The organism is Stenotrophomonas sp. Sm10 (genome assembly GCF_030985515.1).
Taxonomy (GTDB): domain Bacteria; phylum Pseudomonadota; class Gammaproteobacteria; order Xanthomonadales; family Xanthomonadaceae; genus Stenotrophomonas; species Stenotrophomonas hibiscicola.
Genome location: NZ_JAPTFO010000023.1, coordinates 1 through 53,395, shown reverse-complemented (window position 1 = coordinate 53,395; position 53,395 = coordinate 1). Strand labels below are relative to the sequence as shown.

41 protein-coding genes and 11 tRNA genes are annotated in these 53,395 nt (G+C 66.1%); 35 read left to right on the top strand and 17 right to left on the bottom strand.

All coding sequences use genetic code 11. The features are described 5' to 3' along the window. Positions 1-83: 83 nt before the first annotated feature. The gene (gene kbl / locus O0J15_RS08950; protein WP_021202257.1) at positions 84-1,292 is read right to left on the bottom strand and encodes a glycine C-acetyltransferase; all 1,209 of its coding nucleotides are present in this window, start codon (positions 1,290-1,292) and stop codon (positions 84-86) included. A gap of 200 nt (positions 1,293-1,492) precedes the next feature. Between kbl and O0J15_RS08945 the strand changes: the two genes are divergently transcribed. Then, positions 1,493-2,188 (top strand): TorF family putative porin, encoded by a 696-nt coding sequence (locus O0J15_RS08945; protein ID WP_021202258.1) that lies wholly within the window; start codon positions 1,493-1,495, stop codon positions 2,186-2,188. A gap of 118 nt (positions 2,189-2,306) precedes the next feature. Here O0J15_RS08945 and tdh read toward each other — a convergent pair whose 3' ends face one another. Next, entirely contained in the window at positions 2,307-3,329 is a 1,023-nt protein-coding gene (gene tdh / locus O0J15_RS08940; protein WP_026346966.1) for an L-threonine 3-dehydrogenase, read from the bottom strand. A gap of 478 nt (positions 3,330-3,807) precedes the next feature. Between tdh and O0J15_RS08935 the strand changes: the two genes are divergently transcribed. From O0J15_RS08935 to O0J15_RS08905, 7 genes are all read left to right on the top strand, one after another. After that, positions 3,808-5,970: a S46 family peptidase gene (locus O0J15_RS08935; RefSeq protein ID WP_111097983.1), complete on the top strand. Its 2,163-nt coding sequence runs from the start codon at positions 3,808-3,810 to the stop codon at positions 5,968-5,970. Between the two features lie 200 nt (positions 5,971-6,170). Continuing rightward, complete coding sequence (locus O0J15_RS08930; protein WP_005408242.1) at positions 6,171-6,815, top strand: histidine phosphatase family protein; 645 nt, start codon at positions 6,171-6,173, stop codon at positions 6,813-6,815. Positions 6,816-6,850: 35 nt separating this feature from the next. After that, positions 6,851-8,122 (top strand): bifunctional tetrahydrofolate synthase/dihydrofolate synthase, encoded by a 1,272-nt coding sequence (gene folC / locus O0J15_RS08925; protein WP_227844985.1) that lies wholly within the window; start codon positions 6,851-6,853, stop codon positions 8,120-8,122. An 80-nt stretch (positions 8,123-8,202) separates the two neighbouring features. Beyond that, the gene (locus O0J15_RS08920; protein ID WP_021202992.1) at positions 8,203-9,246 is read left to right on the top strand and encodes an SPOR domain-containing protein; all 1,044 of its coding nucleotides are present in this window, start codon (positions 8,203-8,205) and stop codon (positions 9,244-9,246) included. A gap of 46 nt (positions 9,247-9,292) precedes the next feature. Next, positions 9,293-10,072 carry a CvpA family protein gene (locus tag O0J15_RS08915; protein WP_019659549.1) on the top strand — a complete coding sequence of 260 codons (780 nt, stop codon included), beginning with the start codon at positions 9,293-9,295 and terminating at the stop codon, positions 10,070-10,072. Between the two features lie 30 nt (positions 10,073-10,102). Further along, a complete protein-coding gene (purF, locus tag O0J15_RS08910) occupies positions 10,103-11,569 on the top strand; it encodes an amidophosphoribosyltransferase (protein WP_019659548.1) in 1,467 nt (488 codons plus the stop codon). A 9-nt stretch (positions 11,570-11,578) separates the two neighbouring features. Beyond that, positions 11,579-12,403, top strand: coding sequence for a ferritin-like domain-containing protein (locus O0J15_RS08905; protein WP_134730179.1), 825 nt, complete (start codon positions 11,579-11,581; stop codon positions 12,401-12,403). Between the two features lie 22 nt (positions 12,404-12,425). On the opposite strand, the gene O0J15_RS08900 is transcribed toward O0J15_RS08905, so the two are convergent. Then, on the bottom strand, positions 12,426-13,883 hold the full coding sequence (locus O0J15_RS08900) for a DUF2235 domain-containing protein (protein ID WP_134730181.1): 1,458 nt from the start codon (positions 13,881-13,883) through the stop codon (positions 12,426-12,428). Positions 13,884-14,108: 225 nt separating this feature from the next. Between O0J15_RS08900 and O0J15_RS08895 the strand changes: the two genes are divergently transcribed. Beyond that, on the top strand, positions 14,109-15,362 hold the full coding sequence (locus tag O0J15_RS08895) for a M12 family metallo-peptidase (protein WP_019659545.1): 1,254 nt from the start codon (positions 14,109-14,111) through the stop codon (positions 15,360-15,362). A gap of 87 nt (positions 15,363-15,449) precedes the next feature. Here the strand turns inward: O0J15_RS08895 and lpxH are convergent, their stop codons facing one another. The 10 genes from lpxH to O0J15_RS08845 all read right to left on the bottom strand — a co-directional run bounded on the left by lpxH (position 15,450) and on the right by O0J15_RS08845 (position 32,339). Then, the gene (gene lpxH / locus O0J15_RS08890; RefSeq protein WP_308305504.1) at positions 15,450-16,196 is read right to left on the bottom strand and encodes a UDP-2,3-diacylglucosamine diphosphatase; all 747 of its coding nucleotides are present in this window, start codon (positions 16,194-16,196) and stop codon (positions 15,450-15,452) included. Between the two features lie 65 nt (positions 16,197-16,261). Continuing rightward, positions 16,262-16,801: a phosphatase PAP2 family protein gene (locus O0J15_RS08885; RefSeq protein WP_010483928.1), complete on the bottom strand. Its 540-nt coding sequence runs from the start codon at positions 16,799-16,801 to the stop codon at positions 16,262-16,264. Continuing rightward, a complete protein-coding gene (locus tag O0J15_RS08880) occupies positions 16,782-17,927 on the bottom strand; it encodes a glycosyltransferase family 1 protein (RefSeq protein WP_308305503.1) in 1,146 nt (381 codons plus the stop codon). Before O0J15_RS08880 ends, O0J15_RS08885 begins: the two co-directional genes overlap by 20 nt. 143 nt (positions 17,928-18,070) lie before the next feature. Further along, the gene (locus tag O0J15_RS08875) at positions 18,071-20,995 is read right to left on the bottom strand and encodes a TonB-dependent receptor (RefSeq protein ID WP_227844982.1); all 2,925 of its coding nucleotides are present in this window, start codon (positions 20,993-20,995) and stop codon (positions 18,071-18,073) included. Between the two features lie 336 nt (positions 20,996-21,331). After that, entirely contained in the window at positions 21,332-24,301 is a 2,970-nt protein-coding gene (locus tag O0J15_RS08870; RefSeq protein ID WP_021202983.1) for a TonB-dependent receptor, read from the bottom strand. A 303-nt stretch (positions 24,302-24,604) separates the two neighbouring features. Next, positions 24,605-26,131 (bottom strand): exopolyphosphatase, encoded by a 1,527-nt coding sequence (ppx, locus tag O0J15_RS08865; protein WP_019659539.1) that lies wholly within the window; start codon positions 26,129-26,131, stop codon positions 24,605-24,607. Between the two features lie 170 nt (positions 26,132-26,301). Next, the gene (gene ppk1 / locus O0J15_RS08860; protein ID WP_019659538.1) at positions 26,302-28,389 is read right to left on the bottom strand and encodes a polyphosphate kinase 1; all 2,088 of its coding nucleotides are present in this window, start codon (positions 28,387-28,389) and stop codon (positions 26,302-26,304) included. A gap of 4 nt (positions 28,390-28,393) precedes the next feature. Then, positions 28,394-29,725, bottom strand: coding sequence for a phosphate regulon sensor histidine kinase PhoR (phoR, locus tag O0J15_RS08855; protein ID WP_019659537.1), 1,332 nt, complete (start codon positions 29,723-29,725; stop codon positions 28,394-28,396). A gap of 106 nt (positions 29,726-29,831) precedes the next feature. Continuing rightward, entirely contained in the window at positions 29,832-30,521 is a 690-nt protein-coding gene (gene phoB / locus O0J15_RS08850) for a phosphate regulon transcriptional regulator PhoB (protein ID WP_005408258.1), read from the bottom strand. A gap of 117 nt (positions 30,522-30,638) precedes the next feature. Then, the gene (locus O0J15_RS08845; RefSeq protein ID WP_171952407.1) at positions 30,639-32,339 is read right to left on the bottom strand and encodes a M48 family metalloprotease; all 1,701 of its coding nucleotides are present in this window, start codon (positions 32,337-32,339) and stop codon (positions 30,639-30,641) included. Between the two features lie 88 nt (positions 32,340-32,427). Between O0J15_RS08845 and grxC the strand changes: the two genes are divergently transcribed. The 5 genes from grxC to O0J15_RS08820 all read left to right on the top strand — a co-directional run bounded on the left by grxC (position 32,428) and on the right by O0J15_RS08820 (position 36,260). Then, positions 32,428-32,718 carry a glutaredoxin 3 gene (gene grxC, locus O0J15_RS08840; protein WP_019659535.1) on the top strand — a complete coding sequence of 97 codons (291 nt, stop codon included), beginning with the start codon at positions 32,428-32,430 and terminating at the stop codon, positions 32,716-32,718. Then, on the top strand, positions 32,715-33,107 hold the full coding sequence (locus tag O0J15_RS08835; RefSeq protein WP_005408260.1) for a carboxymuconolactone decarboxylase family protein: 393 nt from the start codon (positions 32,715-32,717) through the stop codon (positions 33,105-33,107). Before grxC ends, O0J15_RS08835 begins: the two co-directional genes overlap by 4 nt. A 242-nt stretch (positions 33,108-33,349) precedes the next feature. Beyond that, positions 33,350-34,354, top strand: coding sequence for an isocitrate dehydrogenase (locus O0J15_RS08830; RefSeq protein WP_012479261.1), 1,005 nt, complete (start codon positions 33,350-33,352; stop codon positions 34,352-34,354). Positions 34,355-34,554: 200 nt separating this feature from the next. Further along, positions 34,555-35,298 (top strand): cysteine hydrolase, encoded by a 744-nt coding sequence (locus O0J15_RS08825; RefSeq protein ID WP_308305501.1) that lies wholly within the window; start codon positions 34,555-34,557, stop codon positions 35,296-35,298. A 53-nt stretch (positions 35,299-35,351) separates the two neighbouring features. Continuing rightward, positions 35,352-36,260, top strand: coding sequence for a LysR family transcriptional regulator (locus O0J15_RS08820; protein WP_171952405.1), 909 nt, complete (start codon positions 35,352-35,354; stop codon positions 36,258-36,260). Between the two features lie 78 nt (positions 36,261-36,338). Here the strand turns inward: O0J15_RS08820 and O0J15_RS08815 are convergent, their stop codons facing one another. Continuing rightward, a complete protein-coding gene (locus tag O0J15_RS08815; RefSeq protein WP_021202979.1) occupies positions 36,339-37,097 on the bottom strand; it encodes a Bax inhibitor-1/YccA family protein in 759 nt (252 codons plus the stop codon). Positions 37,098-37,278: 181 nt separating this feature from the next. Between O0J15_RS08815 and O0J15_RS08810 the strand changes: the two genes are divergently transcribed. The 17 genes from O0J15_RS08810 (at position 37,279) to O0J15_RS08730 (ending at position 48,277) form a co-directional block, all read left to right on the top strand. Continuing rightward, positions 37,279-37,355 (top strand) — tRNA-Pro (locus O0J15_RS08810). A gap of 39 nt (positions 37,356-37,394) precedes the next feature. After that, positions 37,395-37,471: transfer RNA gene (locus O0J15_RS08805), tRNA-Arg, on the top strand. 170 nt (positions 37,472-37,641) lie between these two features. Next, positions 37,642-37,718 (top strand) — tRNA-His (locus O0J15_RS08800). Positions 37,719-37,797: 79 nt separating this feature from the next. Beyond that, positions 37,798-37,873: transfer RNA gene (locus O0J15_RS08795), tRNA-Lys, on the top strand. 196 nt (positions 37,874-38,069) lie between these two features. Then, positions 38,070-38,145 (top strand) — tRNA-Lys (locus O0J15_RS08790). A 248-nt stretch (positions 38,146-38,393) separates the two neighbouring features. Then, a complete protein-coding gene (locus O0J15_RS08785; RefSeq protein WP_021202275.1) occupies positions 38,394-38,762 on the top strand; it encodes a hypothetical protein in 369 nt (122 codons plus the stop codon). Between the two features lie 134 nt (positions 38,763-38,896). Next, positions 38,897-38,981 (top strand) — tRNA-Leu (locus O0J15_RS08780). A gap of 188 nt (positions 38,982-39,169) precedes the next feature. Next, entirely contained in the window at positions 39,170-40,465 is a 1,296-nt protein-coding gene (gene tig / locus O0J15_RS08775) for a trigger factor (RefSeq protein ID WP_019659529.1), read from the top strand. A gap of 74 nt (positions 40,466-40,539) precedes the next feature. Then, positions 40,540-41,166 (top strand): ATP-dependent Clp endopeptidase proteolytic subunit ClpP, encoded by a 627-nt coding sequence (gene clpP, locus O0J15_RS08770; protein WP_019659528.1) that lies wholly within the window; start codon positions 40,540-40,542, stop codon positions 41,164-41,166. Between the two features lie 126 nt (positions 41,167-41,292). Then, a complete protein-coding gene (gene clpX / locus O0J15_RS08765; RefSeq protein WP_049466059.1) occupies positions 41,293-42,582 on the top strand; it encodes an ATP-dependent Clp protease ATP-binding subunit ClpX in 1,290 nt (429 codons plus the stop codon). Positions 42,583-42,725: 143 nt separating this feature from the next. Continuing rightward, positions 42,726-45,176 carry an endopeptidase La gene (gene lon / locus O0J15_RS08760; protein ID WP_308305500.1) on the top strand — a complete coding sequence of 817 codons (2,451 nt, stop codon included), beginning with the start codon at positions 42,726-42,728 and terminating at the stop codon, positions 45,174-45,176. 217 nt (positions 45,177-45,393) lie between these two features. Beyond that, complete coding sequence (locus tag O0J15_RS08755; protein ID WP_005408270.1) at positions 45,394-45,666, top strand: HU family DNA-binding protein; 273 nt, start codon at positions 45,394-45,396, stop codon at positions 45,664-45,666. Between the two features lie 11 nt (positions 45,667-45,677). Beyond that, positions 45,678-45,752, top strand: a tRNA-Val gene (locus O0J15_RS08750). Positions 45,753-45,777: 25 nt separating this feature from the next. After that, positions 45,778-45,854 (top strand) — tRNA-Asp (locus O0J15_RS08745). A gap of 83 nt (positions 45,855-45,937) precedes the next feature. Then, positions 45,938-46,014, top strand: a tRNA-Asp gene (locus O0J15_RS08740). A gap of 83 nt (positions 46,015-46,097) precedes the next feature. Next, positions 46,098-46,174 (top strand) — tRNA-Asp (locus tag O0J15_RS08735). A 147-nt stretch (positions 46,175-46,321) separates the two neighbouring features. Then, the gene (locus O0J15_RS08730; RefSeq protein ID WP_021204523.1) at positions 46,322-48,277 is read left to right on the top strand and encodes a peptidyl-prolyl cis-trans isomerase; all 1,956 of its coding nucleotides are present in this window, start codon (positions 46,322-46,324) and stop codon (positions 48,275-48,277) included. Between the two features lie 207 nt (positions 48,278-48,484). Here the strand turns inward: O0J15_RS08730 and O0J15_RS08725 are convergent, their stop codons facing one another. Further along, positions 48,485-49,684: a transglycosylase SLT domain-containing protein gene (locus O0J15_RS08725; RefSeq protein ID WP_308305499.1), complete on the bottom strand. Its 1,200-nt coding sequence runs from the start codon at positions 49,682-49,684 to the stop codon at positions 48,485-48,487. Beyond that, on the bottom strand, positions 49,681-50,445 hold the full coding sequence (gene gloB / locus O0J15_RS08720; RefSeq protein ID WP_021204521.1) for a hydroxyacylglutathione hydrolase: 765 nt from the start codon (positions 50,443-50,445) through the stop codon (positions 49,681-49,683). Before gloB ends, O0J15_RS08725 begins: the two co-directional genes overlap by 4 nt. Before the next feature lie 11 nt (positions 50,446-50,456). Here gloB and O0J15_RS08715 point away from each other — a divergent pair, with 11 nt between their 5' ends. Genes O0J15_RS08715 through dnaQ form a run of 3 tightly spaced genes read left to right on the top strand, consistent with a single transcriptional unit; the run spans position 50,457 to position 52,303 of the window. Then, complete coding sequence (locus O0J15_RS08715; RefSeq protein WP_019659522.1) at positions 50,457-51,101, top strand: hypothetical protein; 645 nt, start codon at positions 50,457-50,459, stop codon at positions 51,099-51,101. 13 nt (positions 51,102-51,114) lie between these two features. After that, positions 51,115-51,567, top strand: a complete 453-nt coding sequence (gene rnhA / locus O0J15_RS08710; protein ID WP_019659521.1) for a ribonuclease HI — start codon at positions 51,115-51,117, stop codon at positions 51,565-51,567. A gap of 4 nt (positions 51,568-51,571) precedes the next feature. Next, positions 51,572-52,303: a DNA polymerase III subunit epsilon gene (dnaQ, locus tag O0J15_RS08705; protein ID WP_019659520.1), complete on the top strand. Its 732-nt coding sequence runs from the start codon at positions 51,572-51,574 to the stop codon at positions 52,301-52,303. A gap of 110 nt (positions 52,304-52,413) precedes the next feature. On the opposite strand, the gene O0J15_RS08700 is transcribed toward dnaQ, so the two are convergent. After that, on the bottom strand, positions 52,414-53,118 hold the full coding sequence (locus tag O0J15_RS08700) for a PP2C family serine/threonine-protein phosphatase (protein WP_019659519.1): 705 nt from the start codon (positions 53,116-53,118) through the stop codon (positions 52,414-52,416). A gap of 164 nt (positions 53,119-53,282) precedes the next feature. On the opposite strand from O0J15_RS08700, the gene O0J15_RS08695 reads away from it, so the two are divergent. Next, positions 53,283-53,373, top strand: a tRNA-Ser gene (locus O0J15_RS08695). Positions 53,374-53,395 lie beyond the last annotated feature (22 nt).

Here is a 53,395-nt window from a genome sequence, read left to right as displayed (position 1 = left end):
TGCCCGGCGATTTCCCGAACGCCGCGCCATGCGCTCGCCGGGCATGGCCCGGCGCTACCCCTGGGGATCCGACCCCGGTGCGGTCAGCCCTTGACCACGCCCAGTTCGACGCCGATGCGCGTGAATGCATCGATCGCGCGGTCCAGATGCTCGCGGCTGTGCGCGGCGCTGATCTGGGTGCGGATGCGCGCCTGGCCCTTGGGTACCACCGGGAAGAAGAAACCGATCGCGTAGATGCCTTCTTCGAGCAGGCGCTCGGCGAACTTCTGCGCCAGCGGCGCGTCGTACAGCATCACCGGGCTGATTGGATGTACGCCCGGCTTCACGTCGAAACCGGCCGCGGTCATTTTTTCGCGGAAGTAGGCGGTGTTCTCGGCCAGCGTGCTGCGCAGGTCGTCGGCGGCGGCCAGCATTTCGAATGCCTTGATGCCTGCGGCCACCACGTGCGGCGGCAGCGAGTTGGAGAACAGGTACGGGCGCGAGCGCTGGCGCAGCAGTTCGATCACTTCGGCGCTGGCGCAGGTGAAGCCGCCAAGTGCGCCACCCATGGCCTTGCCCAGGGTGCCGGTGATGATGTCGATCTTCTCCAGCACGCCCTTGACCTCGGCCGAACCGCGGCCGGTGGCGCCAAGGAAACCGGTGGCGTGGCATTCGTCGATGTGCACCAGCGCGTTGTACTTCTTCGCCAGCGCAGTGATCTCGTCCAGCGGCGCGATGAAGCCGTCCATCGAGAACACGCCGTCGGTGGTGATCAGCTTGGTCTTGCAGCCGGCGGCATCGGCGGCCTGCAGCTGGGCTTCCAGGTCGGCCATGTCGCAGTTGGCGTAGCGGAAACGCTTGGCCTTGCACAGGCGCACGCCGTCGATGATCGACGCATGGTTCAGTGCGTCGGAAATGATCGCGTCATTCTCGCCAAGCAGTGGCTCGAACAGGCCGCCATTGGCATCGAAGCAGGCCGCGTACAGGATGGTGTCCTGCTTGCCGAAGAAATCGGCGATCTGCTTCTCCAGCTGCTTGTGCAGGTCCTGGGTGCCGCAGATGAAGCGCACCGACGCCATGCCGAAGCCGTGGCTGTCCAGCGCGTCCTTGGCGGCCTGGATCAGGTCCGGGTGGTCGGCCAGGCCCAGATAGTTGTTGGCACAGAAATTCAGCACCGTGCGGCCGTCGTCGAGGGTGATCTCGGCCGACTGCGGGCTGGTGATGATCCGCTCGGACTTGAACAGGCCCTGGGCGCGGATGGCGTCCAGTTCCTCGGCGTAGTGGCGGGTCAGGGCGGAGGAGGGGTCGGTCATGGCGTGGGCACGGTTCTGAGCGGGGAAACCGCTGATTCTACCGGGCATCGCCGCTTGCCAACCGGCGCAGTTGCGGCGTCACCAGAGCGGACACATGTTGCATCGCAATAGCAAACGGGTTAAAAATTCGTGAACCGGCGCTGTCCCGCTCCGGCCGCCCCGCCTTCCGCGCCACGCCACCGCCCCCACCGGAGACGCTCATGAAGCACGCCCGTGCCTGCCTCGCCATTGCCGCTGCCCTGTCCATGGCCGCCCCGTTCACCGCCAGTGCCCAGGAAGACGAATCGCCGTACAGCTGGAACGTCACCGCCGTTTCCGATTACCTGTTCCGTGGTGTCTCACAGACCGACGAAAAGCCGACCCTGCAGGCGGGGTTCACCTACACCTCGCCGGTCGGCCTGTATGCCGGTGTCTGGGGTTCGGGCGTCGACTTCGGTCCGGGCGACCCGAGCACCGAGGTCGACTACCAGATCGGCTATGGCGTTGACGTCACGCCCCGCGTCAATTTCGACGCCCTGCTGAACCGCTACACCTACCTCGGTGCCAGCGAGCTGAACTACAACGAGCTGATCACCACCACCACGCTGGATGAGACCTACAAGCTGACGGTGGCCTACACCAACGATGTCTGGAACAGCAGCACCGATGGCTGGTACTTCGGCCTGGGCGGCAGCTGGGGCCTGCCGAAAGACTTCACCCTGAATGCCAACGTCGGTCGCAGCACCTTCGAGGACGGCATCGCCAAGGACTACACCGACTGGAACGTCGGCGTCGCGCGCCAGTTCGGCCTGTTCAACGTCGGCCTCGGCTACTACGGCACCGACGGCAACGGCCGCGACAACTCCGGCAAGCTGGCCCACAGCCGGGTGATGCTGAGCGTGGCCGTCGGCAAGTAACGCCGCAGGCGTTACGGCAGGTGCCAGGCTTGCCTGGCACGCATTGGAAAAGGCGCCCATCGGGCGCCTTTTTCATTCCGGTGACGCCGGGCATGGCCCGGCGCTACCGTGGGGCGGATCAGTTCCAGCTCAATACCACTTTGCCGGCCTTGCCTTCTTCCATCAGGTCGAAGCCCTTCTGGAAATCGTCAATCGGCAGCTGGTGGGTCATCACCTTGCCGAGCGGGAAGCCGGACAGCACCAGCTGGGTCATCTTGTACCAGGTCTCGTACATCTTGCGGCCGTAGATGCCCTGCACGGTCAGGCCCTTGAAGATGATCTTGTCCCAGTCGCAGCCGGCGCCCTTGGGCATGATGCCGAGCATGGCGATCTTGCCGCCGTGGTACATGCAGTCGAGCATGTCATTGAAAGCGCGCGGGTTGCCGCTCATTTCCAGGCCCACGTCGAAGCCTTCCATGTGCAGTTCCTTCATCACGTCCTTCAGCGACTGGTTGGCCACGTTGACCACGCGGGTAGCGCCCATGTCGGCGGCCAGCTTCAGGCGGAAGTCGTTGACGTCGGTCACCACTACGTTACGCGCGCCGATGTGCTTGCAGATGCCGGCGGCGATGATGCCGATCGGGCCGGCACCGGTGATCAGCACGTCCTCCCCGATCACATCGAATTCCAGCGCACAGTGCGCGGCGTTGCCGTAAGGATCGAAGAACGCGGCCAGCTCCGACGGAATCTGGTCCGGGATCGGCCACAGGTTGCTGGCCGGCATCACCATGTATTCGGCGAACGCGCCGTTGACGTTGACGCCGATGCCGACGGTGTTCGGACACAGGTGCGGGCGGCCGCCCCGGCAGTTGCGGCAATGACCGCAGACGATGTGGCCTTCGGCCGAGACGCGCTGGCCGATCTCATAGCCGGTCACTGCCGAGCCCAGCGCGGCGACGCGGCCGACGAATTCGTGGCCGATGGTCAGGCCCGGCTTGATGGTGCGCTGGCTCCACTCGTCCCACAGGTAGATGTGCAGGTCGGTACCGCAGATCGCGGTCTTCTCGAGCTTGATCAGGACCTCGTTCGGGCCGGGGGTCGGCACCGGAACTTCTTCCAGCCAGATGCCCTTGGCTGCTTCGCGCTTGACCAGGGCCTTCATCGTTTGCTGCGCCATCGGGGTGGAACTCATCAGGGGGAAAGCGCGGATTATAGGGGGCCGCGCGGATTTCCCATGTTGCGCTGCGGGTGCAGTGGTGGAACGAAAGGCGTGCGCCGGCGGGCGTTTCGAACGTACTGCGAACAGCGGCGCCTCCCTGATCCGGGAAAGGGGGCGTGGTCACCCTGGCCGGGACACGCAAAAGCCCATCCATGGTGCTCGATGGCGCCTTGCTCGTGCGCGCTATCCTGCGCACACGGCAAGACCGGGGTTGGGCGTCCTGCCCAACCCGCCAGTCGCATGCGCCCGGCCCATGGCGCCAACGGTCCCGTCCAGGGTGACCACGCCCCCTCTGGACGATTTCCGTGTGCGCGGCCGACGTGCGCGTGGCAGAGCAAGAAGCAGGCCCATGACTTCCGGGGTTCGGGCCGGGGCAGGGCGGCGGGCTACAATCGAGGGTTCCACTACCAGGGGCCGCTCCATGCGCTCGAACCTGCTTGCATTTTCCATCGTCGCCAGCCTCGGGCTGGCCCAGGTCGCCCATGCCGCTGAAGGCATGTGGGTGCCGCAGCAGCTGCCGGAAATCGCCGGCCCGCTGCAGAAGGCCGGCCTGAAGCTGTCCCCGCAGCAGCTGTCCAACCTGACCGGCGACCCGATGGGCGCGGTCGTCGCCCTCGGCGGCTGCACCGCCAGCTTCGTCTCGCCGCAGGGTCTGGTGGTCACCAACCACCATTGCGCGTATGGCGCCATCCAGCTGAATTCGACCGCGCAGAAGAACCTGATCAAGGACGGCTTCAACGCGCCGACCCTGAAGGACGAACTGAGCGCCGGCCCGAACGCCCGCGTGTTCGTGCTCGACCAGATCACCGACGTCACCGCCCAGGCCAAGGCCGCCATCGCCGCCGCCGGCAATGACCCGTTGGCCCGCAGCCGCGCGCTGGACGCCTTCGACAAGGCCCAGGTTGCCGCCTGTGAGGCCGATGCCGGTTTCCGCTGCCGCCTGTACAGCTTCTCCGGCGGCAACACCTACCGCCTGTTCCGCAACATGGAAATCAAGGATGTGCGCCTGGTCTATGCGCCCCCGGGCAGCGTCGGCAAGTTCGGCGGCGACGTCGACAACTGGATGTGGCCACGCCACACCGGCGATTTCTCGTTCTACCGCGCCTACGTCGGCAAGGACGGCAAGCCGGCCGCCTTCGCCGCCGACAACGTGCCGTACCAGCCCAAGCACTTCCTGAAGTTCGCCGACCAGCCGCTGGGCGCCGACGACTTCGTGATGGTGGCCGGCTACCCGGGCCGCACCAACCGCTACGCGCTGGCCGGTGAGTTCAACGAAACCGCCAGCTTCACCTACCCGACCATCGCCAAGCACTACAACGCGGTGCTGAAGCTGATCGCCGACGCCGGCAAGGCCGACGCCGACGTCAAGGTGAAGTACGCCGCCACCGCCGCCAGCATGAACAACGTGGCCAAGAACTACCTGGGCCAGCTGGAAGGCTTCAAGCGCATAGACGCCGCTGGCCAGAAGCAGGCTGAAGAAGCCGCCGTGCTGGCGTGGCTGAAGAAGCAGGGCGCTGCCGGCAAGCCGGCCCTGGCCGCACACGCGCAGCTGCTCAAGCATCTGGATACCAGCAAGGCCACCCGCGAACGCGACCTGTTCGTCGGCCAGTTCAACAACACCTCGGCCGTTGGCGCGGCGATCACCCTGTACCGCCTGTCGATCGAGCGCAGCAAGCCGGATGCCGAACGCGAAGCCGGTTACCAGGAACGCGACCTGACCACCATCGAAGGTGGCCTGAAGCAGATGGATCGTCGCTACGTGGCGAAGATGGACCAGCAGCTGCAGGCCTACTGGCTGGAGCAGTACGTGGCCCTGCCGGCCGCGCAGCGCGACAATGACGTGCTGAACAAGTGGCTGGCCGGCAGCGATGCCGCTGCGGTGAAGTCGGTGGTGGCCAAGCTGTCGGGCACCGAGCTGGGCAGCCTGGATGCACGCCTGAAGTGGTTCAAGGCCGACCGTGCCGCGTTTGAAGCCAGCAGCGATCCGGCCATCCAGTACGCCGTGGCTGTCATGCCGGCACTGCTGAAGCAGGAAGAGCAGAAGAAGATCCGCGAAGGCGAATCGCTGACCGCGCGCCCGCTGTACCTGCAGGCCGTGGCCGACTACAAGAAGAGCCAGGGTGAGTTTGTCTACCCGGACGCCAACCTGTCGCTGCGCATCACCTTCGGCAACGTCATGGGCTATGGCAAGGACGGCGTGACGTACACCCCGTTCACCACCCTGGAAGGCGTGGCGGCGAAGGAGACCGGTGAAGATCCGTTCGATTCGCCGAAGGCGCTGCTCGATGCGGTCAAGGCCAAGCGTTACGGCGGCCTGGAAGACAAGCGCATCGGTTCGGTGCCGGTGAACTTCCTGTCCAACCTGGACATCACCGGCGGCAACTCGGGTTCGCCGGTGCTGGACGCCAACGGCAAGCTGGTCGGCCTGGCCTTCGATGGCAACTGGGAATCGGTCAGCTCCAACTGGGTGTTCGACCCGGTGATGACCCGCATGATCGCCGTCGACAGCCGCTACATGCAGTGGATCATGCAGGAAGTGGCGCCGGCGCCGCAGCTGCTGAAGGAACTGAACCTGGCGAAATAAACCGGTTGCGATAGTGCCGGCCGCTGGCCGGCAAACACGACCCGATGGCCGGGAATTCCGAAACCCCGCGACCCACGTCGCGGGGTTTTTTCATGCCCGGCCCGGCCCGGTGCGCCGAACAGGTATCATCCCTGTTCCGCGTGCTTCACAGGATGTGAACGAAACGCGGAAACCTCCTCCCCCCAGGACCCCTTGCACGCATGCGCATCCTGCTTGCCCGCCACGGCGAAACGCCGTGGAACGCCGAAGGCCGCTACCAGGGCCAGATCGACATCCCGCTTTCGCCGATCGGCGAAGCCCAGGCCCAGGCCCTGGGTGCCCGCCTGGCCTCGGTGGACATCACCCGTGCCGTCGCCTCGCCGCTGTCGCGCGCGCAGCGGACCGCGCAGCTGGCGCTTGGCGCCGCCCGCGCCGACATGCTGCTGACCGAGCCGGAGCTGCAGGAAATCGCCCACGGTGAATGGGAAGGGTTGCTGGCCAGCGAGATCCACGAGAAGGATCCGTCGCGCCTGCAGGCCTGGCGCGAGGAGCCGGATACGGTGTTGATGCCCGGCGGCGAATCGCTGCGCCTGGTGCTGGAGCGCAGCTGGCGTGGCCTGGCCCGCGCCACCGAAGGCCTCGGCGAGCACGACACCCTGCTGGTGGTTGCGCACGATGCGGTCAACCGCGTGATCCTGTGCAAGGTGCTGGGCCTGCCGCTTTCCCGGCTGTGGACCTTCCGCCAGGCACCGACCACGCTCAACCTGCTCGAAGGCGCCGACCTGGACAGCCTGGAAGTGGTGCGCCTGAACGACTGCGCCCACCACACGCCGTTCTTCGGCGAAGCCAAGCACCGCGCCCTCTGATTCCCGAACCACCTGCTTCTGCTGGAACCCCTGCCGTGACGAACACCCCGACCACCCTGGCCGACTGGCTGGACTACATTGAACGCCAGCACCCGGCGACCATCGACATGGGCCTGGAGCGCGTGCGCGCCGTGGCCACCGCGATGGGCCTGGGGGCGCCGGGCAAGCGCACCATCGTGGTTGGTGGCACCAACGGCAAGGGCTCGACCGTCGCCTTCATCGAAGCCATTGCACGTGCCGCCGGCTGGAAGGTTGGCGCGTACACCTCGCCGCATCTGCTGCGCTACAACGAGCGCGTGCGCATCGACGGCCAGGACGTGGAAGATGCGGCGCTGGTTGCTGCGTTCAACGCCGTCGAGGCCGCACGCGGCGAGACCACGCTGACCTATTTCGAGTACGGCACGCTGGCCGCGCTGCAGCTGTTCGCCGACGCCGGGCTGGATCTGGCGGTTCTGGAAGTGGGTCTGGGCGGTCGCCTGGATGCGGTCAACATCGTCGACGCCGATGTGGCCGTGATCACCACTGTGGACATCGACCATGCCGAATGGCTGGGCGAAGACCGCGAAGCAATCGGCACCGAGAAGGCCGGCATCATCCGTGGCTGGAAGCCGGTGATCCTGGGTGAGACCGACCCGCCGTCGAGCGTGCTCGCACGGGCCTACCTGGTGGGTGCCAACGCGATCCGCGGCGGCAGCGACTATTTCTACGAGCCGATCGATGCCCAGCGCTGGCGCTGGCGGGACGTTGGCCTGCGCATGGAACTGCCAACCCCGGCGCTGGCCGGGCCGATCCAGCTGGCCAATGCGGGTGCCGCCATTGCTGCGCTGCGCGCGCTGGACAAGCCGGTGCCGCGCGCGGCGTGGGCCGCTGGTATCGCGGCGGCGCGTATCCCGGGTCGGCTGCAGGCGTTCGAGCGAGATGGCGTGCAGATCCGCGTCGACGTCGGGCACAACCCGCAGGCGGCGGGCCAGCTGGCCCGTGCGCTGAAGGCCGAAGCGTCGGCCGGGCGCACCTTGGCGGTGTATGCCGCATTGCAGGACAAGGACGCGGTGGGTGTGGTGCAGGCATTGCAGGGCGTGGTTGGCGAGTGGACCCTTGCCGGCCTGGACGGCCCGCGCGGCCAGAGTGCCGCCCAGTTGCAGGCGCGCCTGGCCGAGACCGATGCTGGCAGCGCGCAGCAGGCCGCTTCGGTCGAGCAGGCGCTGGCGCAGGTACTGGACCGGGCCGAGCGCGGTGACCGCGTACTGGTGTTTGGCTCCTTCCATACCGCCGCCGCCGCGTTGCAGTGGCTGCAGCGCAACGCCTGAGCCACGTTCAGCCAATCCCGACGCCGTCCGGTCCGGCACCCGTATAATCGACCGCAACCTCCGGACAGTTGCCGCCTCACGTGGATACGCCTCTGAAACAGCGTCTGATTGGTGCCATCGTGCTGGTCGCACTGGCCGTGATTTTCCTGCCGATGCTGGTCAAGGGACCTGCACCGGACAGCGGTGTGGCCTCGGTGCCGATCGCCGCGCCGGACGCGCCGGCCGATGGCCAGTTCGAAACCCGTGAACTACCGCTGGTGGCTCCGGCCGGTGGTGCCACCGGCCTGCAGACCGGGCAGGCCAAGCCGCTGCAGGACGCCGCCACGCCGGCCACTCCGCCGACCGTGGACACCTCCCCGGCGGTTGCTGCCGGCAACTACGCCGTCACCTTCGGCGCCTACGGCAGCAAGGCCGACGCCGATGCCGTGATTGCCTACCTGCAGCGCTCGCAGCTGCCGGGCTTCGCAGAAGCGACCACCATCAACGGCCGTCAGGCATGGCGTGTGCGCGTGGGGCCGTACGCCGACCGTGCACAGGCCGAGGCCGCCCGCCTGCAGGCGGTGAAGATCCGTGCCGATGTGAAGGCCGAAGTGATCACCCTGGATGCCGCAGCGGACAGCAGCGCCCCGGTGGCAGCCACCCCGGCACCGGCTACGCCGAGCGCCAGTACCCCATCCGCCGCCACCGCGCCGTCGGCCAGCAGCAACCCGGTGCGCAGTGAAAGCCTGCCGCCGAGTACGCCGACTGCAACGACCACTCCGGCGGCCAAGCCCGAGCCGCCGAAGCCGGCGCCGAAGCCCGAAACCCCGAAGCCCGAGCCGAAGCCGGAGGCCACCGCGAGCAAGCCGGCAACGGCCCCGGCCACGCCGGCAGCACCGGCCGCCAGCGGCGTCGGCTTTGCCGTGCAGCTGGGCGCGTTCGGCCAGGCCAACGATGCCAACGCCCTGCGCGACAAGGTCCGCGCCGCCGGCTTCAGTGCTTTTGTCGAGCAGGTGCGCACCGAAAAGGGCACCCTGCATCGCGTCCGCGTCGGGCCGGTGGCCAACCGTGGCGATGCCGAGCAGCTGAAGGCGCAGGTCGCCGCCAAGGTCGGCGTCGCCGGCATGGTCCGGCCGCACCCATGACCCACGCGCAGCCGCGTTGCCAGCGCCGCCGAAGGAGCGGGGCGCCATGATCGACGTGGTGCTGCTGATCGTGATCGCCGCCTCCACCCTGCTGGGGATGCTGCGCGGCTTCGTCGGCATCGTCATTGGCACCCTGTCGTGGCTGCTGGCCGCGTGGGCGGCCTTCGCCTTCGGCAATGATGCCGCCCATTGGTGGGCTGCCCCGGCGGCCCCCGGTGGCGAACACTTCGTCGGCGGCTACCTGGGCGTCGGTATCGGCGTGATGATCGTGGTCGCGGTGATCGGCATGGTCATCAAGGCTCTGGTCCACCGCAGCATGCTGACCAGCCTGGACCGCCTGCTGGGCGGGGTGCTGGGGGCCGTGCGGGGCGGCCTGATCGCCGCGATCCTGCTGCTGCTGGGCAGTTTCACCCCGTTGACTGCCGAGCCCTCCTGGCAGCGCTCGGCGGTGCGGCCACTGCTGAATCCCACCGTTGCCTGGATGAACAGCAAGCTGCCGCACTGGGAGGTTCCCGGGGCCGATCTGCTGCCCAAGGCCTTGCCGACCGACGCGCTGTCCCCATCTGCATTGATGGAGTTGGGCAAGAACGCAGGCGCCGGGTTGGGAAAGCCGGGCGCGGCAGGCGATAATGGCATCCTCAACCAGGTAGTGGCAGGCAGCGGATGGCTGCGGCCTGCGAAAGCGGAACAGGGCGATTCCTACGATCCGGCGGAAGTGCGCCCGGATGCTCCTGCACTGCCGGACAGTATCGAGCCGGGCGATCCGGCCAACGTCGACCGCGTGCGCGGCGACCACCGCGGCCAGGTACGGCCACCTTCCTTGTAACTGGGCACAGCCCAGCGGAGACCTCGCATCATGTGTGGCATCGTCGGAATCGTCGGCAACCAGAACGTCGCCGGGCAGTTGTATGACGGCTTGACCGTCCTCCAGCACCGTGGCCAGGATGCGGCGGGCATCGCCACCGCCAGCGGCAGCCGCCTGCGCGTGCAGAAGGCCACCGGCCTGGTCCGCGATGTGTTCGATGCCCGCACCATGTCCACCCTGGAAGGCAGCGTGGGCATTGCCCACGTGCGCTACCCGACCGCCGGTTCGGAAGGCATGGACGAGGCGCAGCCGTTCTACGTCAATTCGCCGTACGGCATCGCGCTGGCCCACAACGGCAACCTGATCAACACCGAGGTGCTGCGCCAGCAGGTGTTCGAACAGGACCGCCGCAACGTCAACACCGATTCGGACAGCGAAGTGCTGCTGAACGTGTTCGCCTACGAACTGGAACAGCAGCGCCAGCTCAGCCCGGAAGCGGCCATCCGCGCGGTGGCCGGCGTGCACCGCCGGTGCAAGGGTGGCTATGCAGTGGTCAGCGTGGTGCTGGGCCTGGGCCTGGTCGCCTTCCGCGACCCGCATGGCATCCGTCCGCTGGTGCTGGGCAAGCGCAGCCATGCCGAGGGCGACGAGTACATCGTGGCGTCCGAGTCGGCCGCGCTGGACGTGCTGGGCTTCCAGCGCGTGCGCGATGTGCAGCCGGGCGAAGCGCTGGTGATCACCGCGCGTGGCGAGCTGTTCTCGGAGATCTGCGCCGAGCCGGCCGAGCACACCCCGTGCATCTTCGAATACGTGTACTTCGCGCGCCCGGACTCGATGATCGACAACGTCTCGGTGCACAAGGCGCGCATGCGCATGGGCATCAAGCTGGGCGAGAAGATCCTGCGCCTGCGCCCGGACCATGACATCGACACCATCATCCCGATCCCGGACACCTCGCGCGACGCGGCGCTGGAAATCTCCAACGTACTTGGGGTGAAGTACCGCGAAGGCTTCATCAAGAACCGCTACATCGGCCGTACCTTCATCATGCCGGGGCAGGGCGAACGCGTGAAGTCGGTGCGTCGCAAGCTCAACCCGATCCACCTTGAGTTCCGCAACCGCGTGGTGCTGCTGGTGGACGATTCGATCGTGCGTGGCACCACCAGCCAGCAGATCGTGCAGATGGCCCGTGACGCGGGCGCGCGCAAGGTCTATCTGGCCAGCGCCGCGCCGCCGGTGCGCTACCCGAACATCTACGGCATCGACATGCCGGCGGCCGAGGAACTGGTCGCGCACAACCGCACCGTGGAAGAGATCGAAGCCCACCTGGGCTGCGACTGGCTGATCTACCAGGACCTGGAAGACATGGAAGCGGCAGTGAGCGAAGGCAACCCGGCGCTGCGCAGCTTCGATTCGTCCTGCTTCAACGGCCACTACCCGACCGGCATTGAACCGGGCTACTTCGAGCGCATCCAGCAGCTGCGGTCGGACGACGCCAAGCACAAGCGCCGCGCCTGAGGACCAGGCGTGGTCGATGTACCCGACGTTGGTGGCGACCTGCTGCGCGCAGCGCAGCAGTGCCTGGCCGAAGCCGACCCGCTGCGCAAGGTTGCGCTGACCCAGGCGTATGCGGCCGCGTTCCGTGCCGGTCGCCTGAAAGTGGTGGCCGATGCGCCACCGCCGGAACCGATCCGCATGCCGGGCCGGCCAGCGCAGCTGATGCTGGTGCATCCGCGCGAAGTTCCGCGGCGCGGACTGGGTGGCGTGGAAGGTCGGGCTGCCTTCATCCACGCCATCGCCCATATCGAACTCAACGCGATCGATCTGGCTTGGGACGCGGTGTACCGCTTCCGTGGCCTGCCGTCGGCGTTTCATGCCGACTGGGTCAGCTGTGCCGACGACGAATCGCGGCATTTCATGCTGCTGCGCGAGCGCCTGCAGGTGCATGGCCACGACTACGCCGACTTCCCCGCGCACAACGGCCTGTGGGAAATGTGCGAAAAGACCGCGCACGATGGCCTGGCACGCATGGCGCTGGTGCCGCGCGTGCTGGAAGCGCGCGGCCTGGACGTGACGCCCGGCATGATCGAGAAACTGCGCAATGTCGGTGATGGCGAAACCGCCGATGTGCTGGAGGTGATCCTGCGTGAGGAAGTGGCGCATGTTGCCGCCGGTTCGCGCTGGTACCGCTGGTACTGCGACCGCGCCGGTGTCGAGCCGCGCGCACGTTTCAAGGAACTGCTTGTGGAGTATGCCGGCGGCTACCTGTACGGGCCGTTCAACATGGAAGCGCGCCTGCTGGCCGGGTTCGATGCGGATGAGCTGGCCAACCTTGTCGAGCAGGCCGGCTGAGAACAGGGGAGGTCCCCTTTTCTTATGCGTTCGGCAACACCACGCGCTTGCCATCCACGGTTGGCCGGTTGATATAGAACAAGCCAGGGCCTGGTCGATACGGCAGTTCGCTGACGCCGGCATCGGCGGCGTAGGTCAGTGCGGTGTCGCCCAGCGCATCGAAGTTCCAGTGCGCCGACTGCATCAGGTAGCGCCGACGCAGCAGCGCCTCCTGTGTCGCCGTCAGTGGCTGTCCGGCCACCAGGCGCCGTGCGATAGGCCGCAGGACGGACGGCAGTTCCCAGCCGGGAACCTCGGCGGCATTTGCAGTCCATTGCACGCCGGCATCGATGGCCTGCTGCTGCATCACCTGCAGTGCGATCAGCTGGTAACGCCAGTCGATGGGCCGGCGCAGTACCACAGCGGCGGTCACATACAGCACCGGTGACAACAGCACGCTGCGGCTGCCGGCGCGTCGCTGCTGCTGCCACTGGTGCCAGACATCCACCCAGATTTCCTTCTCGTCCACGCCCAGCTGCTGTCGCCAGCGTTCGGCATCGGCCTGTGTTTCAGCATAGGCCGTGGTGGCCTGCAGCATCGCCAGTGGAGGAATCTGGTAGTCGGCAACCGCGGGGCGGCGCAGCAACTGCCGGCGCGGGCGACTGAGCAGCTTGGGCCCTTCGTCGAGCTGGTTGTAGCCGCCACCGATGTTGGCGTGCACGCCGGGCAGGGCAATCTCGGTGAACGGCGGCGCCACGCTGGTCAGTGCATAGTGCTGGCGATGTTCATCACGCGCGGTGAGCTGCACGACGTGGCGTGCGATGCCACTGCGCAGCGCCAGTTGCGGCTGTTCCTCGGCGCGGCCGCCATTGACCGCGACAACGGTGTCGAACAGCCCGATGAAGCGCAGCACCGGCGTGGACGGGGGGAAGTTCGCAGTGCAGGACAGGCCGGCGGCCTGTAGCAGCTGGCGCCAGCGCACGCCGTCCCAGCCCTGAAGTTGGTTGGCGATGTCACGTGCGGCAGCAGCGCCGCGTGAATAACCGAACAGGTCCAGCTGCACGCCATGCAGCGGTCGCTGCCAGCGTGCGGATAGTCCCGACAGTGCGGCCGGAAGCAGCACCTGCAGCGCGCGCTGCACTTTCGCGCGCACACCACTGGCGCCGATGCCGAACGCCAGTCCGATCAGGTCGTCGTCGGCATCGTCGCGGGTGCCCACGCCTTCCACGTAGATCGACAGCGAAGGTGTGGCCATCGCATCGCGGCGGCTGTCCGGATACAGCTGCTGCAGGCGTGCGATGTTGGTCAGGCCGTTGTCGTAGCTGCTGGTCAGCCGGCTCTGGTAGGTCGAATCGTCATCCGCACGCAGCTGCGCCGGACGTGGCTGCGGAACCCGGGGGCGACCGCGTGCCAGGTTGTGTGCGTTGTTGCGGGTGCCATCGAAGAACAGGCCTATCCGCAGCAAGCCGACATCTTCGTCCGTGTCCTGCGATGGAGCCATGTGTATGTCCCGTCGTGGCTACGTCACGGTAGCGCGAAAGCGGTGTATTGGCGAAGTGTAGTGACGCTTTTGACCTTAATTAACGTAGATGCGGTGGATCACAGTTCCTGATTTTCATCTTCGTCTTCTATTGAATTCACACGGCCCACGCAGGCCATATGGCCAAACCCGGCAAACCCGGGCGTGCTGCATCAACGCTGTTCACATCATTCAAGGAGCGACGCAATGTTGTCCAGATCGATTGGCAAAGCGGCAGGTGGCTTGGTATTGGGTTTGTCGGTGGCAGCGGCCGCGCAGGCGGCACCGTTGTTCGAGCCAGTGACGGTCATCAGCCGTGCATCGGCAAACAGTGAGCCCGCGCTGGGCAAGCTGCTGGCCACCCCGTCCACCGCGACGGTACAGGAAGTGCGTGTCGATGCAGCTGCCACCGCGCAGCCGCAGCTCGAGTTCGAACTGCTCGGCCGGCGCGTGCAGGCGGTGCGCAGCAAGGTGGAGGCGCTGCCCGATGGCGGCAGCATCTGGTACGGCCAGTTCCGCTCCCCTTCGGACAAGCTGACCGCTGCCACGTCCAATGGCCAGGACGATCCGGGCAATTCGCTGATCCTGGTGCGCTCGGGCGACACCATCACTGGGTCGATCCGCAAGGACGGCAAGCTCTATCGCCTGCGCCCGCTGGGCAACCGCCACGTGCTGGTGGAAGTGGACGAATCGCGGATGCCGGCCGACCATCCGGCCGACTACAACCAGCTGCCGAAAATCCCGATGGGCGCCAACGATCGCATCGGTACCGCACAGGCGTCGTCCGGCACCCCGGCCACCATCCGCGTGCTGGTGGTGGCGACCAATGCGGCCGTGGCGGCCTATGGCGGCAACATGCAGTCGCTGGTGCAGCTGGCCGTGGCCGAGTCCAACCAGGGGTATGTCAACAGCAACGTGGGCATCACCATGCAGCTGGCCCGCTACGAGACCACCAACTACACCGAATCGGGCAGCTTCGATACTGATCTGGCCCGCTTCCGTGGCACCAGCGACGGCTACATGGACAGCATCCACACCAGCCGGAACACCTACACGGCGGACGTGGGCGTGCTGCTGATCAACAACAGTGCGTACTGTGGCCTGGCCTCGGGCATAGGCTCGACGGCTTCCACCGCCTTCGCGGCGGTGTACTGGGATTGCGCGACAGGCTATTACTCGTTCGCGCACGAGATCGGCCACCTGCAGAGTGCACGGCATGATATCGCCACCGACCCGAGCACCTCGCCGTACGCCTATGGCCATGGTTATCGCTATGAGCCGTCCAGCGGCACCGGCTGGCGCACGATCATGGCCTACAACTGCACACGCAGCTGCCCGCGCCTGAACTACTGGTCCAACCCGAACATCAGCTACAACGGCATCCCGATGGGCAACGCCAGTACCGCCGACAACCAGCGCGTGCTGGTCAATACCAAGGCCACCATCGCGGGCTTCCGCTGAGGCCAGGCGCCGGCCAGGGGCGGTGTCTGCCCGGGTGCGTGCACCTGCCCGGGTAGATGCCAACCCTGGTTGGCACCCTGCGATCCATCATTCGCGCGCGAGCGTATCCAGCGACCAGCCGCCGGCATCCACGCGCAGCACCGATCCCTGTTCGTACCAGTCGCCCAGTACGATGCGGGTGCGGGTGCGTCCACCGGCCTGCAGCGTGTGCACCGCCGGGCGATGGGTGTGGCCATGGATCATCGTATCCACGCCGTGGCGCACGAAGGTGGCATCGACTTCGGCCGGGGCCACGTCGGTGACGGTCTCGAACTGTGCGCGGTCACCCTGCTTCATTTCCGCCTGGCGTGCCTGGCTGGCATCACGCGCCTGCTGCGCGAAGGCGATGCGCGCGGCCAGCGGCTGCGACAGGAACTGCGCCTGGAATGCCGGGTCGCGCGTCTGCGCGCGGAACTGCTGGTAGGGAATGTCGTCGGTGCACAACAGGTCGCCGTGCTGCAGCAGCACCGGGCGGCCGTACAGTTCGATCACGCAGGGGTCGGGCAGGATGCGCAGGCCGGCGCGGCGGGCATAGTCCTCGCCGAGCAGGAAATCGCGGTTGCCGCGGATGAAGTACACCGGCACGCCGCTGTCGAAGAGTGCCTTCAGTTCGTCGGCCACCGCATCGGCGGCGGGTGAGGGCGTGTCGTCGCCGATCCAGGCCTCGAACAGGTCGCCCAGGATGTACAGCGCATCGGCGCCGGGCGCCTGGTCGCGCAGGAAGCGCAGGAACAGGTCGGTGATCTCCGGACGGCTGGGGTCCAGATGCAGGTCGGAAATGAACAGCGTGGTCATGCCTGCATTCTAGGCCATCAACGATGACGGTAGCGCCGGGCCACGCGCGGCCGGTGCAGCGGCCATCACACCGGCAGAGGCAGCCAGGCCAGGCTGGCCGAGGCCAACAGGATGGCGATGCCGGTGGCGGCCAGTACATCGGACGGGTAGTGCAGGCCCAGTACCACCCGCGACAGCGCGACGCCGAAGGTGAAGGGAACCAGCAGCGGTGCCAGCCACGGGTAGTAGGCCAGCGCGACGATGGTGAACGACACCGCGTGCAGGGTGTGCCCGGAAGGGAAGCTGAACTCGTCCAGCGGCGCCACCCAGGCGCGGATGCGCAGATCGGCCGCATACGGGCGAGGGCGTCGGGTCCAGCGCTTGAGGCCCTTGTAGAGCAGCAGTGCGGCCAGCCCGGTGGCGGCCATGTGCACCGATGCACGCAGTCCGTCGAAGCCGTCCAGCAGCACCAGTGCGCCCATCAGCACGTACCAGAACACGCCATCGCCGAGCCGGCTGATGACCGAGAACAGCCGGCGCACACGGCGACGCCGGCAGTAGTGGTTGGCCCGGCGGCACAGCCGTGCTTCGCGGCCGGCCAGCAGCTCAAGCGGCGTAGTGCGCATGGCCGCTCCTCCGCGACTGGGCCAGCTCGGCCAGCAGCGCATCGAATTCGGCAACCACCTGTTGTGGATGCAGGCGCTTCATCGCACGCGCGGCGCTGCTGCCCAACTCGCGGCGCCGTGCATCATCGGCGGCCAGCTGCACGGCTGCCTCGATGAACTGCTCATCGTTTTCCACGGCCGCGCCGTTCTCGCCGTCACGCAGGTATTCGCGAGCCGCGCCATAGTCGAAAGCGACGGTGGCCAGGCCGCTGGCCATGCTTTCCAGGGTCACGTTGCCAAAGGTCTCGCTGCGGCTGGGGAACAGGAACAGATCGCCGCTGGCGAAATGCCGGGCCAGCGCATCGCCGCGCTGGATGCCGCAGAAGATGAAATCCGGGTTTTCATGTGCCAGTTTTTCGCGGGCTGGGCCATCGCCCACCCATACGAAGCGGGCTTTGGGCCGGATCTGCTGCAGGCGTCGGAAGGCTCTCACCGCCAGGCCAAGGTTCTTTTCCGCGGCGATGCGGCCGACGTAGATCGCGACCAGGCCATTGCCGTCCACGCCCCATTCCTCGCGCAGCGCCGGGTCGCGCCGGCCGGGATCGAACTGCTGGCTGTCGACCGCGCGCGCCAGCAGGCGCACGCGGTCGAAGCCCTGTTCAACAAGGAACTGCTGCAGTTCGCGGGTGGGCACCAGGGTTGCATCGGCCTGATTGTGGAACCGGCGCATCCAGCGCATCGCCGCGGCCTGCAGCCAGGCCACGCCGTAGTCGGGCAGGTACTCGTCGAAGCGGGTGTGGAAACCACTGGCGACCGGAATGCCAAGGCGGCGCGCGGTGCGCAGCGCCGACCAGCCCAGCGGGCCTTCGGTGGCGATGTAGACCGCATCGGGACGCTGCTGCTGCCAGTGGCGGTTGAGCCGGATCGGTGCAGGCAGGCCGAAGCGCAGGCCGGGGTAGCGCGGCAATGCGGCACCCGGAACCAGCAGCGTGCCTGGCGCCGAGTCCAGCGCTTCGCTGGTCTGGCGTGGCCGGATCAGGTCGATGTCATGGCCGGAAGTGCGCAGTCCCTGCTCCAGGCCCTGCACGGTGAGGGCAACGCCGTTCACTTCCGGCGGGTAGGTCTCGGTGACGATGGCATAGCGCATGGCGGGCCTCCGGGTTTCCGGCATGCTCGGGCCTGGCGATGTAGCGGATATGACCGCTTTGCGACCACGGGATGACGGCCGTCCGGTTGCCGTGGAGCCACGGCCCCGAAGGGCCGTGGCGGTGCTGCAGCAAGCGCGGTGGATCAGAAGCGCTGCTGGTATTTCATGTAGATGAAACGACCAATGTCGAAGCCACCGTAGTAGGAGAAATTGGCGCTCGGCTGGCTGTACATGACCGGACCCTGGCGGCCGAACACATTGTTGGCACCGATCGAGACGGTCGCATCCCATGGCAGGTTGTAGCGTGCCTGCACGTCGTGGAAGGTGACCGATCCGCGACGGTTGTAGTCACGGCTGCCGCTGAACCATGGTGCGCGCTGGTCGGGGTGCGAACACTCGTTCGGATACTCATCAACGCCCAGGCAGCGCTCCTTGACCGCAGAGAAGTAGCGCAGGCCCCAGGTCAGGCCGAGGTTGCCGCGTTCCCAGCCCAGCGATGCGTTGGAGCGCACGCGGAAGCCGATGCCACCGTCGGTGGCGATGCCATTGCTGGGAATCGGCGGTACATCCGCCTCGTTGGTGGTCCGTTGCTCCGCAGCGACCACATAGGTGGTCTTCCAGTCGGCGCTCAACGTGCCCCAGGAGGTTTCGATCTTGTGGCCGATCTCCAGGTCATAGCCTTCGGCCTGGCGGAAACCGCTGTTGCGGCTGCCATAGCTGAGCGTGTTGACGATGCCCAGCTCCGGGTCGCGGGTAAAGCTGCCGCAGCGCTCGGCGATGCCCAGTTCGTAGCAGTCGCGGAGGATGTCGTTGGGGTGGTCGGCGACAATGGTGTTGTCGATGCGGATCTTCCACCAGTCCAGCGCGATGTTCAGCCCTTCGGCAAACGTCGGGCTCCACACCAGGCCCAGGGTGCGGCTGGTAGAGGTTTCCGGCTTCAGGTCGGGATTGGAACCGTTGGTGAAGGGCAGCGGTGTCTGCCCGCTGCTGCCGGTGATCGGCTCATTGCCCTGGCCGAGCTGGCGGTAGCTGTCTGCATTGGCGATGTCGGCGGCGCAGCGTGCACGCACCTCCGGGCTGCTGGCGGCCGCGCCATACACCGTATCGCAGGGGTCACGGAAGCCGGTGGTGAAGGTCTGCGAACCCCCACCGTACAGATTCGCGATGGTCGGTGCACGGAAGCCCTGCGCCCAGGTGCCACGGACCAGCAGCTGGTCGATCGGCTTCCACGACACGCCGAACTTGCTGTTGAGGGTTCCGCCGAAGGTGGTGTAGTCCGAGTAGCGCGTTGCCGCGTCGAGGGTCAGCTGGCGTGCACCGGGGAGGTCGTGCAGCAACGGCACGCTCAGCTCCAGGTAGGCCTCGTCGACGCGGTAACCCCCTCCAGTGGGGCCCGCCGCCAGGTTGGTGGTGGCACCGGTCTGGGCCAGCGCGTCGGGAATGAAGCGCCCCTCCTCGCGGCGGCTCTCCACGCCCAGGGCGAAGCCCAGTTCCCCCGCAGGCAGCGTGGCAAGGCCTCCACTGAGGCTGGCGAACAGGTTGCGGGTGGTGTTTCTGCCACGGGTGATTTCCTCGGGGAACAGCCAGTCCTGCAGTTCGCTGTTGCCGGTCAGGCCGTAAGGGTCATCCTGGCCATACGGCACCAGCGGATTCCAGGGCTTGCAGCCGGCAATCGGTGCCTCCGGTGTACCGCATTCCACCTTGCCGGTGGCCGGGTTGTAGAACGAAGGGCCGGTGGAATCGGCGACGCGCTGCTTGTGCAGGTTGCCGGTGGCACGCTGCTCCAGTTCGCTGCGGTTGTACTGGTAGCCGGCTTCCCAATCGAACTCGCGACCGACGAACTGGAAGCTGCCTTCAAACGCGGCCACACCCTGCCAGGTGGTCAGTTCGCTGATGCTGACCCGCGGAATCTCCCAGGTGCGGCGGTTCCAGTGCACGTCGCTTGGGTGTTCATAGCCGTGGTGGCTGCCGAACGGGTTGAACCAGCTGTCGGCGGACATCGGCGTGATGCCGGCCGCAGCGGACTGGAACGGATAGCCGGCGACCTGGCGCGTGGTGGTACGCCGGTTGTAGGCCAGCTGCGTACTGAAGCGGACCTGGTCGTTCATATCCATGCGTGCGTCGACAAAGAGCGAATCGCGCTTGATCGGTGTCTGCACGTGCATCTGCTCGTTGCTGTTGCTGACATCACCGGTGAACGGTGTGTTGTCACTGAGGTGGAAACTGTCCGGCCCGCCCGGCTGGCTGCCGCGGTCGAGGGAATAGCTGCAGCCACGGCTGCTGCTGCAGCCCGGGCCCTTGAAGCCGACGATGCGCCCCCACTGGCCGACCGTGGTCCAGCCATCGTCCGGATGACGATCGGTGTAGCTGTAGGCGCTGAAGCCGCGGTCCTTGGCCCATACGCCCTTCTCTTCGACATGCTCGGCGGCGACGCTGATCGAGGCGCGGTCGTTCGACCAGCCGGCAACCACGTCGTACTGGGTGCGCGCACCGTCACCTTCGCTGAACTGCCCGTGGTAGACGTTGGCCGCCACGCCCTGGACGTTGCGCCGGGTGATGATGTTGACCACGCCGGCCATCGCGTCGGAACCGTAGATGGCCGAAGCGCCGTCCTTCAGCACTTCCATGCGCTCCACGGCAGCGGCGGGAATGCTGGAAATGTCCTGGTAACCCGAAGTGGTCATGCCCAGGCGCTTGCCGTTGACCAGCACCAGCGTGCGCTGCGCCCCCAGCCCGCGCATGTCCACGTAGCTGCCGCCGGAGGCTTCGCCACTGCTGAGCGGGCTGGCGCGGCTGAGCGCGGGGCTGCCGGTCGCGGTCAGGTTCTGCAGGATGTCCGCGACGGAATTGAAGCCCTGCCGCTCGATGTCGGCGCGGCTGATGGTCAGCACCGGCTGTGCGGTTTCCAGGTCGACCTGGCGGATGCGCGAACCGGTGATCTCGATACGGTCCAGCGTGGTGGCTTCCGGTGCATGCTGGGCGAATGCGGGGGCGGCCAGTGCGGTGGTGGCCGTCATCGTCAGTGCACGACGGATCGCCAACCCCAGTTCGGGAATACGGATGGTCATGGGTCTCTCTCTCGGTCTTCGAAGTCTTCGGAACACAGCCAAGCGGGGCTGCGTCAATGCCACCGCGGTGGTGGACGTTCGAACCTAGTGAAGACGGGCGTGGAGACGTATGGGCAAGCGACGAAAGTCGTGCAGACAGGTGTGACGTTTCTGCACAAAGCGGAAGCAGATCAATCGATTGCTCCGGCCTGCGGCGTTACGGCGGAGGCGAGGCAGCGGACCGGGTCCCTGATGGAACGCAGCACGGGCAATGTGGAAAGCGACAGTCTGCGCAGAATCAGAAAGAACCACGGCCCCGAAGGGCCGTGGTCGACAAGCGTCAGCAACGCGGGTGGATCAGAAGCGCTGCTGGTACTTCATGTACATGAAACGACCGATGTCGTAGCCACCGTAGTAGGAGAACGACGAGTTCGGCTTGCTGTACATCACCGGCGCTTCCTTGCCGAACACATTGTTCGCGCCCACCGACACGGTTGCATCCCACGGCAGGTTGTAGCGGAACTGCACGTCGTGGAAGGTCACCGCGCCGCGCTCGTTGTAGGCGGTCGGCGACTTCAGCCACGGGGCCAGGAAGGTCGGATCGGAGCATTCGTCGGCATACCGCGAGGCGTTGAGGCAGCGCTCCTTCACGCCGGAGTAGTAGCGTGCGGTCCAGCTGACGCCGAAGTCACCCACATCCCAGCCCAGCACCAGGTTGGAGCGCACGCGGAACGCAAGGCTGGTAGCGGTGCCGATGGTGTTGGCCACGCCGTTGATCGGCGTGATCGCATCACGGACATCATTGGTGGAGCGGTAGACGTTCTTGCTCACATAGGTGCTGGTCCAGCCTGCGCTCAGCTTGCCGTAGCCGGTGTCGACGCGGTAGCTGACATCCAGGTCGTAACCTTCGGTCTCGGCGAAGCCGGCGTTGCGGTTGCCGAACTTCAGGCCGGTGACGATGCCGTTGGACGGGTCGCGGGTGAAGCGGCTGCAGCGCGATTCGATGCCCTGCTCATAGCAGTCCTTCAGGATCTGGTTCGGGCTGTCACCGACGATGGTGTTGTCGATGCGGATCTTCCACCAGTCCAGCGCCACGTTGAAGTTGCTGAGGAAGGTCGGGCTCCACACCAGGCCCAGCGTTTTGCTGGTCGAGGTCTCCGGAACCAGCAGCGGGTTGGAGCCGGACACGAACGGCGTCGGGGTGGCATCCTGCGCCGTGGTTACCGGCGTGTTGCCCTGCTTCAGCTGGCGGAAGTTGGCTGCATCGGCGATGTCACGTGCGCACCGTGCGCGGACTTCGGCACTGCCTTTGGCCGAGCCGAACACGGTGTCGCACGGGTCGCTGAACTGCGCGAAGGTTTCCGAACCACCACCGTACAGATCGTTGATGGTCGGTGCGCGGAAGCCCTCGGCCCAGGTACCACGGACCAGCAGCTGGTCGATCGGCTTCCACTTGAAGCCGAACTTGCTGTTGAGCGTGTTGCCGAAGGTGTTGTACTTGGAATAGCGGGTAGCGGCATTGAAGCTCAGCTCGCGTGCGCCGGGCAGGTCGGCCAGCACCGGCACGTTGAGTTCCAGGTAGGCTTCCTTCACGTTGTAGCTGCCACCGGTCGGGCCAGCGGCCAGGTTGGTGGTGGCACCGGTCTGGGCGAGAGCGTCGGGGGTGTAGCGGCCATCTTCCTTTCGGCTTTCCACACCGAAGGCGAAGCCCAGGTCGCCGGCCGGCAGGGTCAGGATGCTGCCGGACAGATTGGCGAACGCGTTCTTGGTGGTGGTCCGGCCGGTGGTGTGCTCCGCCGGGAACAGCCAGGCCATCAGCTCTTCATTGCCGGTCAGTCCGTTCGGATCGTTTCTGCCGTAGGGCACCAGCGGGTTCCACGGCGTGCAGCCGCTGATCACCGCGCCCGGACGGCCACACATCACCTTGCCGGTGGCCGGATCCAGGAACGACGGGCCCACGGCGTCACGCACGCGCTTCTTGTGCAGGTTGCCGGTGGCGGTGGCGGTCAGCTCGTTGCGGTTGTACTGGTAGCCCACGTCCCAGTCGAAGTAGCGCTGGCCGATCTCGAAGCTGCCATCCAGCGACACTACCGCACGGTAGGTCTTCAGTTCGCTGGTGCTCACGCGCGGGATTTCCCAGGTGCGGCGGTTCCAGGCCACGTCGGTTGGCCTGGCATAGCCGTGCTGGGTGCCGAACGGGTTGAAGTAGCTGTCCTTGGACATCAGGCCGGTGGCGGTCGGGTCACCGGAGATGGACACCGAGCTGGACTGCAGCGGGTAGCCTGCAATCTGGCGCTCGGCCGAACGCTTGTTGTAGCCGAATTCGGTGCGCAGGTTGACCTGGTCGGTGATCTTGAAGCGACCGTCGAAGTACACCGAATCACGCTTGAGCGGATACATGACGTGCATCTGTTCGTTGGCGTTGCTGACGTCGCCGGTGAACGGGGTTGCGTCGGTCAGGTGGTAGTTGGCCGGGTTGGTCGGGTCAGCGCCGCGGTTGAGCGAGTAGCCACACCCCTGGGTGGCGTTGGTGCAGCCCGGGCCGCCCTTCAGGCCGGTAACCTGGCCCCACTGGCTCAGCGTGGTCCAGTTGGAGGCGTCGTTCGGGTGGCGGTCGCTCACGCCGTACTTGCTGAACCAGCGGTCCTTTGCCCAGACGCTCTTTTCTTCGGAGTGCTCCAGTGCCAGGGTCAGCGACACGCGATCATTGCTCCAGCCGCCGACCACATCGAAGCGGTCACGGGCACCGTCGCCTTCGCTGTACTGGCCGTGGTAGACATTGGCGGTCACGCCGTTGACGTTGGAGCGGGTAATGATGTTGATCACGCCCGCCATCGCGTCGGAACCGTAGATGGCCGAGGCGCCGTCCTTCAGCACTTCAATGCGCTCCACCGCAGACACCGGCAGCGAGGACACGTCCTGGTAGCCGGAGGTGCTGATGCCCAGACGCTTGCCATTGACCAGCACCAGGGTGCGCTGCGCGCCCAGGTTGCGCATGTCGATATAGGTGCCGCCGGTGTTTTCGCCAGCGCTCAGCGCGTTGGCACGGCTGATCGCCGGGCTGCCCATCGCGGTGACGTTCTGCAGGATGTCGGCCACCGAGCTGAAGCCCTGGCGCTCGATGTCCAGCCGGCTCAGTGCCAGGACCGGCTGTGCGGTCTCCACGTCCACCTGGCGGATGCGCGAGCCAGTGATCTCGATGCGATCCAGGGTGGTCGGCGCGGCAGTGCTGCCACTCTGGGCGAACGCAGGCAGCGCGGCCAGCGTCGCAGTGGTTGCCAGGGCGTAGCGGATGGCCTGCCCCAGGGGGGTGGTGCGTGAAGTCATGACGAGCTCTCTCTCTCTCAGGTCGTGCAGGGACGCCAAAAGGGGCGTCGAAGAAATCGGTCGCCGATAAGCGGACCGATGACCCGATAGTAGTCTCGTTGGTTAAGTCTCTGTAAAGAGGATATGTCGGTTTGTACCAGCTTTCTTCATCAGATTTCACGAAAGCTCAACAAAAGCAGTCGCTTAGCGGTCACGCTGAATGCGCTTGCTCGACATGATCTGCTGCATCGCAGCAGATCTATGCGGGGCACGTGCGCGAACTGTAACGGTGTGTGACCTACTCCCCTCGTGGGGGCGCGGCGCTCAGGCCACGAACGGCCGGAACTGGATGCCCAGCCCGGCGATGCCATCGGTCTCGCCGATCAGGTCCGCGCGCAGCAGCGGCCGGGCATCGATGAAGGCCTGCGGCACGATCAGCGACAGGCGGTTGTCGTCGGCGGTCAGTTCCAGTGCCGGCAGCGGATCGTCCTCATGGGCACGGTTGAGCAGCACCGCCAGGCGCAGCAGGGCGGCCAGCCGGCGTGCGGTCAGCAGCAGGCGCTCGGGCAGGGCGTCGAAGGCGGTCTTGGTTACGCTGCGGCGGTGGCTGCGCACCAGCGCGGCCAGCATCTGCTGCTCCTGGCGCGAGAAGCCGGCGATATCCGAGTGCTCCAGCACATAGCTGCCGTGCACGTGGTAGCCGCTGTGCGCGATCATCAGGCCCAGCTCGTGCAGGCGCGCGGCCCAGCCGAGCATGCGCGCATCGTCGGCATCGAGCCTCCAGCGATCCTGCACCTGTTCCAGCAGCGACAGCGCGGTCTCCTGCACCCGCTCGGCCTGCACGGTATCGATGCCGTAGCGCTGGCTGAGTGCGGCCACCGATTCATCACGCAGGTCGTTCTCGCCGGCGCGGCCGACGATGTCATACAGGATGCCTTCGCGCATCGCGGCCTTGCTCACCAGCAGTTTCTGCAGGCCCAGCGCTTGGAACGCGGCTTCCAGTACCAGGATCCCGCCGGCGATGATCGGGCGGCGGTCGCTGGACAACCCGGGCAGCTGGATGTCGTCGATCTTCTTCGCCTTCAGCAGTTCATCGCGCAGCTGCGGCAGGGCCTCGGCGGTGATCGCGCCCTTGCTCAGCTTCATCGTTGCGCAGATCTCGCTGATCGCCTTGTGCGTGCCTGAAGAACCCAAGGCTTCCTGCCAGCCCAGCGCACGGTACTTGCTGGCGAAGGGCTGGAACTCACGGCCGATCTCGGCCAGCGCATCCTTCCAGCGCTTCTTGCTCAGCTTGCCGCCAGGGAAGAAACGCCGTGTGCTGGCGATGCAGCCGGCCTGCAGGCTTTCGCGCTCCAGGGTCTGCATGCCCATGCCGATGATGAATTCCGTGGAGCCGCCGCCGATATCGATCACCAGCCGGCGCTGGCCGGGCTTGGGTGGTTGCGCATGGGCCACGCCCAGGTAGATCAGGCGCGCTTCTTCGCGACCGCTGACCACTTCGATGGCATGCCCGAGCGCGGTTTCGGCGGGAACCAGGAACGACTGCGGCGAGCGCAGCTGGCGCACGGTGTTGGTGGCCAGCGCACGCACCCGGTGCGGCGGCACATTGCGGATGCGCTGGCCGAAGCGGGCCAGGCATTCCAGTGCACGTTGGCGTGCAGCGGAAGAGAGACCACCCTTGCCATCCAGGCCATCGGCCATGCGCACCGTCTCGCGCAGGCGGTCGATCACCCGCAGCTGACCGAGCGTGTAGCGCGCGATGACCATGTGGAAACTGTTGGAGCCAAGGTCGATGGCGGCCAGCAGGTCGCCATCCTGCAATGCGGGCGGAGTCGTGGTGGTATGCGGCATGGACGAATGTTAGCCGAAGGGGCGGTGTGCTCGTCACCGCGCGGCCTTCACATTTTGGAAGGAGGCGTGCAGCACGATGGCAAGGGGTCAGATCCCGCTGTGGGTGGGTGCCGACCGTTCGTCGGCACTGATCGAATCCCGACCAGCGGTCGGGATCCACCGGGGCAGGACTACAGCCCCTGCATCAATGCCATCTGCGCGGAATGCGGCGCTTCGTCGTGCGCCGGCGCGCGCTTGTGGTAGATGCCGTCGGCATCCAGTTCCCAGGCGTTGAGATTGTCGTCCAGGTAGTTCTGCAGCACTTCGCGATAGACCCGCTTGGCCAGCTCCGGGTCGAGGATCGGGAAGCAGGTCTCGACCCGGCGCAGCAGGTTGCGCTCCAGCCAGTCGGCGCTGGCGCAGTACATTTCCGGAGCGCCGTCGTTGCCGAACCAGTAGACGCGGCTGTGTTCCAGGAAGCGGCCGACGATCGAGCGCACGCGGATGTTGTCCGAGATGCCCGGCACACCCGGGCGCAGGGTGCAGGCGCCGCGGATGATCAGGTCGATCTGCACGCCGGCCTGCGAGGCCGCGTACAGGGCGCGCACCACCTGCGGTTCGTTCAACGCGTTCATCTTGGCGATGATCCGCGCCGGGCGGCCGGCGGCGGCGATGCGCGTCTCGCGCTCGATGCGGCCGAGGATGCCGGTATGCAGAGTGAAGGGCGACTGCAGCAGGCGCTTGAGCTTCATCTTCGAGGCGAGGCCGGACAGCTGCTGGAACAGCAGGTGCACGTCGTTGCCGATGTCCGGGTCAGCCGTGATCAGGCTGATGTCGGTGTACGCGCGGGCGGTACCGCTGTGGTAGTTGCCGGTGCCCAGGTGTACATAGCGGCGCAGTTTGCGGCCTTCGCGGCGCACGATCAGCAGCATCTTGGCGTGGGTCTTGTAGCCGACCACGCCGTACACCACCTGCACGCCGGCCTCCTGCAGGCGATCGGCCAGGCCCAGGTTGGCTTCCTCGTCGAAGCGCGCGCGCAGTTCAACCACCACGGTCACGTCCTTGCCGTTGCGCGCGGCCTGGATCAGTGCATCGACGATCAGCGAATCCTTGCCGGTGCGGTACAGGGTCTGCTTGATCGCCAGCACGTTCGGATCGATCGCCGCCTGCCGGATCAGGTCCAGCACCGCGGTGAAGGCATCGAACGGATGGTGCAGCAGCAGGTCCTGGCGTGTCACTGTCTCGAAGATGCCGTCGCTGTCGCGCAGGGTGCGCGGGGTCATCGGCGGGTACTTCAGGTCCGGCTGCGCGATCAGGTCGTACAGTTGGATGATGCGGTTGAGGTTGACCGGGCCATCAATGCGGTAGACCGCGTTCTCGGTCAGGCCGAAATTCTGCAGCAGGGTGCGCACGATCTCACGCGGCATGTCGTGGGCGATCTCCAGGCGCACCGCCGGCCGGTAGCCGCGGTCCACCAGCTCGTCGCGCAGCGCCAGCGCCAGGTTTTCCACTTCCTCCTCATCCACCACCAGCTCGGAGTTGCGGGTAACGCGGAACTGGTAGGCGCCCTGGACTTCCATGCCCGGGAACAGCTCATCGACGAAGGTGGACAGCACCGACGACAGGAACACGAAATTCTGTGATCCGCCCAGCTTTTCCGGCAGCTGGATGATGCGCGGCAGTGAGCGCGGCGCACGCACGATGGCCAGGTGGCCGGCGCGGCCGAACGCGTCGGTGCCTTTGAGCACCACCACGATATTCAGCGACTTGTTGAGGATCTTCGGGAACGGATGCACCGGGTCCAGGCCCAGCGGCGACAGCACCGGCATGATCTCGTTGCGGAAATAGGCGCGCAGCCAGCGCCTCTGTCGATCGGTCCAGGAATGGCGGCCGAGCACGCCGATGCCGGCGTCCATCAGCGCCGGGCGGAGCGTCTCGTTCCAGCAGCGGTACTGCTGGTCCACCAGTTCGGCGGCGCGGTCATGAATGGCGCTGAGGATGGCCTGCGGGCTCATCCCGTCCGGTGCCGGCGGCAGGCCGAATTCCTGCGCGTGGCGCACGGCGGCGGCGCGGATCTCGAAGAACTCGTCGAGGTTGGTGCAGGAGATGCACATGAAGCGCAGGCGCTCCAGCAGCGGCACCTGCGGGTCCATCGCCTGGGCCAGCACGCGGAAGTTGAAATCCAGCTGCGACAGCTCACGGTTGATGTACAGCGCCGGGTCGCGCAACGGATCGTTGTCCGGGCTCACGGGGAGGGGGAGGGATCCGAGGCTGCTCATGGCGTCATTCTTCGATGGAGGTCAGGGGGGCGGACTCGCGCGGGCGCACGTGGTCGGCATCGAAATGGCAGGAGAACACCGAGCCCTTGCCGACTTCGCTTTCGATCTCCAGCCGTGCGTGGTGCAGGCCGAGGATGTGCTTGACGATCGACAGGCCCAGTCCGGTACCGCCACTCTCGCGTGAGCGGCTGCTGGAAACCCGGTAGAAGCGTTCGGTCAGGCGCGGCAGGTGCGTGGCGGGAATGCCGTAGCCGGAATCGCGCACGGCCAGCACGGCGCCGTCGCCCTCGCGGCGGAACTCCACCGCGATGCGGCCACCGGCCGGGGTGTAGCGCACCGCGTTGGTGACCAGGTTGGAGAAGGCGCTGTGCAGCTCCTTGGTCGAGCCCTGCAGGTCGACGCCGGCCAGATCGTCGATGCTGATCTGGTGGCGGCCCTGGCTGTGCGCTTCGGCCTCGCGGCGCAGGGTTGCCAGCATCGGCTGCATGGCCACGGTCTCTTCCTCGCTGTGTTCCTGCGATTCCAGGCGCGACAGCGTCAGCAGGTCTTCCACCAGCTGGGCCATGCGCTGGCTCTGCTTGCGCATTTCCTCCAGCATCGGTCCGGTTCCCGGGAAATCCTCCGGGTCCATCATGTCCAGGTAGCCGTGGACCACGGTGAGCGGCGTGCGCAGTTCGTGTGAAACATTGGCCACGAAGTCGCGGCGCACCTGTTCCAGGCGAAGCAGCTTGCTGACGTCACGCGCGATCAGCAGCCAGTAATCCGACGAATAGGGAATCAGGCGCAGGTTCAGGCGGATCGCCGGGTCGACCGGCGAGGGCACGTCCAGGATCGGCTCGGCGTTGCGGCCACCGGCCAGCCAGTGCGCCAGCGGCATTGGCTGCAGGCGTTCGACCAGGGCCTCGCCAAGGTCGCCGGGATGGTGCAGGCCGAGCAGGGCGGTAGCCGCTTCGTTGAACCACTGCACGCGCTGGCTGTTGCGGTCCAGCACCACCACCGCATCGGGAAGCGCGGCGGCAGCGGCGCGGTAGCTGCGCAGCATGTCCAGCAGGCGGCGCTTGCGTACGCGCATTTCCACCTGGTTGCGGTACAGCAGGCGGTCCAGCTCGTTCCAGACGCCGCTGCCTTCCTCGGCGGTGTCCCAGCGCTGGCGCGCGGTCAGCCGCCGCAGCACGCTGCGCAGCCGCCAGTAGTGCCAGGCCAGGGTGGCCAGCGCGCCCAGTGCGATGCACAGCCACAGATGCCCCGAGAGCCACCCCACCAGTCCGGCGAACAGCAGCACCGCGGCAACGGTGGCCAGGGTCTTCAACCAGGCAGAGCGGATGTGGCGGGGCATTGCGATCTCGTCGTTGAGGTGCGGCGGTTCACTGGGGTGAACCGAGGGTTATAGCAGAGTTGCCGGCGCCGGCACCCGCAGGTGCTTGGCGCCGGCACGACGAGACTCAGGTGGCAGTGGAGAAACGGTAGCCGGCGCCGCGCACGGTCTGCACCATGTTCTCGGCGTTGAACGGTTCCAGCGTCTTGCGCAGGCGGCGGATGTGCACGTCGATGGTGCGCTCCTCCACGTACACGCTGCCGCCCCACACATGGTCCAGCAGCTGGGCGCGGGTATAGACGCGCTCCGGGTGGGTCATGAAGAAGTGCAGCAGGCGGTATTCGGTCGGGCCGATCGGCACCGGCTGGTCATTGGCGAATACGCGATGCGCCGCGCCATCGATGCGGATCGGGCCGACCGCCACGCTGCCGTCCTCGTCGTCCTCGCGGGCGCGGCGCATCACCGCGCGGATGCGGGCCAGCAGTTCGCGCGCCGAGAACGGCTTGACCACATAGTCGTCGACGCCGGCTTCAAGGCCGCCAACGCGGTCGTTCTCTTCGCCGCGCGCGGTCAGCATGATGATCGGCACTTCGCGGGTCAGCGTTTCCTTGCGCCAGCGACGGGCCAGGTCCAGGCCACTCGTACCGGGCAGCATCCAGTCCAGCAGGATCAGGTCGGGGACGCGGTCGGCGATCGCAGTCTGGGCCTCCCGGGCATCGCCGGCGTGGACCGGTTCGTAATCGCCCTTGCGAAGGGCGAAGGCGACCATTTCACGGATCGCGGGCTCGTCATCGACGATCAGGATGCGTTTCTGCACGAGGACACCGTAGGGCTCGGTTACTGGAGTGGTGCCAGTAGACTACGGTTTGATGACATGTTTGTGACTACCCGGCCTGGAACCGGCTGAGACTGCCATCGGCCGGTCATGCAGCGCTCAGCGCCGGTCCAGGTCCGGATCCTGCACACCCTGGCGGCGCAGCTCCAGCACGGTCGGGGTGATCGATTCGATGCGCGCGTCAACCCGCGCACGGCCGATGTAATCCAGTGCCGGGTTGCGCTTGAGCGCCTGCAACTGCAGCAGCGCCTGCTCCGGCCGTCCGCTGAGGAAGGCCGCCTCGGCATAGGCCTCGCTGGCACGCACGCTGTCGCCGGCCAGCTCGCTGGCGCGGGCATATCGCTGCTGGAAGACCGGATCGTTACCGCTTTGCGACAGCAGGGGCCGCAGCATGGCCTGCGCGCGCTGGCCGGCCTCGCGGGTACCCTGTTCGTTCAGGATCTCGGCATAGGTCAGTGCCACCGGGCGGCTGTTGGGGTGCTGGCGCAGCAACTGCTCGAAGCGGCTGTTGGCCTGGGCGGCCTGGCCGGCCCGTGACTCCGCTTCGCCCAGCGCCAGCGCCAGCCACAGGTTGTCCGGCCGGCCCTGCAGCAGGCCGGCCAGGGTCTGCCGGGCCTGGGTGGCGCCGGCGCGACCGCCGCGCATCACAGCCAGCGCCTGGCCATAGCGCTGGGCATCGTTGAGGCCGTCCTTCTGGCGCTTGGCCAGGTCGGCATACTCGCGTTCCAGCTCGGGCGCGGAGTCCGCGCTGAGCACGCGCAGGCGCTCGCGCGCCCAGTCGAAGTCGCCACTGGCGCCGCGGCTGAGCTGGCCCATCGGGATGCGCAGCACGTTGCTGGGCAGCAGCGGGTTGTTTCCGCGCAGCAGGGGCTCGGCCAGGCTGGGGTCGGCCGGGTCCACGCGCTCCCTGCGCTCGCCGCTGGGGGTGGTGGTGGTCAGCAGCACCGTGTCCTTCTTCATCTGCTCGGCGCGGGCCTTGGCCTCGCTGATGCGGGTGATGTTGACCGGGTGGGTGCGCAGGAACTCGGGCACGCTGTAGCCGCCTTCGTTGCCGCGCATCGCCGATGCCATCCGTTCGAAGAAGCCGGCCATGGCATCCACGTCGTAGCCGCTGCGCGACAGCGTGCGGATGCCGAGGCGGTCGGCCTCGGACTCGTTGGAACGGGTGTAGTTGATCTGCCGCTGCTGCATCAGGCCCATGCCGGAACTGATCGCGGCCATGGTCGCGTTGCCGGAGGACGTGCTGTTGCTGGCCTGCGCGGCCACCACCGCCGCCAGCATGCCCAGCAGGATCGGGATCTGGTCGCGCTGGGCGCGCTCTACCCCGCGCAGCACGTGCTGCTGGGTAACGTGGGCGATTTCGTGGGACAGCACCGCGGCCACCTCGTCCTCGCGCTCGGCGGTCAGCACCAGGCCGGCATTGACCCCGATGTAGCCGCCGAGGGTGGCGAAGGCGTTGATCTGCCGGTCCTTCATCACGAAGAAGGTATAGGGCTGCCGTGGCTGGTCACTGTTGGAGCCGAGCCGGGTACCCATGGTCTGCAGCCAGTCGTTCACCAGCGGGTCGTCCAGCAGGTAGCCATAGTTGCGCAGCTCGCGCAGCATCATCGCGCCGTACTCGGCCTGGCGGGCCGGGGTCAGCAGCTCACCGGCCGAGGAGCCGATGTCGGGCAGCTTCTCCTGGGCCTGGGCCAGCGGCACGGCCAGGGCCAGGGTGACGGCGGTAGTCAGCAGCAGGGCTCGCAAGCAGGGGGTCCTCGGGCGGGGCGCGCCAAGCGTGGCAGGGCAGGGGGCAACCATTCGTTAATCCACAGTGTTGCGGCCGTGGCGTGGAAATTCCAGCGCACCGGTACCATATGTAGACCGTCGATCCATCGTGGAGTTTCCCGTGACAGCCCAGACCGCCGGCGGTGCCCCCGCCATCACCATCTATTCCACCGCCGTCTGCCCGTACTGCGTGGCCGCCAAGAACTTCCTGAAGAGCAAGGGCCAGCAGTGGACCGAGGTCCGCATCGACCTGGACCCGGCCGAGCGGGAGAAGATGGTGGCCAAGACCCGCCGTACCAGCGTGCCGCAGATCTTCGTCGGCGACGTCCATGTCGGCGGCTACGACGACATGATGGCCCTGCACCGTGAAGGCAAGCTCGAGCCGCTGCTGGCCGGGCAGGGTCAGGCATGAGCGCGGCCGACGACGGCAGCAAGGACCGCATCGCCGAGTTCACCGACTTCCGCAAGCGCATGAACGAACGCATCCTGGGCGAACCGAACCAGGTGGTGCGGCGCTTCTTCGCGCTGGACACGCAGACCTACCAGGCCGGCGCGCTGGACGTGAAGACCAAGGAACTGCTGGGCCTGGTGGCTTCGATGGTGCTGCGCTGCGACGACTGCATCAGCTACCACGTGGCCCAGTGCAAGGACGCCGGGGTGACCCGCGAAGAGTTCTTCGAGACCTTCTCGGTCGGCCTGGTGGTCGGCGGTTCCATCGTGATCCCGCACCTGCGCCGCGCGGTCGACTTCCTCGACCAGCTCGAAGGCGGCGCCGCCGCCCCGGCAGCGCACGAGCACTGAGGTAGCGCCGGGGCATTTCCCGCGATCCAACCGCCCAGGAGCCCCTTCTTGTTGAAGGGGCGCGCCGGCAGGCGGGGGTAGAGGAGAAATGCGCGGGCAATTCTGCCTTACCCGGCTCGGACTAATTGCCTATTTGGGGTCTCCGAGCCGGGTAAGGCATAATTGCCGGTGAAACTTCCTTTGCGCCGGCGTTTCCGGGCACGTCCGGACGGCGTTTTTCCCCCTGTTCGGAACATCGATCAATGACGCAGAAAATTACGGTCATCCGCGGCGACGGCATTGGCCCGGAAATCATGGACGCCACCCTGTTCGTGCTCGACCAGCTCAAGACTGGCCTGGAGTACGAAGACGCCGACGCCGGCCTGGTGGCCCTGGAAAAGCACGGCGACCTGATGCCGGCGGTGACCCTGGAATCGATCGCGCGCAACAAGGTCGCGCTGAAGAGCCCGCTGACCACCCCGGTCGGTGGTGGCTTCACCTCGATCAACGTCAGCCTGCGCCGCCATTTCGATCTGTACGCCAACGTGCGTCCGGCCCACACCTTCCCGAACACCAAGTCGCGTTTCGACAACGTCGACCTGATCACCGTTCGTGAGAACACCGAAGGTGCCTACCTGGCCGAAGGCCAGGAAGTGTCTGCCGACGGCGAGACCGCGTTCTCCGGCACCCGCATCACCCGCAAGGGCTCCGAGCGCATCGTGCGCTACGCCTTCGAGCTGGCCAAGAGCACCGGCCGCAAGAAGGTCACCGCCGTGCACAAGGCCAACATCATCAAGTCGACCTCGGGCCTGTTCCTGAACGTCGCCCGTGAAGTGGCCGCGCAGTACCCGGACATCGAATTCCAGGAAATGATCGTCGACAACTGCTGCATGCAGCTGGTGATGCGTCCGGAACAGTTCGACGTGATCGTCACCACCAACCTGTTCGGCGACATCATCTCCGACCTGTGCGCCGGCCTGGTCGGCGGCCTGGGCCTGGCCCCGGGTGCCAACATCGGCAAGGACGCGGCGATCTTCGAAGCCGTGCACGGCACCGCGCCGGACATCGCCGGCCAGGGCAAGGCCAATCCGTGCGCGCTGCTGCTGGCAGCCGCGCAGATGCTGGACCACATTGGCCAGCCGGAAAACGCCGAACGCCTGCGCAAGGCCATCGTGGCGACCATGGAAGCCAAGGATTCGCTGACCGGCGACCTGGGCGGCACCGGCACCACCATGAGCTTCGCCAAGGCCATCGCCAGCCGCCTGTAAGCGGCCGGTCGGCCTCGGTTGGATCCCAGCGGGGCGCCTTCGGGCGCCCCGTTGCGTTTTCCGGTAGATCCACGCCATGCGTGGATGACGGAATGATCGGTTGTGCGGTTTTCGCACAGGTCATGTGCCCCCGCACGGCTGGTTCGTGCGCCAATCGCTCCGCATCCTGTGCCCCACACCCACCACACAGGAACCCTCCCATGAACCTCACCGCCTTCGGCCTGGCCAGCCTGATCGGCATGGCCGCCACCACTCCGGTCGTCGCCGCCGAGCCGGCCCATCCCACCATCCGCCATATTGCGGGCGCGCCGGTCGCGGCCTCGCTGGATGCGGCGAAGACCGCGGTGTTGGTGATCGACTTCCAGAACGAGTACTTCGACGCCAGCGCCGCGCCGGGCTTCGCCGGTGGCCGCATGGTCATTCCCGATGGCGTGGCCGCACTGCGCCAGGCCAGGCGGGTGGTCGCGTTCGCCGATGCCCACGGCATCCGCGTGATCCACGTGCAGCATGTGTTGCCGGCCGGCGCACCGCTGTTCGCGCTGGGCAGCGTCAATGCCGACTTCCATCGCGACCTGCAGCCGCGCAAGGGCGAGACCGTGGTGCAGAAGGACAACGTCAGCGTGTTCGCTGGCAGCTCGGCCGCGGTGCTCGACACGGTGCTTAAGCATGCCGGTATCGACACCCTTATCGTCACCGGCCTGCAGACCCATGCCTGCGTCGCCGGTGCTGCGCGCGACGCAGCGGCCGCACCACGTGGCTACCGGGTGATCGTCTCGTCCGACGCCAGCGCCAGCCGCGACCTGGACCTGGCCGGTGGCCAGCGCATCGGCCATCGCGCGCTGCATGACGCCTCGCTGGCGCAGATCGAAGACGCGTTCGGGGATGTCATGAGTACCGACGCGATCCTGGCGTTGCCGGTGCGCAAGGCTGGCGACGGCGCTTGATAAGCTGGCGGGGCCCGCATGCCGTGGGCACCGCAACGTGGAGCCACTAGCCGATGGATCACTTCGCCGCCCTGCGTGCGCTGCGCGCCATCGTTGACGCGGGCAGTTTCACCGCGGCCGCTGAACGCCTGGGAACCACCCACTCGGCGATGTCACGGCAGTTGCGCCAGCTGGAAGAACATCTGCAGGTTCGCTTGCTCGATCGCAACAGCCGCCGGCTGTCATTGACCGAGGCCGGGCGCGACTACTATCGCGAGGCGGCAACGCTGCTGGACCGCCTGCAGGAGGCGGACGATCGTGCCCGCGCCGGGCAGGCGCAACCCCGTGGCAGGGTGCGGATCAGCGTGCCGCAGGTGGTGGCCAGCCAGGAGCTGCCGCATTGGTTGCCGTCCTTCCTGCAGCGCTACCCGCAGGTCGCGCTGGATCTGTCGGCCGATGATCAGCTCGTCGATGTCGTCGGTGGTGGCTTCGATCTGGCGCTGCGTATTGCAGCCTCGCTACCGGACAGCCAGCTGGTCGCGCGCGAGCTGGCCAGCTGCCCGCGCATCCTGGTCGCCGCACCGGCCTACCTGGCGCGTCATGGCCTGCCGCGTCAGCCGTCGGACCTTGCGCAGCACGCGCTGCTGGGGTTCAGTCCTGCAGCGGCGACGTCGCCCTGGCAGCTGCAGGGGCCGCGCGGCGCCAGCGCGAGCATCGAGGCCGGGCAACGCCTGCGGGTGGATGCAACGCCGGCGCTGTATGCCGCCGCGCTGGCGGGCATGGGCATCAGCCTGTTCACCGCACTGACCGTGCAGGAAGACCTGCGCGCCGGTCGTTTGATCCGTGTGCTGCCCGCCTGGCACGCCGGGCAGCGGCGCTACTTCGCGCTGTATCCGCATGCGCGGGCGCTGGCGCCGAAAGTGCGCGCGCTGGTCGAGCACCTTGCGGCGCACTACGCTGCACAGGTGGGCGCGACTGGCTAGCCGGGAAATGCAGCGATGCGTAACAAAGAGAAAAGGGCGCCCAGAAGGCGCCCTTTGTCGTTTATGGCTCTATCCGGTTCAGCGCTGCTGGATCTTCGACAGCAGGCGCAGGAACTCCACATATAGCCAGACCAGGGTCACCATCAGGCCGAATGCGCCATACCACTCCATGTACTTCGGCGCGCGCTGGGCGACACCGGTCTCGATGAAGTCGAAGTCCAGCACCAGATTCAGCGCGGCCACGACCACCACGAACAGGCTGAAGGCGATGCCCAGCCAGCCGGAGTCATGGATCACCGGCACGTTGATGTTGAAGAAGCCCAGCACGAACGAGGCCAGGTAGAGCAGGGCGATGCCGCCAGTGGCCGCGATCACGCCCAGCTTGAAGTTCTCGGTGGCCTTGATCAGGCCGCTGCGGTACGCGAACAGCAGCGCGAACAGGGTGCCGAAGGTCAGCAGCACGGCCTGGAACACGATGCCGGGGAACTTGGCGTTGAACACGGCCGAGATGGCGCCGAGGAACAGGCCTTCCACCAGCGCGTACATCGGCGCGGTGACCGGCGACCATTCCTTCTTGAAGACGGTGATCAGCGCCAGCACGAGGCCGCCGATGGCGCCGCCCATGGCATACAGCTTGGCTCCGGCCATGACCTGGCCGTAGTCATCGATGGTCTGGTTCCAGGCGAAAGCGGCCGTCAGCACGGTCAACAGCAACAGGAAGCCGGTCTTGTTGACGGTGCCGTTGAGGGTCATTGCCTGGTCGGGGCTGGTCACCACCGAGCCGCTGGCGAGGTCGAGGAAGGTCGACTCGGAAAGAGCCGGATTGCCGCTGCGCATGCGTGTTCTCCGTGCGAATGAAAGGTCGGGACGGCCGTCCGGCCGATGTCTGCGAGCATAGCCGATGACCACGCATGGCGCCGTGGCGGTTTCATGGCTGGTCTCGCCTGCGTTGACAGCTCACGATGTGCTTGGCCACAATGAACGACTCCCCGGGCCTGGCCCGAGGGGATTGCAAGACCGGGGTATAGCGCAGTCTGGTAGCGCGCCTGCTTTGGGAGCAGGATGTCGGGGGTTCGAATCCCTCTACCCCGACCAATCCCACGTCACGTCGGATTGGACACCGTTCCGGTTCGGGCGCCCGTAGCTCAACTGGATAGAGCACCGGCCTTCTAAGCCGGCGGTTACAGGTTCGATTCCTGTCGGGCGCGCCATCGGCGAGTAACGGGATCGCATCGGCCGATGTGAAGAAGTGCTTGCAAAAGCTTAAAGACTCCACCAGAATATCGGACTCGCTTCGGCGGACCGGAACTTCGGTGACAGTCTCCAGGCAAAGGTTTCAGTTCCGTCGCCAGCCGCATCGGCAGGAACAAGCGTTTCAGTGGTGGCTGTAGCTCAGTTGGTTAGAGTACCGGATTGTGATTCCGGTGGTCGGGGGTTCGAATCCCCTCAGCCACCCCACTGTTTCAACCGTGCCGGCGCAGCCGAAACGGTATTGCAATAAGAAGAATGCACGCTACAATGTGCGTCTGAGTTTCACGGGCCGTTAGCTCAGTTGGTAGAGCAGTTGACTCTTAATCAATAGGTCCAAGGTTCGAATCCTTGACGGCCCACCAAGACAGAAGCCACCTGGTACGCCAGGTGGCTTTTTTCTTATAAGTGTGACTCCTTCATTTGGATGGATCACGCGTTGCAGGCCCCGCTCGGCGCGGATCTGCAACGGCAGCGGGATCGCAGTGCTGGTTTCAACGGCGTTGAAAAAAGTGCTTGCACCCACCGAGCGGATCGGGTCATAATTCGCGCCCCGATTTCGGGCTGTTAGCTCAGTTGGTAGAGCAGTTGACTCTTAATCAATAGGTCCAAGGTTCGAATCCTTGACAGCCCACCAGACGAAAGCCACTTGGTTCGCCAAGTGGCTTTTTTCTTGTCTGCGCGCCGGGTTGAGCGTGCGGATGCCTGCACGCCCGGTCGCACGTCATCCATGAATGGCGTGGATCTACTGAAGCGATGCTGAAATCAGGGGCATACGCGTCATCAGTGTTTTCAATGCTGTGCGCTGCTTCTCACCGCGTCGCGTCCTGTATCGCACCCAATGGATCTTCCGCGCCAGTGGCGCATGCACGAAGGAAGATGTTGATGGCTGATATCAATCGATTGCACCGCACGCTGTGGGTTCCCTTTGCGTTGCTGGCACTGGCGGCCTGCACGCCGGCCAACGATCCCGCGCAGACCGTCGAACGCGATGCTGGCACCGAGAGCGCTCCGGCGCGCCCGGTGGGTGAGGCCATGCAGATGCAGCCGGCTCAGCCCGCGGAAGGGGAGGCCCTGCCCGACGCGGTGGACGTGCAGCGCAATGCGGATGGTTCGGTGGACGTGCGCAAGGCCACGCCGGAGTCGGCGGCACTGCGGCGCACCGAAGACGGGGGCGTGGAGATCCGCAAGGTGGATCCTCCGGCCGAGTCGGGGTCCGATACGGCGCCGGCCAAGGCCAGGCCGCAGCAGTGAACCCTGCCACCCCGGATCAGCTTGCGCTCCCCGGGGTGGTCCAACGCGCGCGCCGCGCGATCGCCATGTTCAGTTTTGTGCAGGCCTTCCGATTCCTGCCATCGCCTGCGACAATGAACGCCTGAGCCGGCCACGCGAAAGTGGCGGAATTGGTAGACGCCCTGGATTTAGGTTCCAGTGCCGCAAGGCGTGGGGGTTCGAGTCCCCCCTTTCGCACCAGTGCCGGCCTGTCCCCGCCCTGATCGGGCCATCTGCGCCCCTTGACCGGCACGCGCTGGCAGTGCAGGCCGAATTGGGCGAAACTAAAGGGCTGCGGCAAGCAGGCGCGTCCCAGACGTCGCGTCCTTACAACCGTTTCATCCCAATCATCGAGCCGGGGGCGTGGGCCACCGGTGGCAGGAGTCAACATGCAAGCTTCGATCGAATCCACCGGCAACCTGGAACGCCGCCTGAGCTTCTCGCTGCCGGAAGAGCGTCTGCAGAGCCACATCGCCGGCCGCTTGGGCGAAATCGCCCGTACCACCCGCATCAAGGGGTTCCGTCCGGGCAAGGTGCCGGCCAAGGTGATCGAGCAGCGCTTCGGCGCGCAGGTCCGTGGCGAGGCGCTGGACGGCCTGCTGCGCGAAACCTTCGACGCGGCCGTGCGCGAGCACGACCTGCGCGTCGTCGGCAGCCCGCGCATCGACAAGGGCGACGAGGGTGAATTCTCCTTCGTGGCCACCGTGGAAGTGGTGCCGGACTTCGGCGACATCGACGTCAGCAAGCTGACCGTCGTGCGTCACACCGCCGAGATCACCGAAGCCGACATCGACCAGATGATCGAGAACCTGCAGAACCAGCGTCGTACCTGGGCTCCGGTCAGCCGTGGTGCACAGGAAGGCGACCTGGTCGCGGTGGAAACCTGGTCGCAGGCCGGCGAAGAGCGCCTGCCGGCCGAGGGCACCGAGAAGGGCTCGATCGTTCTCGGCCAGGGCATGATGTTCGACACCATCGAAAAGGGCCTGGTCGGCCTGGCCAAGGGCGAAGAGAAGACCCTGGACGTCGAGTTCCCGGCTGATTGGCGCGTGCCGGTGCTGGCCGGCAAGACCGTGCAGGTCACCGTCAAGGTTGCCGAAGTGTCCGAGCCGGTCGTGCCGGCGGTCGACGAAGCCTTCATCAAGAGCTTCGGCGTGAAGGGTGGCGACGTCGCGCAGTTCCGCAGCGACATCCGCGCCAACCTGGAGCGTGAGCTGAAGGGCGCGCTGATGAACCGCCTGCGCCGTGAAGTCGGCGAGCAGCTGATCGCGGCCTACTCGTCGGTCGAAATGCCGCCGCGCCTGGTCGAGAACGAAGCCCGCGCCATGCTGGCCCAGCAGGTCGAGCAGCTGCGCCGCAACGGCCAGAACGTCGGCGAGATCCCGGCCGATGCCCACGAAGGCTTCAAGGACGCTGCCGCCAAGCGCGTGCTGGTCGGCCTGCTGGTCGGTGAAGTGGCCCGCATCAACGACCTGCGCCTGGAAGCCAAGCGCCTGAACGAAACGATGCGTCTGATCGCTTCGACCTACGAAGAGCCGGAGCAGGTCATTGAGATGTACCGCAACGACCCCCAGCTGATGTCTGGCCTGCAGAACCGTGTGATGGAAGAGCAGGTGATCGACTGGATCGCCGAGCGTGCCCAGCACACCGAAGAGAAGCTCTCGTTCCAGGACGCGATCCGCCAGTAAGCCGGCGGATCACCGGATGCCCCGCGCCTTTGCCGGCGCGGGGTTGTTGCCCCCCAAGATAGGTACCTCACGTAATGGACAACCGAACCAAAGCCCTGAACCTGGTTCCGATGGTGGTCGAGCAGACCAGCCGCGGCGAGCGTGCCTACGACATCTATTCGCGCCTGTTGAAGGAGCGTCTGATCTTCCTCGTGGGCCCGATCGACGATCACATGGCCAACGTGGTGGTGGCGCAGTTGCTGTTCCTGGAATCGGAAAACCCGGAAAAGGACATCAACATCTACATCAACTCGCCGGGTGGCGTGGTCACCGCCGGCATGGCGATCTACGACACCATGCAGTACATCAAGCCGAATGTGAGCACCACCTGCATCGGCCAGGCCGCCTCCATGGGCGCCCTGCTGCTGGCCGCGGGCGAAGCCGGCAAGCGCTACGCGCTGCCGAACTCGCGCGTGATGATCCACCAGCCGCTGGGTGGCTACCAGGGGCAGGCCACCGACATCGACATCCATGCGCGAGAGATCCTGACCCTGCGTTCGCGCCTGAACGAGATCCTGGCCAAGCACACCGGCCAGTCGCTGGAGACGATCGCCCGCGACACCGAGCGCGACAACTTCAAGAGCGCCTTCGAGGCGCAGGCCTACGGTCTGGTCGACCAGGTCCTGGAGCGTCGTCCGGATGAGTCGATCCAGGCCGGTTGACCGGCCTTCACGGGGCCATGGAGGCCCCGTTCCTGCAGGGTCGGGCGGGACTGGTGTCCCCTCGGCCCTGTGCTATTCTCGAATCGAACCCCCGTTCAGCGGGTGGGGTAACTGGGTAAGCGAAGCATGAGCGAAGACCGCCAAGGTCGTTCCACGGACACCGGCAAGATCCTCTACTGCTCTTTCTGCGGCAAGAGCCAGCATGAAGTGCGCAAGCTGATTGCGGGTCCGAGCGTATTCATCTGCGATGAGTGCGTGGAGCTGTGCAACGACATCATCCGTGAGGAGCTTGAGGAGAAGGCGCAGTCGGCACGCAGTTCGCTGCCCAAGCCGCGCGAGATCCTCGAGGTCCTCGACCAGTACGTGATCGGCCAGAACCGCGCCAAGCGCACCCTGGCCGTGGCCGTCTACAACCACTACAAGCGCATCGAGAGCCGGCAGAAGAACGACGACGTCGAACTGGCGAAGTCGAACATCCTGCTGGTCGGCCCGACCGGTTCGGGCAAGACGCTGCTGGCCGAAACCCTGGCCCGCCTGCTCAACGTGCCGTTCACCATGGCCGACGCCACCACGCTGACCGAAGCCGGTTACGTGGGCGAGGATGTGGAGAACATCATCCAGAAGCTGCTGCAGAAGTGCGACTACGATGTCGAGAAGGCGCAGCAGGGCATCGTCTACATCGATGAAATCGACAAGATCTCGCGCAAGAGCGAGAACCCGTCGATCACCCGCGATGTATCCGGCGAAGGCGTGCAGCAGGCCCTGCTGAAGCTGATCGAAGGCACCGTGGCCAGCGTCCCGCCGCAGGGCGGCCGCAAGCATCCGCAGCAGGAATTCCTGCAGGTGGACACCAAGAACATCCTGTTCATCTGCGGCGGCGCGTTCGCCGGGCTGGACAAGGTCATCCAGGCCCGTTCCACCGACATCGGCAGCATCGGCTTCGGTGCCAAGGTGAAGAGCAGCGAGCGCAAGCAGGAAGTGGGCAAGGTGCTGGCTGAGGTCGAGCCGGAAGACCTGATCAAGTTCGGCCTGATTCCCGAGTTCGTCGGCCGCCTGCCGGTGGTCGCGACCCTGGAGGAGCTGGACGAGCCGGCCCTGATCAAGATCCTGACCGAGCCGAAGAACGCCATCACCAAGCAGTTCAAGAAGCTGTTCGAGATGGAGAATGTCGAGCTGGAGTTCCGTCCGGACGCGTTGTCGGCCATCGCCAGGAAGGCGCTCAAGCGCAAGACCGGCGCCCGTGGCCTGCGCACCATCGTCGAATCGGTCCTGCTGGACACCATGTATGACCTGCCGTCGCAGGAGAACGTCAGCAAGGTGGTGGTGGACGAATCGGTGATCGAGCACAAGTCCGAGCCGTACCTGATCTACCAGACCCCGGCGGCCCCTGAACAGAAGGCCGCAGGCGCCGAGTGATCCTTCCAGGTTATTGATTGGAAAGGATTTTAAAGGAATGCCTTGCATCTGAAAGCCGATGGCCCCATAACGGGGCCATCGGCTTTTTTTGTCTCCGGAAGATGCCCTCCCGGAGGCGGTTTTCCCCCTTCCCTGGAGCCCCCATGGCCCGTTCCCCAAGTGAAACCCTCGACCTGCCGGTCCTGCCGCTGCGCGACGTAGTGGTGTTCCCGCACATGGTCATCCCGCTGTTCGTCGGCCGTGACAAGTCCATGCACGCGCTCGAAGAGGCAATGGAGGCGGACAAGCGCATCCTGCTGCTGGCGCAGAAGTCGGCCGAAACCGACGACCCGCATGCGGCCGACCTCTACCAGGTCGGCACGCTGGCGCAGGTGCTGCAACTGCTGAAGCTGCCCGACGGCACCATCAAGGTGCTGGTCGAAGGCCTGTCGCGCGTCCAGGTCACCCACGTCGACGAGCGCAACGGCTCGCTGCACGGCCAGGCGGTGGAGATCGAGGCCACTGACGAGCGCGAAGCGCGCGAGGTCGAGGCGATCGCCCGCTCGCTGATGTCGCTGTTCGAGCAGTACGTGAAGACCAACCGCAAGCTGCCGCCGGAGCTGCTGCAGACGCTGTCGGGCATCGATGAGCCGGCGCGCCTGGCCGACACCATCGCTGCGCACATCAGCGTGCGCCTGGCCGACAAGCAGCGCCTGCTGGAAACGCTGGCCGTCGGTGACCGCCTGGAGATGCTGGTCGGCCTGGTCGACGGCGAGATCGACGTGCAGCAGATGGAGAAGCGCATCCGCGGCCGCGTGAAGTCGCAGATGGAGAAGAGCCAGCGCGAGTACTACCTCAACGAACAGATGAAGGCCATCCAGAAGGAACTGGGTGACCTGGACGACGCGCCGGGCGAGCTGGAAGAACTGGCCCGCAAGATTGCCGAGGCCGGCATGCCGAAGGCGGTTGAAGCCAAGGCACGCAATGAACTGAACAAGCTCAAGCAGATGTCGCCGATGTCGGCTGAAGCCGCCGTCGTGCGCAACTACCTGGAGTGGCTGCTGGGCGTGCCGTGGAAGAAGCGCAGCAAGGTGCGCAAGGACCTGAAGGTGGCGCAGGACACCCTCGATGCCGATCACTACGGCCTGGAGAAGGTCAAGGAGCGCATCCTTGAATACCTGGCGGTGCAGTCGCGCGTGAAGCAGATGAAGGGCCCCATCCTGTGCCTGGTCGGGCCGCCGGGCGTGGGCAAGACCTCGCTGGGCCAGTCCATCGCCAAGGCCACCAACCGCAAGTTCGTGCGCATGTCGCTGGGCGGCGTGCGTGACGAGGCCGAGATCCGTGGCCACCGCCGTACCTACGTCGGTTCGATGCCTGGCCGCATCGTGCAGAACCTCAACAAGGTTGGCAGCAAGAACCCGCTGTTCGTGCTGGACGAGATCGACAAGATGTCGATGGACTTCCGTGGCGATCCGTCGTCGGCGCTGCTGGAGGTGCTCGACCCGGAGCAGAACAACGCGTTCAACGACCACTACCTGGAAGTGGACCTGGACCTGTCCGAAGTGATGTTCGTGGCCACCTCGAACTCGCTCAACATTCCCGGCCCGCTGCTGGACCGCATGGAAGTGATCCGCATCCCCGGCTACACCGAGGACGAGAAGCTCAACATCGCCACCCGTTACCTGGTGCCCAAGCAGGTCAAGGCCAACGGCCTGCAGCCGGAAGAACTGGAGATCGGCAGTGACGCCATCCAGGACATCGTGCGCTACTACACGCGCGAATCGGGCGTGCGCAACCTGGAACGCGAGATCGCCAAGATCTGCCGCAAGGTGGTGAAGGAGATCGCGCTGGCCGGCCCGCAGCCGGTGAAGGCGAAGAAGGGCGCGAAGAAGCCCAGGGCGCTGGTCAATGTGTCCAGCAAGAACCTGGACAAGTACCTGGGCGTGCGTCGCTTCGACTTCGGCCGTGCCGAGGAAGAGAACGAGATCGGCCTGGTCACCGGCCTGGCCTGGACCGAGGTCGGTGGCGATCTGCTGCAGATCGAATCGACACTGGTGCCGGGCAAGGGCCAGCTGATCCTGACCGGCCAGCTCGGCAACGTGATGAAGGAATCGGCGTCGGCCGCGCTGTCGGTGGTGCGTTCGCGCGCCGTGGGCTTCGGCATCGACAGCGACTTCCTGCAGAAGCACGACGTGCACCTGCACGTGCCCGATGGCGCTACGCCGAAGGACGGCCCGAGTGCCGGCGCGGCGATGGTCACCTCGCTGGTATCGATGCTGACCAAGGTGCCGGTGCGTGCCGACGTGGCGATGACCGGTGAGATCACCCTGCGTGGCCGTGTCACCGCCATCGGCGGCTTGAAGGAAAAGCTGCTGGCCGCATTGCGGGGCGGCATCCGCACGGTCATCATTCCGGAAGAGAACCGCAAGGACCTTGCAGACATTCCGGCAAACGTTACCCGCGATCTGCAGATCGTGCCGGTGAAGTACATCGAGGAAGTGCTGGACCTGGCGTTGGAGCGCCCGTTGGCACCGAAGAAGGCACGCAAGAGTGCGCAGCGTGTCACGGTGCGCAGCAAGGCCAAACCGAGTGGAAGTGCGCGCGTCAAGCATTGACGCGCACCGTCCAATGGCCCGAAACCCGCGTCGTTGCTGGCTTTCCAGCTTGCGTGGGGGTAGGGCCACTGGTATAAAAGCAGCACTCGCGAATGAGTGATCGCTGTCAGCGATGACTGAATCGGCGAACCGTTTCCACATGGCGGCCGCATGCAGAAGGCGTGCGGTTGCTTCCCTGTCGAATAAGCGGAACCCACCGCCAAAGGAGTTGTAGAGAATGAACAAGACCGAATTGATCGATGCCGTTGCTGAAGCTGCGGACCTGACCAAGGCCGAGTCCAGCCGCGCTGTCGATGCCGTCGTTGCTGCCATCACCAAGGCGCTGAAGGACGGCGATGCGGTCACCCTGGTTGGCTTCGGTACCTTCCAGGTCCGCGACCGTGCTGCCCGCACCGGCCGCAACCCGAAGACCGGCGACACCATCAAGATCGCTGCTTCGAAGAATCCGTCGTTCAAGGCTGGCAAGGCTCTGAAGGATGCTGTAAACTAAGCGGCTCGCTGGGGTGCTTAGCTCAGCGGTAGAGCGTCTCCTTTACACGGAGAGGGTCGGGGGTTCGAAACCCTCAGCACCCACCACAGCACCGCGGTAACGTTTGAGTGTGGAGCGGTAGTTCAGCTGGTTAGAATGCTGGCCTGTCACGCCGGAGGTCGCGGGTTCGAGTCCCGTCCGCTCCGCCATTCAACGAGGCCTCCGGCCAAAAGCTGGAGGCTTTGTTTTCTCCCAGGTCCAGGCCGATGGGAAAACAAAAAAGCAACAATGCGGAGCGGTAGTTCAGCTGGTTAGAATGCTGGCCTGTCACGCCGGAGGTCGCGGGTTCGAGTCCCGTCCGCTCCGCCATTCAACGAGGCCTCCGGCCAAAAGCTGGAGGCTTTGTTTTCTCCCAGGTCCAGGCCGATGGGAAAACAAAAAAGCAACAATGCGGAGCGGTAGTTCAGCTGGTTAGAATGCTGGCCTGTCACGCCGGAGGTCGCGGGTTCGAGTCCCGTCCGCTCCGCCAACTCTAAAAGCCCTCGGCGCAAGCCGGGGGTTTTTTCTTTAGCCCGTCGCAAAGTGATGCGCAGGCCGCGCCGCCGCTGCTTTTGGTCCCTGCGGCGAAGCGGGTTACACTGCCGGGCTCGCCAATCAGGCCTTGTGATTCCTCACCATGCTGCAGAAACTCCGCGACAAGACCTCAGGCTGGATCGTCACCGTGATCCTGGGGCTGCTGATGATTCCGTTCCTGTTCGTGATCGACAACAGTTACCTCGGTGGCGTTGGCGCTCAGAACGTGGCCAAGGTTTCCGCCCCGCCGACCTGGTGGCGTTCGGCACCGTCGTGGTGGCCGGTGCGCATGCTGTGGCAGCACCATGAGATCAGCGCGCAGGATTTCCGCACCCGTTTCGAGCAGGAGCGCATGCGTGAGCGCCAGCAGCAGGGCGAGAACTTCGACCCGCGCGCTTTCGAGAGCACCGAAAACAAGCTGGCCGTGCTCGACCAGCTGATCGATGAGCAGGTCGTGCGCCTGGTCGGTGAACAAGCCGGCGTTGTCATTGGCGATGGTGCGGTGCGCGAGTACATCGCCACCATCCCGGCCTTCCTCGATTCGAACGGCAAGTTCAACGAAAACAACTATCGCCTGGCCCTGGCCGGTGGCAATCCGCCGCGTACCCCGACCCAGTTCCAGGAACTGGTGCGCGAGAGCCTGCAGCAGTCGGTGATCCCGTCGGGCCTGCAGAATTCGGGCTTTGTCACCCAGGCCGAAACCGAGCGCCTGCTGAAGCTGCTGGGTGAAACCCGCGACGTCGAACTGGCCGCGTTGCCGGAAGTACCGGCTGACACCGCGCCGGTGACTGACGCGCAGATCAAGCAGTGGTACGACAGCCACGGCAAGGATTTCCGCCAGGCCGAGAGCGTCTCGCTGGAATACGTCGAGATCAACGGTGCGAACCTGCCGGCACCGACTCCGGCCGATGAAGCGACCCTGCGCAAGCGCTATGAAGAAGAAAAGGCGAAGTTCACCTCGCCGGAGCAGCGCCAGGCCTCGCACATCCTGATCACCGGTGACGGCGCCGAAGCCAAGGCGAACAAGATCGCTGCCGAAGCCAAGGCGGCCGGTGCCGACTTCGCTGCGCTGGCCAAGGCCAATTCGGAAGATCCGGGCTCCAAGGACCAGGGCGGTGACCTGGGCTGGGTCGAGCGCGGTGCGATGGTCAAGCCGTTCGAAGACGCACTGTTCGCTGCCAAGGCCGGTGACGTGATCGGCCCGGTCAAGACCGACTTCGGCTACCACATCATCAAGGTCGCCGCGGTGCGTGGCGGCGAAGGCAAGTCGTTCGAGGAAGTACGTGACACGCTGGCCGCCGAGCAGCTGAAGGCCGACGGCGAACGCGGCTTCAACGAGCTGGCCGGTCGTCTGGTGGATGCCATCAACAAGAGCCCGAGCGATCTGGCCGCTGCGGCCAAGGAAGTCAACCTGCCGCTGCAGACCCTGGGGCCGATCACCCGCGCAACCGCCAGTGGCATCGCCGCTGACCCGGCCGTGCTGCGTGCCGCCTTCTCTGAAGTGCTGGTGCAGGACGGCACTGCCAGCGACCCGATTGCGCTGGGCGGCGCGACCAACCACAGTGTGGTCATCCGTGTGGCCGCCCATACCCCGGAACAGGCCCTGCCGCTGGACAAGGCCCGCGAGCAGGTGATCGCCGCGATCCGCGCTGACCGCCAGCGCCAGGCCAGCGACAAGGCCGCCGACGCCGTGCTGGCCAAGCTGAAGGCGGGCGCCACCCTGCAGTCGCTGGCCGCAAGCGAGAAGCTGCAGCTGAGCCCGATGCCGGGCCTGCCGCGCAGCCAGCCGGTGCCGACCCCGGAAATCAACCGCGCCATCTTCAGCGCGCCTGTGCCGGCCGAAGGCAAGCCGAGCTACGGCAAGGTCGACGTCAACGGTCACGCGCTGCTGTTTGCAGTGAACAAGGTCAACCCGGGCGACATCAAGGAAGTGACCGCCGAGCAGCAGAAGCAGCTCAAGGAGCAGCTGAGCCAGATCGATGGCATGGCCGCAGCCAAGGCCTACGTGGATGCGATGCGCAAGAAGTTCATGATCCAGACCACCGAAGCGAACCTGTAAGCCTCGCGGCGAGCAGATCGAAGAAGGCCCGGCATTGCCGGGCCTTTTTTGTCTTCGCGTCGTTTGTGTCGCGCTTGCGCCTTGGCAGTGGTCGAGCTTGCTCGACCGCCTTTTGTAGAGTCGAGCCGTGCTCGACTGCATCTGCTGCGCGCAGGCATGAAAAAGCCGAGCATGGGCTCGGCTCTACAGGAGGGCCTGGCTGGCGCGTCAGTCCTCGACGCGCAGCACCGCGCCCGGCTTCAGCACGCTGCTGCCACTCAGGCCGTTCAGTGACAGCAGCGCCTTCACCGGCATGCCATAGCGACGGGCGATGGTCCATGCCGACTCGCCATCGCGCACGGTGTGGCGGCGGCTGCGCGGGCGATCGGCAATCGCGGCGACGGTCTTGGCCGCCTGCGGCGTCGGTGTGGTCGTGGCAGCCGGTGCGGTGCTGGCCACCAGCGTGGTCGCGGTTTCCGTCACCGTCGCATTGGCGGCCGAGACCGGGGCCAGCACCCGGGTGGTTCCCGAGGCACGGTTGCCGGCGGCCAGGGCCGGGTTGAGGCGGGCGATCCTGGCAGGGTCCAGGGCGCGTTGTGCGGCCCACTGCTGGATGCTGGTGCCGGCCGGCAGGGTGTGGTCCTTCAGCACTGGCACGGTGCGGTCCAGCGAGGCCATCACGCCGGGCTGGTCTTCCACGTCCTCCAGCACGCAGGCCAGGGCATGCAGCTTCTCGACATAGGCATGAGTGACCGGTGACAGGCCGGGCAGCGCCGATGGCTTGGCGTTCTGCGCGTTCATGCCGGCCTTGCGCATGGACTGCAGGACCCGGTACTCGCCGGCGTTGTAGGCCATGGTGGCCAGGCGCCAGTCGCCGCCGAACATGCCGTGCAGGGTCTTCAGGTAACGTACCGCGGCCTGGGTGGAATCGACCGCCGACAGGCGGCCGTCGTAGCCGTTGGACATGGGCACCCGATGGTTGCGCGCGGTGGTGGCGATGAACTGCCACAGGCCCGTCGGACCGCTGCCATTGCGTGCATTGGGCCGATAGCCACTTTCCACGAACGGAATCAGTGCGAATTCGGTGGGCAGGTTGGCCTTGCGCAGCTCTTCGACCACGTAGCCGAACAGCACCAGCGCATCGTCATCCTGGTTGGCCAGGCGTGAGGGAGCATGGGCGAACTGCTTCTGCCAGCGCGGGCTGGTGGCCTCGGCATCGCAGCTGGGCTCGGCCAGGCCGTCGCGGAAGCTTGTGAAGATCTCCTGGCCGTTGCGTACCGAAGCGGCCGGCAGCGCCGATGGATCCAGCGGCAGCGCAGCGGCAGCGGTCAGGTTCTGGCTGATGCCTGCGCCCAGCGACTGTGCGCCTGCGGTTCCTGCCAGCCCCAGCGCAAGGCCCAGGGCCAGCGGCAGACTTCGGCACATCATGCGCGGAAGCCGTCTTTCCAGTGCCGGAGACCGGCCATCACGTCGACGTCGTCCACGACGTCACGGCCCAGGTGCGCCGCCACCGACGCACGGATCGGCGCCGCGTGCACACGCAGGAAGGGATTGCAGTCGAATTCGCTGGCCAGGGTTACCGGCAGGGTGGAACGGTCATCGCGGCGCATGGCCAAAGCCTCCTCTTGGCGCTGCCACAGGGCAGCGTTGGCGGGGTCGACATGCCGCGCGAAGACGGCATTTGACACGGTGTACTCATGAGCGCAACAAAGCAGCAGTTGCGCGGGCAGGGCACCCAGCTTGCGCATCGACGCCAGCAGCTGGGACGGCGTACCTTCGAACAGGCGTCCACAGCCCAGGCTGAACAACGAATCTCCGCTGAAAAGATGTTCAGCAGTGTGAAACGCGATGTGGCTGCGGGTATGCCCGGGCACGGATAGTACGTGGAACGTCCGGCCCAGTGCCTGAACGCGTTCACCTTCACCGACGCGGTGGGTCGCAGTGGGAATGCGCTCCTCGACCGGCGCGATCACCCGGACGCCGGGAAAACGCGCCTGCAGCGCGGGCACGCCACCGATGTGGTCATCGTGATGATGGGTGAGCAGGATCGTGTCCACGCGCAGGCCCTGATCGGCCACTGCAAGCACCGGCGCGGCATCGCCGGGATCGATGACCACGGCGGCGCCATCGTCGTCGATCAACGTCCAGATGTAGTTGTCCGCAAATGCGGGCAGGGCAGTCAGTCGCATAGAATTGGACCATGCCCGCGCTGCAGAGCACCCGTCAAGCGAGCCAGACCCCGTGGTTCGACAGTGAACCGGCGGAATCCCTGCGCGTGCTGGAGCGGCAATTACTGCTGCCGCAGCTGTCAGTGCTGCCGGCACAACCCTGGTTGTGGATCGCGCCAAGCGCGTGCTGGCTTGATGATGCGCAGCTCGGCGGGCGTGGCCTGCGCCTGTTCCGGCAGGGGCAGGGCTATGCCGGCGATACCCGCTGCGCACTGCCGCTGCCGCTGGCCAACGAGAGTGTCAACGCGATCGTGCTGCAGCATGTGACCACCGGCGATGCCGACCAGCTGCTGGATGAGTGCGAGCGCGTGCTGATGCCGGGCGGCCACCTGTGGCTGAGCAGCCTCAATCCGTTCAGCCCCTACCGTACACATTGGCGCCAGCACGGACTGGTGGTGCGCACGCCGCAGCGGATTCGCCTGCTGCTCGGCCGCCACGGGCTGGAGTGCGACGATATGCGTTACATCGGCCCCCTCTGGCGCGGTGCCGGCAGCCGTCGCCCGGGCGGGTGGGCGCCACTGCGCGCGGCCTGCCTGTTCCATGCTGAAAAGCGCACGCTGGCCCTGCCCGGGCCGACACCGCTGCCGGTGCGCTGGCACGGCACCGTAGCCACCTGATTCTGGAGTTGTATTGAAAACCATCGAAATCCACACCGACGGTTCCTGCCTTGGCAATCCCGGCCCCGGCGGCTGGGCTGCACTGCTGCGCTACAAGGGCCATGAGCGTGAACTGAGCGGCGGCGAAGCGCACACCACCAACAACCGGATGGAGCTGATGGCCGCCATTTCCGGGTTGGAGACGCTGACCGAGCCGTGCAACATCGTGCTCTACACCGATTCGCAGTACGTGCGGCAGGGGCTGACCCAGTGGATGCCGGGCTGGATCCGCAAGAACTGGAAGACCGCCGGCGGTGAGCCGGTGAAGAACCGCGAGCTGTGGGAGCGCCTGCATGCGGCCACGCTGCGGCACCAGATCGACTGGCGCTGGGTGAAGGGCCACTCCGGCGATCCGGACAATGAGCGGGTGGATACCCTGGCCCGCAACGCGGCCATCCAGATCCGCGACGCCAGCCCGGTAAACTGAGCCCATGCGTCAGATCATCCTCGATACCGAAACCACCGGCCTGGAGTGGAAGAAGGGCAACCGCATCGTCGAAATCGGCTGCGTGGAGCTGTTCAAGCGCCGCCCGACCGGCAACAACTACCACCAGTACATCAAGCCGGACTGCGAGTTCGAACAGGGCGCGCAGGAAGTCACCGGCCTGACCCTGGAGTTTCTGGCTGACAAGCCGGACTTCGCGCAGATCGCCGATGAATTCCTTGCCTTCATCGATGGCGCCGAGCTGATCATCCACAACGCGGCGTTCGACCTGGGCTTCCTCGACAACGAACTGTCGTTGCTGGGCCCGCAGTACGGGAAGATCACCGATCGCTGCACGGTGATCGATACCCTGGTGATGGCGCGCGAGCGCTTCCCGGGCCAGCGCAATTCGCTGGATGCGCTGTGCAAGCGGCTGGGCGTGGACAATTCGCACCGTGCGCTGCATGGCGGCCTGCTCGATGCGCAGATCCTGGGTGACGTCTACATCGCGCTGACCTCGGGGCAGGAAGAGATCGGATTCGGCCTGGGGGATGACGATGGCGGTGGCGCCGGTGCGGCGCTGCAGGCCTTCGATACCAGCAAGCTGCTGCCGCGCCCGCGCGTAGTGGCCACGCCGTCGGAGCTGGAAGCGCATGCCGCGCGGCTGGAGCGGTTGCGCAAGAAGGCCGGCCACGCGCTGTGGGATGGCCCGAAGGTGGAAGAACCCGTCAGCGCGTAATACATCGAGGTAGTGCCGGCCGCTGGCCGGCATCTACGTGATACGGGGTTTCCCGGTGAGCCGGCCAGCGGCCGGCATTACCGCATCCACGCGTGGCGTGGATCTACCGGTCAATGGCAGCGCACCAGGATCACGCTGATGTTGTCGCGGCCACCGCCGTCGAGTGCGGCTGCGACCAGCGTGTCCACGCATTCCTGCGCGCTGGCATCTTCGTAGGCGAGGGTGCGGGCGATACTGCGGTCGTCCACCTCCTCGGTCAGGCCGTCACTGCACAGCAGCAGCTGCATTCCCGGGCGCAGTTCACCGCTGGTGGTGGCCACGTTCAGGTGTGCCGGATCGGTCACGCCCAGCGCCTGGGTAACCACGTTGCGATGCGGATGCGCACGCGCCTGTTCGGCGGTCAGGTTTCCCTGCGCGACCAGTTCCTGCACCACGCTGTGGTCCTGGCTGAGCTGTGCCAGCTGTCCATCGCGCCACAGGTAGGCGCGGCTGTCGCCGACCCAGGCCACTTCATAGCGGTTGCCCTGCACGCGCGCGGCGACCACGGTGGTGCCCATCGGCAGGCTGTCATTGCGACGGCGTGAGGTGCGGATGATCTCTTCGTCGGCGGTGCGGATGGCCTGGGCCAATGGCGCGCCACGGCGTATCTCGCGCACGATGGTTTCGCGTGCCAGCGCGCTGGCCACTTCACCGCAGGCGTGCCCGCCCATGCCATCGGCCACCAGCCACAGGGCCAGCTCGCTGTCACCGTAGTAGGTGTCCTCGTTGAGCTCGCGGCGCATGCCGGGGTGGGTGAGGTGTCCGAATTCGATCATGGGGGCTGGGGCAGGGTGTTGCTGGGGAGACAGGCATCATCGGGTGGCCGCACGCATCCGGCAAGGCATGCGCCCAGGAAATTTCCACTTCATGGGCCGGAATGACTTGTCGTCGGCCTCACTTCCTCGTATGATGCGCGTCCCCGGTCCGCCGGGGACCACCCGGAGAGGTGGCAGAGTGGTTGAATGTACCTGACTCGAAATCAGGCAGGCGTTTATAGCGCCTCGGGGGTTCGAATCCCCCCCTCTCCGCCAGATAAAGAAAAAGGGCTGCCGA

Bases quoted from the DNA above. Each gene is read 5' to 3' on its own strand.
- O0J15_RS08895 (WP_019659545.1), top strand. From the start codon at position 14,109: ATGTTGTCCAGATCGATTGGCAAAGCGGCAGGTGGCTTGGTATTGGGT.
- tig (WP_019659529.1), top strand. From the start codon at position 39,170: ATGCAAGCTTCGATCGAATCCACCGGCAACCTGGAACGCCGCCTGAGC.
- O0J15_RS08880 (WP_308305503.1), bottom strand. From the start codon at position 17,927: ATGCGCTATGCCATCGTCACCGAGACCTACCCGCCGGAAGTGAACGGC.
- O0J15_RS08845 (WP_171952407.1), bottom strand. From the start codon at position 32,339: ATGGTTGCCCCCTGCCCTGCCACGCTTGGCGCGCCCCGCCCGAGGACC.
- O0J15_RS08870 (WP_021202983.1), bottom strand. From the start codon at position 24,301: ATGACTTCACGCACCACCCCCCTGGGGCAGGCCATCCGCTACGCCCTG.
- gloB (WP_021204521.1), bottom strand. From the start codon at position 50,445: ATGCGACTGACTGCCCTGCCCGCATTTGCGGACAACTACATCTGGACG.
- ppk1 (WP_019659538.1), bottom strand. From the start codon at position 28,389: ATGAGCAGCCTCGGATCCCTCCCCCTCCCCGTGAGCCCGGACAACGAT.
- O0J15_RS08915 (WP_019659549.1), top strand. From the start codon at position 9,293: ATGATCGACGTGGTGCTGCTGATCGTGATCGCCGCCTCCACCCTGCTG.
- lpxH (WP_308305504.1), bottom strand. From the start codon at position 16,196: ATGACCACGCTGTTCATTTCCGACCTGCATCTGGACCCCAGCCGTCCG.
- O0J15_RS08820 (WP_171952405.1), top strand. From the start codon at position 35,352: ATGGATCACTTCGCCGCCCTGCGTGCGCTGCGCGCCATCGTTGACGCG.
- O0J15_RS08875 (WP_227844982.1), bottom strand. From the start codon at position 20,995: ATGACCATCCGTATTCCCGAACTGGGGTTGGCGATCCGTCGTGCACTG.
- O0J15_RS08900 (WP_134730181.1), bottom strand. From the start codon at position 13,883: ATGGCTCCATCGCAGGACACGGACGAAGATGTCGGCTTGCTGCGGATA.
- lon (WP_308305500.1), top strand. From the start codon at position 42,726: ATGGCCCGTTCCCCAAGTGAAACCCTCGACCTGCCGGTCCTGCCGCTG.
- clpX (WP_049466059.1), top strand. From the start codon at position 41,293: ATGAGCGAAGACCGCCAAGGTCGTTCCACGGACACCGGCAAGATCCTC.
- kbl (WP_021202257.1), bottom strand. From the start codon at position 1,292: ATGACCGACCCCTCCTCCGCCCTGACCCGCCACTACGCCGAGGAACTG.
- ppx (WP_019659539.1), bottom strand. From the start codon at position 26,131: ATGCCGCATACCACCACGACTCCGCCCGCATTGCAGGATGGCGACCTG.
- O0J15_RS08730 (WP_021204523.1), top strand. From the start codon at position 46,322: ATGCTGCAGAAACTCCGCGACAAGACCTCAGGCTGGATCGTCACCGTG.
- phoR (WP_019659537.1), bottom strand. From the start codon at position 29,725: ATGCCCCGCCACATCCGCTCTGCCTGGTTGAAGACCCTGGCCACCGTT.
- O0J15_RS08945 (WP_021202258.1), top strand. From the start codon at position 1,493: ATGAAGCACGCCCGTGCCTGCCTCGCCATTGCCGCTGCCCTGTCCATG.
- O0J15_RS08825 (WP_308305501.1), top strand. From the start codon at position 34,555: ATGAACCTCACCGCCTTCGGCCTGGCCAGCCTGATCGGCATGGCCGCC.
- tdh (WP_026346966.1), bottom strand. From the start codon at position 3,329: ATGAAGGCCCTGGTCAAGCGCGAAGCAGCCAAGGGCATCTGGCTGGAA.
- O0J15_RS08835 (WP_005408260.1), top strand. From the start codon at position 32,715: ATGAGCGCGGCCGACGACGGCAGCAAGGACCGCATCGCCGAGTTCACC.
- O0J15_RS08755 (WP_005408270.1), top strand. From the start codon at position 45,394: ATGAACAAGACCGAATTGATCGATGCCGTTGCTGAAGCTGCGGACCTG.
- O0J15_RS08815 (WP_021202979.1), bottom strand. From the start codon at position 37,097: ATGCGCAGCGGCAATCCGGCTCTTTCCGAGTCGACCTTCCTCGACCTC.
- O0J15_RS08885 (WP_010483928.1), bottom strand. From the start codon at position 16,801: ATGCGCACTACGCCGCTTGAGCTGCTGGCCGGCCGCGAAGCACGGCTG.
- O0J15_RS08830 (WP_012479261.1), top strand. From the start codon at position 33,350: ATGACGCAGAAAATTACGGTCATCCGCGGCGACGGCATTGGCCCGGAA.
- O0J15_RS08725 (WP_308305499.1), bottom strand. From the start codon at position 49,684: ATGATGTGCCGAAGTCTGCCGCTGGCCCTGGGCCTTGCGCTGGGGCTG.
- dnaQ (WP_019659520.1), top strand. From the start codon at position 51,572: ATGCGTCAGATCATCCTCGATACCGAAACCACCGGCCTGGAGTGGAAG.
- O0J15_RS08785 (WP_021202275.1), top strand. From the start codon at position 38,394: ATGGCTGATATCAATCGATTGCACCGCACGCTGTGGGTTCCCTTTGCG.
- O0J15_RS08700 (WP_019659519.1), bottom strand. From the start codon at position 53,118: ATGATCGAATTCGGACACCTCACCCACCCCGGCATGCGCCGCGAGCTC.
- purF (WP_019659548.1), top strand. From the start codon at position 10,103: ATGTGTGGCATCGTCGGAATCGTCGGCAACCAGAACGTCGCCGGGCAG.
- O0J15_RS08715 (WP_019659522.1), top strand. From the start codon at position 50,457: ATGCCCGCGCTGCAGAGCACCCGTCAAGCGAGCCAGACCCCGTGGTTC.
- O0J15_RS08935 (WP_111097983.1), top strand. From the start codon at position 3,808: ATGCGCTCGAACCTGCTTGCATTTTCCATCGTCGCCAGCCTCGGGCTG.
- O0J15_RS08930 (WP_005408242.1), top strand. From the start codon at position 6,171: ATGCGCATCCTGCTTGCCCGCCACGGCGAAACGCCGTGGAACGCCGAA.
- clpP (WP_019659528.1), top strand. From the start codon at position 40,540: ATGGACAACCGAACCAAAGCCCTGAACCTGGTTCCGATGGTGGTCGAG.